We start from the raw sequence: 46880 nt of genomic DNA, 5'->3' as shown, positions 1-46880 counted from the left end.
ACCCGACGCCGAGCGCGTCGTCGTCGCCACCACCCAATGGCGGCAGCTACGCCAATCCGGTGCTGTGGCAGGACTTCGCCGACATCGACATCATCCGCGTCGGCGACGCCTACTACTATTCCGCCTCCACCATGCACTACTCCCCCGGCGCGCCGATCCTGCGCTCCTACGACCTGGTCAACTGGGAGTTCGCGGGGCATTCGGTGCCGGCCCTGGACCACTCCAGCGCCTACAACCTCAACGGTAACGGCCGCGCCTACGTCAAGGGGATCTGGGCCTCGACCCTCAACTACCGGCCCTCCAACAGCACCTTCTACTGGATGGGCTGCATGGAGTTCAACAAGACCTACGTCTACACCGCCACGGCGGTCGACGGCACGTGGTCCAAACGATCCACGATCAACAACTGCTACTACGACGCCGGCCTGCTCGTCGACGACAACGACACCATGTACGTCGCCTACGGCAACAGCAACATCAGCGTCGCCCAGCTGTCGGCCGACGGCCTCAGCCAGGTTCGCACGCAGCAGGTGTTCAGCACCCCGTCCAGCGTCGGCACCCTGGAGGGCGCCCGCTTCTACAAGCGCAACGGCAGCTACTACATCTTCCTCACCCGGCCCGCCAACGGGCAGTACATCCTCAAGTCGTCCAGCCCGTGGGGCCCGTACACGATGCAGCAGCTGCTGCTCAACCTGCCCGGCCCGGTCTCCGGCGGCGGCGTGCCCCACCAGGGCGGCCTGGTGCAGACCCAGAACGGCGCCTGGTACTACATGGCCTTCGTCGACTCCTACCCCGGCGGGCGCATCCCGGTCCTGGCGCCGGTCACCTGGACCGCCGACGGCTGGCCGCAGATCCAGCTCGTCAACAACGCCTGGGGCGGCTCCTACCCCAAGCCGAACCTGCCCGCCCCGCCGCGCCAGGTCAAACCGATGATCGGCAGCGACACCTTCACCGCGGCGACGCTGGGACCGCAGTACGAGTGGAACCACAACCCCGACAACAGCCGCTGGTCGGTCGGCAGCGGCCTGCGGCTGCAGACTGCGACCGTCACCAACGACCTCTACAACGCCCGCAACACCCTGACCCACCGCATCCAGGGACCGACCTCGACCGCCACCATCGAGTTGGACTACTCGACCATGCGCGACGGCGACCGGGCCGGTCTGGCGATGCTGCGCGACTCATCGGCATGGATCGGCGTCAAACGCGACAACGGCTCGACACGGGTCGTCATGACCAACGGCCTGACCATGGACAGCAGCTGGAACACCACCGGCACCGGCACCGAGAACGCCTCCGCCGCGGTGTCTGGCGGCCGGATCTGGCTGCGCGTCAACGCCGACATCCGCCCGGGCAGCGGCCGCCAGGCCCGCTTCTCCTACAGCACCGACGGCGCCAACTTCACGGCGCTGGGCTCCGCGTTCACGCTCAACAACGCCTGGCAGTTCTTCATGGGCTACCGGTACGCGATGTTCAACTACGCCACCCAGGCGCTCGGCGGCTCGGTGACCGTGCGCAAGTTCGACCTCACCACACCGTGACCGGCCGGAGCCCGGACGCCAGTGGGCGTCCGGGCTCCGGTCACTGGATTCAGCTGCAGGTGGTGCCGTTGAGGGAGAACCCCGTGGGCGCGGAGCTGTTGCCGGTATGGGTCGCCTGGAACCCGATGGTGGTGGATCCGCCCGCTGGGATGGCGGCGTTGTAGTTGACGTTGGTAGCGGTCACCTGGCCGCTGCTCGGCGAGTAGGTGGCGCTCCAGCCGGAGGTGATGGTCTGGCCGGAGGCGAGGGTGAAGCGCAGCGACCAGCCGTTGACGGCGGTGGACCCGGTGTTGGTGATGGTGATGTTGTCGGTCAGGCCGTTGTTCCACGGGTTGAGCGCATTGGTCACGCGGCAGCCCCCACTGCCCCCACCCGGCGGGGTCGACGGGCTCGGCCGCGGGCTCGCGCTGGCCGGCGCGCTCGGGCTGGCCGGCGGGTTACCGGCCTCGCTGACGGTGATGTTGGCGCTTCCGCTGCTCTGGTAGCCCTCGGTCGCCATGATCTGGTAGTTGTGGGTGCCCAGCGTCAGGCCGAGCCGCGACCACGCGTTGAAGTGGTTGGCGGTCGTGATGGTGCCGCTGGTGCGGTGCTGCTGGCGCACGCTCCAGTACTGGTAGAACGTCGCGGTGCCGATGATCGACGGCTGGTTGACGCGCTGGGTGCGGTAGATGTCGTAGGTGGCGCCGTCGGTGGTGACCGAACCCAGCCGGGTCGTGCCCGTGCTCGGGTTGTAGCTGCCGAAGTCCTCGACGACGTAGTACTCGATGAGCGGGTTGGTGGTCCACCCGTACAGCGCCAGGTAGCCGTTGCCGTTGGGGCTGAAGCTGCCGGAGTAGTTCACCGAGTGGCTGGAGCCGGGATTCCAGCCCTTGCCGACGACGGTGTTGTTCATGTTGCTCCACTGGACGCTGTACTGGCCGGCCGCGCCCAGGTTCATGGTGACGTTGCCGTTGTCCTTCCAGTACGAGTAGAAGAAGCCGTTGTGGTAGCCGGTGGAGTTCGACGTGATGGTCCGGTCGGCCTCGGCGTGGGCGGTGCCGGACAGCGCCACCGAAGCGGCGACCAGCGCGACGGCGCACAGGGTGCCGATGAGCGGCTTCACCAGGTTGCGCCTGCGGGGCTGTGCCTGGGATGGGTGATCTTTCACGCGAGTGCATCCTTTTCTGGGAGGACGGCCTTCGGGCAAGGCCGCGGAACGCCGACTCGATGCTGTCGCGGGTCGCGGGGCAGGCATCCGCCGGACGTTGACATCCATGGATGCACGCAGTATCGGACCGTCCTGTCGGGACTGTCAACGACTTCCGGAAGTTTTCGGAGCGCCAACTTGGCTCGACCTCGGCGATAATGACCGGAAGGGCAGCGCTTTTGGCGACCGACAGCAGGAGCCGGTCCACAACGGAGCGAGCTGATCAAGACCGTGGCCGACAAGTGGCAGGCAATGAATCTCGGCCTGTCGACCGAAAGTTTCGGAACCCATGCCCGAGGTCCATTGCGTACGGGGAGGGGACATGTGCCAGAGGAGTGTGTCGTGACGCGTTCGGCGCCATCAGTGCTTGAAGACCTGCTACGCAGCCGGGTGCCCGGCATCGTCACGGTGGAGCCGACCACCGGTGGGCTCGCGGCGCTCGCGGGCATAGCAACCCGCCGGGAAGCACCGCCGGTATTCGTCAAGACCTTCGCCGAGCCGCCGGCCGACGACGTCTTCGCCGCGGAGGCCGAAGGGCTGGCCGCCCTGCGTGACACCGGCGTGGCGACACCCGAGGTGATCCTGGCGGACCGGGAGCTGCTCGTGCTGTCGGTGCTGCATCCCCGGCCGCGCAGCGAGACCTTCTGGGAGCAGCTCGCGCACGTCCTCGCCCACCTGCATACGAGCACGGTCCATCACCGTTTCGGGTGGCACCGCGACAACTGGCTGGGTCGCCGCCGTCAGGTCAACGGATGGCACGATGACGGTTTCGCCTTCTTCGCACAGCACCGGCTGCTCCGGTGGCTCGGGGAGCGCCGCGTAGAGGCCGCTCTCGACCATGCAGACCGGGCGGCCCTCGAACGGCTCTGTCACCGGCTGCCCGACCTGCTGCCGGACCGCCCCGCCTGCCTGACGCACGGCGACCTGTGGATGCAGAACATCATGGCGACCTCGGATGGGCGGCCCGCACTCATCGATCCGGCGGTGTCCTACATGTGGGCTGAAGTCGATCTCGCCCATGTATGGTCGACCGCACCGCCACCCGAGGCGCACCGGTTCTTCACCACCTATGCGGAGTTGACCTCGCTCGATGCCGGCTGGCGCGACCGCATGCCGATCATCCAGCTCCGGCAGCATCTCGCCGTGCTGGCCCAGTTCGACGACGACTGGGGTGCGGCCGGCCAGATCCGGACCACCGTGGCCCCGTTCCGGACTCGAAGCTGAGCGCGGGACCGGCGGACGCGCGTGCCCCATTCGTGAAGACCTTGTGATCATCTCGACTTGAGGGCCGTTCGCACGCCGGATGGACGGCACGATAACGCGGTGTCCAGTCTCTCGCACGAAACAGCATCCCGGCGGCGCGCAGCACCGATCGGGGCGGCGCTGACCGGCTGGTTGGCCCTGGCCGGCGCCTACTACTTCGAGCTCCCCGTCTTCGCCGTGGTGTCGATGTTCGGGTGGTTGCTCATCGCCGCGTGCTGGTTGTGGGCCGTGACCGCATCGATCATCGCGGTCGTGGCGCTCTTGGGACGCCGTCGCCGGGCGCATGCCGCCGCTGCCGCCGTGATCGCGGCGGCAGCCGGCGTCGCGATAGGGAACGCCGACTGGTTGATGATCTATCTGAGAAGCCAGCTCTGGATACATCAGGCCGAACTCGGCCGATTGGCGGCCGAACACCGGCTCGGCACCCTGCCCGCCAACCCGGAGCTGCCATGGAGGCTCCGATACCTGTCCATCGACGGACACGCGCACAGGCAAACCGAAGCGGCAGCGCTCTACCTGCCCATGTGGCAGAACTGGCGGGGTGAGGCCGGCGGCGGGCTCGTCCACCTCACCACCACACCCGACCAGGACACCTGGATCGAGACCGCACCGGGCGGCCAGGGCCGGCCGCTCCGCCAGGTCGGTGATGGGTGGTGGTGGGTGGAAGGCGGGTGAAGCGATGGCCGGTGCCCTAGGACAAGGACCGAGAATGCGCTCAGTACGCCCAGACGAGCCCACCGGTGCCGGGACCTGGCCGTGTTGCTGTTCGTCGCAGTATTCGACGTGTTCTTCCCATGAGATTCTTGTCGTTCAGACATCGCCGTCACCCGACTTGCGCGCCGAACGCGACCGCGCCGGCCGGAACACTCCCGGTGCCGGGGACCCAGCTGCGTGCTGGTGTCGCCGTGCCCGCGACGAGATCAGACCAGCGGAACGCCCACACCCCACGATTCACGTACGGGCTGGCCACGAACAGTTCGCTCGGTGATGCGCCCATGCTCAACCCGAGCAGCTCCCGCGGTGCCGGTGAGCCGGGTAGCTTGCCGGCCGCCCGTTCGATCAGCGTGTCGGACTCCGGGGTGGCCGTGCCCGCGGCGAACACGTGGATGTTGCCCGTGTCGACGCCCGGGCCGCTGGTGTCCTCACCTGGTGCACCCACCGCGATCAGCAGGGTTTGCACCGACGGCGCCGCAGTCGGAGTGGTGTTGACCAGCAGCACCTTCTCCCCGAACCGGTCACCCGGCGCGGCCTCGCCCGCGACACCGGTCGTCGACTGCGATACCACGATCGGCTCGGTGATCGCGGTATCGGTCAGCCGAAGCTGGACGACCTGCCCCGCGTCCACGACGCCGTCGACATCCTTGCCAGGGGACCCAACGGCGAGCAACGAGTCGGTTGACGGCCAGTACGACACCATCGCCAACGACTTGCCGAACTCGTCACCAGCCTCCGCGAGGTTGTCCTGGTGCACGCACCCGATGGATGTCGGCGCGACCGGGCCGCTGTTGTGCCGGAAACCGCAGATCATCCCGGAGAACTGGTGGCGCCCGTTGACGTTCTCCCCGGGCGCGGAGAACGCGAAATGCCGAGGGCTCGCCGCGACCGCGAAACCGGTCCGATCATCGGGTTCAGCGGTCAGCCCGATCGACAACTGGCTGAACCGCTCCTTCACCCCACTGCGCAGGTACATGATCGAACCGCTGTGATCGCTGCCGTCGATGACGTTGTCGCCGGGGGCGCCGACGATCAGATACGGCTCTTCGGTGTCGGTGACACCGGACGCCAGCGAGTAACCGAACCGGTCAGTCGGCTCTGGGGAATCTGGCAGGCCGCCGCTTCCCTGCATATAGGTGTCCGTTTGCGGTCCGGATCCGAGACCGCCCGGCGCACCGAAGATCAGGTCGACCTGGCCGGAGTCGGGGATGCCGTTGACGTCCTCGTTCGGTACACCGACCGCGAGGTCAGCGCAACCGTCGCTGTTCGCGTCGAAGACCGCGATCGCGTGCCCGAAGTTGTCGCCCGGGTTGGCGTCCCACGGGATCTCCGCCAGATTCTGGTGGAGGTCGCGCACCGCACCGGTCGCCCCGTCCACGACGTGCACCACACCGGCACCCGAAAGCCCGTCGACGGTCGCCTCCGAGTCCGCGATGACGACATCCCGCACGCCGTCGCCGTTGAAGTCGCCCGGCATGTTGGCCTCGCAGCCTGGGACGAACGGAAGCTGTCGTCCGACCTGCGCGCTGTCGATGACGACAGGCTGACCGATCCCGATGGCGAAGATCCTAAGCTGGAATCGCTTACTGCCCTGCCAACCGGTGAACTTCTTCAGGTCGTAGGAGTACACCCCGGTCTTGCTGATGTCACTTTGCAATTCGATGTCAACCGGCAGAGTGCCGTCATTGACTTTCAGCGCCCACAAGCCGGTAGAACCCGAGACCGCGATCTGCACCGTCGGATACTTGTCGACGTCCAGCTCCATCCACCGCGAGAACGAACCGAAACTCAGCGGGGCGTCGGCATTCACGGTCAGGTGCAGCTGCCCACCCGACACCGCCGGCGTCACCCACGAGTCGGCCTGCCACGCCGGATCAAGGTCTGCGAACGTGTCTTCGAACCCGATCGCCCGGCTGTCGATGCGTACGCTGTCCACGGTCAACGACGTGTCCAGACCGATGGTGAAGATGCTCAGGCGGAATTGTTTGACGCCTTGCCAGCCCGTCGATCGCTTCAGGTCGTAGGAGTACACCCCGGTCTTGCTGATGTCACCCTGCAGTTCGATGTCAACCGGCAGAGTGCCGTCATTGACTTTCAGCGCCCACATGCCGGGCGAACCCGAGACCGCGATCTGCACCGTCTGATACTGGTCGACGTCCAGCTCCACCCACCGCCACAACGCCCCATAGCTCAGCGGGGCGTCGGCATTCACGGCCAGGTGCAGCTGGCCACCCGACACCGCCGACGTCACCCACGAGTCGGCCTGCCACGCCGGATCAAGGTCTGCGAACGGGTCTTCGAATCCCACCTCAAGCGGATATCCGTGCTGCTGAACGGCGCCGATCTGGGCGAGGTCGGCAGCCTCAGGCGGTGGGGCGGCATACGACGTCGGCCGGCACACACCTGTCGCCACGAGCACACTGACGATCACGGCGAGTCGTAGCAGTGCCCGCCTCATCCGCGCATCCTTCCTACGACTGCCTGACGTGCCCCGGCTGGACGGGACGGCACGTCGGTACCACCCAAGGGTTGCCGGCCAGTGCCCTGCTCGACCGTGAGCGGCAACCGGCACCACGGATACAACTGGATCATGGCCGGCATGATAATGGCTGAGAGGAGCCGCCGCGGCCCCGAGCGGCGCGGCCGGCGGCAGACAGCTCGCCGCGGCCGACAAAGGGGATCCATGCGGAGCCCTGTCAGCTGGCCCCGAAGCAGATGAACCCCGAGCGCACGCCCGACGGCACGGCTGCGGCGAGAGCGTTCGCCGGAGCCCATCCGCCGGTGAGCAGCCGGTGGAAGGCGGCCATGATCGGCATCGCGTCCTCGTCGGGGACCCGGCAGACGCTCGCGACGACGGTACGGGTGCCCGCGCCCACCAGCGCGGCAGCCATGCCGAGCGCCTCGTCGCCGGGTCGGACATGATGCATGCCGATGTCGCAGGAGGACAGCACCACCGTGGTCGGCGGGGCCACGAGACGCTGCAGGTCGTAGCCGAACAGCGGGCCGTCTGCCAGGTCGAGGCGGGAGAAGAGCGGGTTGTCGGTGTCGTGGTGGCCATGGGCGGCGACGTGGACGAGCGAGGCGCCGTCAACGGCCGCCAGCGTCGCCTCGGCGGTGGCCCGGTTGCCGGTGAGCGCGGTCGCTCCCGGGTAGCGGGCGGCGATCTCGGCGATCTCCGGTTCGCCGCGGTCGTTGCCCGGCCCGCAGACCAGGGTGACCGGTCCGGCGGGGGCGGTGCGGGCACGGGCCGACGCCCACACCGTCGCCGAGGGGGCCACGGTCACCGGTCGGCCGACCAGACCCGGCAGCACCGACCACGGCACCGCCATCAAAGCCCCGGTGGGGATGACGATCACCTCGGCGTCACCGAGCAGCGGCAGCAGCGGGTCCAGTACCGCGGCGGCAAGGGCGGCCGCGTCGCGGGCGGTCGCCGCGGCCAGGGCGGTGGCAAGGCGCCGGGGCAGCCGGCGTCCGGCCTGGGCGTCGAGGTCGGCGCGCAGGCGCAGCAGCGCCTCGGTCGCCTCGCCGGGTGGGGCGAGATCCACGACCTGGGTGGTGCGGGCGGTGATGACCAGGGCACGTAGCGGCTCGCCGGGCAGGTAGGACACCATGGCGGAGGTTCCCAGCAGCGTACGGATGCCGGACAGCGACACGGGCGAGGCTGCGCTGTGCCCGTCGGCGGCGGTGGCCCAGGCGTGCTCGCGCAGGGCGCGTTGGAGGGCGTCCGCGCGGGCGGGCAGGGTGCCGAGGGTGTGGCCGGCGAGTTCCCGGTCGCGCATGGCCTGGCGTACGCCGCGCAGTTCGGCGAGTGCGGCCGCGGTCTGCGGGTCGTCGGGTGGGCGTACCGGTGGTAGCAGCAGCGCCTGGGCGCGGGCTCGTTCGGCCCAGCGGAAGATGTCGGCCGGGCGGCCGGTGTGCAGGGCCGCGCGCAGGCCGCGGTGGGCCAGTTCCCGGCCGTAGACCGCGACGCCGGTGCGCAGGTCGGGCACACCGAGTTGTTCTCTGGCCCGGTGCAGGGCGGAAAGGCCCGCGGTGAGATGACGGGTGGCGGCGTGGGCGGGCGAGGCTTCAGCACGGGCCAGGTGCCACAGCAGGCGGGTGTCGAGGCGGTCCTGTCGCCGGGGTGTGCTGGTGGCCAGCTGGTCGGTGGCACGGCGCGGGTCGCCCGCGGCCGCGTAGGCGCGGGCGGCGAGCAGCCCGGCGAGGCGGGCGTCCTCGGGCAGCGGCAGGGCGGCGAGGCGTTCACGTAGTGCGGCCGCTTGCGGGGCGAGGGCGGCCGGGTCGGCGGCGGCGGCGAATCTGGCGCGTAGTGCGACGAGGTCGGCACGGGCGGTCCAGCGCGGGTTGTCTCGCCGGCGGAACAGGTCGCGGGCGGCTTCGGCCCAGCCGATGGCGGCTTGTGGCTGTCCGGCGAGCAGGGCGGCGTCGGCGCGGGCGAGGTGGGTTTCGGCGTGGTCCTGGCTGAGTCGCTGGTCGGCGAGGCGGTGCTGGGCGGTGGCGAGTTCGTGGACGGCTTCGGTGTGCAGTCCGGCGGCGAGCAGGGCCCGTGCCCGGTCGAGGGAGAGTACGGCGAGCATGCCGGGCAGGATGGCGGCGTACCGGTGGGCGGCGTCGGTGTAGCGGCGCAGCGCTGCGGGCAGGTCTCCGGCGAGGTAGTCGAGGTAGCCGAGGTTGTGCACGGATTTCGCGGCCAGCCGGGGGTAGCCGTGCCGGTCGGCGATGGCGGCGCAGCGCAGCAGGTCGGCGCGGGCGGCGCTCGGGCGGGACGCGGCCATGTGCAGCACGGCCCGGTTGAGCAGCACCCTGGCGACCTCTTCGGGTTCTTCGTGTTCGCGGAGTTCGGCCAGTGCGTGGCCGTAGGAGGTCAGTGCCTGGTCGTCGCGTCCGGTGCGCCGCAGCAGCATGGCCCGCTGGCCGTGCAGGGTGCCGCGGTGGCCCGGTGGCAGGAGCTGTTCGGCGTCGGCGAGCAGCTGGAGTCCGGTGTCGATGTGTCCCTGCTCCGATTCGGCCAGGGCGAGGCTGAGCAGGATCCGGCCCCGCAGCACGCTGCCCTGTTCGCCGGCGGCGTCCAGTACGGACAGGGCCTGCCGCAGGGCGGCGGCGGCGTCGGCTGGGCGCATGTCGGCGTTGGCGGCCACCCCTGCGGCGTGCAGGGCGACCGCCTGGGCGGCAGGGGCGTCGTCAGCGGCCCGTGACGGATCCGCTTGTCGGGCCGGGGTGTCGGGGGTGGTCACAGTGCGACGGCTGGGGTGACGATCCACGGCTCGTGGGGATGGTCGCGGAAGACGAGGAGCTGGCCGAGGCCGGGTTCGATCTCCGGGAACGCGAACCGGCCGGCCTGGTCGGCGGTGGTGGTCTGCGAGCCGGTGGCGCGGCGCAGTTCGATCCGCAGCGGTGCGGCCGGGGCGAGCCAGCCGTCGACGCGCAGCCGGCCGCCGCCGGTCTCGGTGAGGGTGATCATGATGGTCAGGCTGTGGGCTTCGAAGGTCAGGGTGCGGGTGTGTTCGGTGGAGCGGGCCGCGACCGGCTGCTGGGCCTGCAGCCTGGCGATCTCGGCGGCGAGTTGGCGCGACGCGAGCGCGAACAGGGACCGTTCGACGAGGTCGGCGGGCATCGGGTCGGCGGTTTCGTGCAGGTCGCGGATCTGGTCGAGGAGGTCGAAGTCTGCGGCGTCCAGGGGCTGCGACTCGCTCATGGTTTGCTCCAGCGGGGGTCGGCGAGCAGGGCGTCGCGTAGTTTCGTCAGGCATCGGCCGCGGGTGGGTCCGATGCTGCCGTGCGGCATGCCCAGTGCTGCGGCGACCTGGCTGTAGTCGGGCCGGTCGACCATCGCCACGACGCGTAGCAGTTCCCGGCACCGGGCGGGCAGGGCTTGTACGTGGTTCCAGAGGATCCGACGGCGTTCGTCGGCGATGAGGTGTTCGGCGGCCTCGGGCCGCGGGTCGGGCCGGTCGTCGTCGGTGTCGGCGGGCACGGTCTGCCTGCGCTGGCGTTGGACCCGCCACGATTCGCGTTTGGCGGCGGTCACCAGCCATGCGGTGAGCGCGTGCGGTGAGCGGATCTCGTGCAGTGCGCGCAGCAGTTCCAGCCAGGTGGTCTGCACGGCGTCGGCGGCGTCGGCCGTGTCGAGGCCCTGGGCGCGGGTCACGTGCCACAGCAGCGGGGTCAGTTCGCGCACGATGCCGTCCAGGGCGCCGGCCTCGCCGGCCCGTGCTCGTTCGAGCAGGCCGGCGAGGTGGGCTTGGCGTTCGGTGCCGGTGGAGGTCATCGCATCGGGTCCAGTGCGCGGCCGGCGCGCCCGTGTGCCGCGTCGGGCGTGATCTGGTGGTCGTCGTCGTCGGTGATCGCGGCGGCGATCATCCCTGCGGTCACCGCGGCCGCGAACGAGGTGCCGCTCCAGCGGGCGAAGCCGCTGGCGAGTTTGTCTTCCTGGTAGTTGGCGGCGGGTTCGCGGTGCAGCCGCTGGTGGCCGAACAGCGGCATCGCGCTGACCAGTGCCGTGCCGACGGTCCAGAAACCTACCCAGGGGCCGAAGTTGCTGTAGGCCGCCTGCGACAGGTCGGGGTTGAGCGCGCCGACGCTGATCAGCTCGGTGCGCGGCACCGTGCCCGGCTGGGCGAGCGCGGTCAGGGCGGCCGGGAAGACCGGGGCGTCGCTGGCGTGGTTGCCGGCCGAGGCCACGACCCGTACGCCCATGTCGCCTAGCTCGCCGAGCAGGCGGCGCAGCCGGATGGTGTGGTGGCTGTCTTCGGTGGTCTGCTCGTAGTAGCCGAACGCGAGGCATACGACGTCGACGAACCGCTGCGGGTCCGTTTCGGCGCCGCGGACCCGGTCGACGAGCCATTCCAGCGCGGACAGGATGACCTGTTCGTCGATGATGCCGTCGGCGCGCATGACGTGCATCGACAGCAGTCGCGCGTCGGGGGCGCACTGGCGGATCAGGCCCGCGATGAAGGTGCCGTGGCCGGCGTGGGAGTGCGTGCGCGGGTCGGCGCCGTCGAAGTCGGCCGGTTCGGCGGGCACGGCCCCGGGGGCCTGCCAGCCGAGGTCGGCGGCGTCGAGGTGGATCGGGTCGGGCTGGTCGTCGAGTGCTTCGTTCATCCAGTCGTGGCGGCCGATGCCGGAGTCGAGGATCGCGACCACGGGTCGGCGGCGGCCGGGCAGGGCGTCGACCGGGCGGCGGGTGAGCCGGATCAGCGGCGAGGCGACGGCCGCCCGCTGCGCGCCGGCGTGGCCCTCCTTGGCCGGCATGCCGATGAAGGCCAGCCGGTGCAGCGACAGCCGCTTCACCAGCTCTGCCGCGTCGGCGCTGAGTCCGCCGGCGGTGGCGGGGTCCTTGAGCGCCTGCAGCGCGACCCACGCGTCCGGCGGGTTGGCCGCGTCCTGCGTGCCGAGCCGGAGCACGCGGTCGCTGGACACCGACAGCGACCAGCCGTGTCCGGCCAGCGCCTGCTCGAGCTCGGTGACGGCGGCGGGCTGCGGCGGGGCGCCGCTGACCGACAGCAGGTAGATGGAGTACACGGTGGGCGCGCCGCCGTCGGTGTTGGCCCAGGCCGCCTCGGCCGGGTCCAGGTCCACGCCGCCGGACAGGTTGAGGTGGGGAAACGTCGGCTGCGGCAGCTGCTCTTGGGGCACGTACCAGTCCTTCACGACCGGTCCCTTCGTCAGGACGGGCCCGAGGCCCGTCATCGAGATCAATGGCTGCCGCCGATCGTCCAGATCCTATGCGCCGGAACATGATCGGCGGGTGCGCGCCGCGTCACGGTTGATGACGCGGGCGCTGTCGTGGTTGCGTCTGCGGCCCGCCGCCGTCAGGCCAGTGGGCAGCGCGGCACCTTCTGCGTGATGTCGCCGCCGGTGTCGAGCCACGAGTCGGCGATGTAGCCGGTGACGTCCCCGACGGTCGTGTGGTCCCAGAGGCGGCTGCTGCCGCGGCGTCCGGACACCTGCTGGCCTTCGATGTAGCAGTCGACGACGCCGACCTGGCCGGCGTCGGCCCGGCCCACGATCGCGGCGTGTGTCGTCGGACCGGATCGCACGATGACCCTGGGGTCGGCTTTGACGGTGGCGGTGACGCCGTCGCCCTCGGGCCGTCCGGGCTTGAGCTGGCCGGTCAGGTCCATGCACATGAAGTCGGTGGAGCCCATCCACAGCACCGTGTAGCGCTGCCCTTTGCGGGTGCGGGTGACCGCGTCGAAGCAGAAGTCCGGCCGCGGCCGCTGGGATCCGTTGAGAAAGCCGTTGGAGAAGCCCAGGGTCAGCTGCTTGCTGAGGTAGCAGGCGGCTCCCTCGACCAGCGCCTGCAGGTTGCCGCTGACGACCGCGACGACACCGACGGAGTAGCGGAACTCGTTGTTCTGGTAGATCGCGATAGCGAGCCGGTCGGTTTCGTAGCCGCATTCGACGGCGTCGGCGACCTTGGCGACGCGGTCGACGAGCGTGCCCAGACCTCGGGAGAACTCGTCGACACGCTGCAGTTGCTCGGCCGGGATGACGGTGCGGACGTTGGCGATCAGGCCGACGAACTGCAGGCAGGGGTTGTGGATGGTGGTGGTCTGCTCGGCGCCGAAGGTGGGCAGCAGGTCTCTGGTGATCGGGCCGGGCTGGCGGCAGCCGGGCTCGGCCGGTGATGCGGCGACGTGTTCCTGGCCGCCGGAATCACCGCCGCCGAAGCCCTGGCCGCCGTCGCAGTCGGCCGCACTGAGGGTGAGGACGAGCGCTGTCGCGCCGGCGAACATGCGCAGGCGCGCGGATGTGCTGGCCATCGCTGGATCTCCCGGTTCGTGAGGGATCTGACGCTGGTATGGGGACCGTGGACCGCGTGCAGATACACGGACTGCGGCCCGTTGCCGGCCGGTCGGCGGCTGATATTCATCTCCCTCTTCGCGGAGGGGCAGGAGAGCAGCACCGGCCGCAGGCGGCCGGTGCTGCTCTCCGGCGATGCCCCGCCCGACGCCGCTCAGGGTGTCGCCGGCAGGAGCCGGATGAGGATCTGCCGTACACCGGCGCCCAGGCCGGACGTCAGTTCGCTGCCCGCCGCCCACGCCGCGACCGGCAGCAGCACCACAGCGGCTACGGCCAACGCGAGCAGCGCGGTGACCACGCTGGCCTCCTCGCCATCCGTCATAATGATCTTCAATTCGAGCGCGATGTCGCCCGAGAGCTGCACCGCGCCCCCGGTGACCGGGTGGGTCCGCAGAATCCTGCGGGTTCCCGTGTAGATGACCGCCCGCTCCACCGGGTCGACGGCGACGCTGTTGAAGCCCTGCTCGTCACCGATGCTTCCGCCGAGCTGAGGTGTGCCGTCGAGCCCGAGCCGCACGGTGACGGCGGCGAACATGTCGCCGATAGCGACCCTGGACTCGGCCTTCAGCCGCGAGCACAGCTGGTCCAGCACGACGCCGCCGACGGTGCGCGCGACGCCCGACGCGAGAGCCGCCTCCAGCGCGGCCAGGTCGGGCGCGATCTCGCAGGCGAGCGGGTACGCCCCGGACCAGTCGACCTTCAACGGGCCGGTCACCGACAGCTCGACCCGTACGCCGGGGCCGGTGAACACCGCGACCGGCCGGCCCCGGAGCGTGTACGTCAGCGCGGGCAGCCCGCCGGCCTGCCGGGGCAGCTCCAGCACCTCAAGATCGGCGGCAGACAGCAGCAGCGGCACCCGGCCGGGCGGCTCCTCCCCCGGCGCGACCAACGCGATCAGGCGCCGCCAGGTCGCCCCGCCGACATCGACCCGGGAGTCGGTGGTCAGGCCCTGGATCTCCTGGAATCCGCGGATCGCCGCGCACAGCTCGGGCGAGGCGGTGCCGTCCTCGATCGGCGGCAGCAGATCCAGTGAGGTGCCGCCGGCGGGTAGACCGACGGCGTCGAGCAGTTCGCCAATCTGCTGCTGGTCGGTGGCGTGGTTCGGACTCTGGGTTCCGGCGTCGGTCAGGCCGACGGCGTCGGTGAGGCCCCATCTCATGACGTTTCTCCTTTGTACGGTGAGCGGCTCGTTCTGGTGTGCCGTGGTCGGCTCGTCGTGCGCGTCAACTTCGGGACGCGCCGTCACCTACCTGTTGTGTCGTGGGTTCAGCCGTGACGGTTGGAGGTCAGGGCTTCGTCGCCGAAGAACCGGGGTGCGCGCGGTTCTGCCATGTCGGTGCTCCTCAGGAGGGGTCGGTCAAAGGTGTGGGAGTGTCGCGGGCGGTCGTGGTGTCGAAGGCGAGGCGGCTGGCGCCCTCGCCGCGGCCGACGCTGACGCGGCGGGCGATCCAGCGGGCGTAGCGGCCGTCGGCGCGGCGGGCCAGTACGGGCACCCGCCGGACGGTGACGCCCTCGCGGGGGATCTCCTCGTCGTGCAGGGTGAGCGGCTGCCCGGGCCGCAGCAGCACCCCGTGCGGTTCGGCGGGCGCGCTGCCGAGGGCGCCTTTGCGCAGCTCGAGGGATCCGTCGGGGCGACGTACCGGCACCAGCGGGATCCAGTTGCCGGGCACCGGTGTCTGCAGCAGGTAGTCCAGTTCGGCGTCCGGCTCGCCGCCCGGCGCGGGCTGGGGCGGCGGGGTTTCGTCGGCGCGGTTGCGGGGCTGCCCGCTCGGGCCGCGCACGGTGCGTTCGACGGCCCAGGCCAGGTTCGCGATCTCGTCGCGCAGGTAGCCGACCTCCTCCAGGGCCGGGCCGTCCAGGACCGACGGGGCGGTGGGCGGTACCAGCAGGCCGGGCAGGCCGTCGACTTCGAACAGCTGGAACCGGCCGCCTTCGTCGGCGCGGTCGACCTCGTATTCGTCGCCGAAGGTGGTGGTGTAGGCAAGCCGGTCGATGACCGTCAGCGATCCGAAGGGCACGTCCACGGGCACGGTGAGCCAGTCCTGGCTGTACACGAGCGCGAACTCGGCCAGTGCGAGCCGGGCCAGGTCATGGGGCCTGGTTTCGAGCGCGCCGAGGTTGACGCGGCCGTCCTCGAACTGCCAGTAGCGGTCGGCGGGCATGCCGGCGAAGCGCAGCGGGGTGGCCCACACCGGCGGTGCGGTCGTCGTCGTTCCTGAGGTGCCGGGGGTGGAGGCGAGGTGGGTGAAGTGGTACCAGTCGGCGCGGCCCCCGGGAAACGCCGGCGCGGCGAGCAGGTGCGGGCCTGCGGCCAGGTCGAAGGCGTACTCCAGGCGCGTGCCGATCCAGCAGTCGGGTTCGTCGGTGCCGCGGTACCAGTGCAGCCACTCGGTGGCGGCGTCGTGCGCCCCTGCGGGCAGCCATGCCGGTGTGGCGTCGAGGGCCGCGGCGATGCGTTCGGCGTCGGGGATCCGGCCACCGAACAGCTCCCACAGCTGCCCGGCCACCTCGTCGAGCGGGTCCTCGCCGGGCGGATTCATGGCGCAGGCGGCCAGGACGTCGGCGGTCAGGGCCGGGTCGGTGAACCCGGCGTCGGCGAGTACGGCCAGGAACTGCGCGCCCGCGGTGAACCGCCGCCGCATCCCGGGTTCGGTGCGGGGCTCGGCTTCGACGGCGGCTTCGAGCAGGTCGGGCGGTTCCAGCGGCCGCGGTTGTCGTTCGCCGGGCGGGCGCCAGCCGTCGACGCGGGTCGAGGTCCAGGTGACCTGGACGGATACGGGGCTGCCGGTGTCCTCGCCGCGGAACTCGCCGAGCTGCCACTGCCGGGCGAGCAGCCACGCCGGGTCGTGGACCCGGGCTTGCAGGCCGGGGGCGGGGTCGCCGGACACCGACTGCGGTTCGAGCCTGGTCCAGGCGGGTGAGTCGCTGAGGAACACCTCGGCGAACTGTTCGGGCACCGGGTTGACGCGGGTGCCGAAGGCTTCGTTCATGGCGGGGCTCCTCAGTCGCCGACGAAGGGGACGGGGTTGTCCAGGGGTTGCGAGGCGAGATGCCTGAAGTCCAGGACCCGTTCGCCGGCCAGGGAGAACGCCGGGAACATCAGGGCAGGCAGGACCCGGCCGAGCCAGGAGCTGAACTCCAGGGTGGTGGCGCGTAGCCGGGCCAGGTCGAGGGTCTCGGTGAGGGTGGCGGCGAGCAGGTCGACGGTCCAGTCGGTGTCGGCGGGTGGGACCGCGAGCAGGATCGCCTGCGGGGCGCGGGCTGCGGGCGCGTCGGCGTGTACGGCGACGCCGCTGGTCAGCTGCTGTGTGCCGTCGGCGCGGCGGCGCGGCACGACCTCGACCCATTCGTCGACGAGCAGCCCGGCCACCGCCGTGCCTTCGGTGATGTCGTCGTCGGCGTCGACGATCAGGCAGGTGGCGGGTTTGTCCGGAGGTGGGCGGCCGTCGCCGAAGGGCAGGGCGAGCCAGTGGGCGGCGTCGCCGGTGCGGGCCTGTCCGGCGGCCGCGCCGCCGAACTGCGCCACCCGCAGCCGGTACGGGGTGGCGGCCGCGTCGGCGTGCAGGAGTGTGTCGGTGTGGTGGGCGACCGCCGGGCGCACGGTGGCGGCGTCGTGCAGGAACCGGCCGAGCTGCGAGCGGTCTGCGGCGACTGCGCCCAGCCGCTGGGAGAACGGGTCACCGACGCCGGGTACCAGCCGGGGCAGCAGCCGGAAGTCAGCTCCGAAGAGCGCCTCCGCGACGGCGGGCCAGTCGGGGCGGAGTTTCTCGGCTTGCCGGACTCGGCGCTGCGCGATCGCTTTGGCCGCGGGTAAATCGGCGGGGTCTATGCCGAACCTGGCCAGCGCCAGTGCCGGCGGCTTGCCCTCCCTCTGGTCGTCGTCGGCGGCGGTGCGCAGTTCGGCGAGCGCGGCGCTGAGCCGGGCCGCCAGCTCCGCAGTGTCGACGGTGTGCCACACGTCTGCGCCGGAGGCGGCGAGATCCAGCGGTTGCAGCGGCCTGGACGCGACCAGCAGCCGGCGCAGCGACCCGGCCCGGGCGACGAGCCGCCGCAGCGGGCCGGCCTGCGGGGTGTCGCCGAGGTCGGGTAGCGCCGCGCGCAGCAGCCGGAGCAGCCGCGCCGGGTCGCCGGATGCGTAGACCAGATCTGATGCGGACAGTCGCGCCTGGTCCAGACCGACCCCGGGTGCGACCTCGATCCCGGTCGCCGGGCCGAGCCTGGCCCGCAGCCAGCGCTCCAGCCACGGCTCCGCGACGGCGAGCGGGCCGTCCGACGCCCAGCCCGAGTCCGGAGCCGATGCCGGGCCGGTGGCCAGTACCAGCAGCCGGTGGGTCAGCGCGACGCCGAGGGTCGGGGTGCGGGCGAACTCCGGCTCCGGTGGCGGGACATCCGCGCCGCCGGCGGCGTCGAGGTTGGCCGCGGCGCGGGCGGTGCCGCCGGACACCAGCTGGTGCACGCTTTCGGCGAGCATCAGGTCCGCTGCGGCGTCGTGGGCTGCGGCCGCGTCGTCCAGCACCGCCGCGACCCGCGCCAGCTCGTCGTCGGACACGGTCCACGGCTCGGTCAGGTACGGGTTGTCGGGTGCGCGGAGCAGCGCGGCGCGTATGTCGTCGCGGGACAGGTCGAGCAGCCGTACGCCGTCGAGGATGCCCGCGCGGGTCACCGCGTCCGATGCCCGCCCGCCGTCGGGGGCGCCGGCGGCCAGCGGGGCGGCGTCGCGCAGCGACAGCACGAACCGACCCAGGCCGCCCTCGTGCAGGGCCCGTTCGACCCGGTAGCCGAGCACCGCGCCCAGCGGCTGGCCCTGCCGGACGCCGTCGAGCAGGTGCAGCCCGGTCCGGATCCGTTCGCTGGACAGGTCGACGGCGAAGGCCTGCCCGCGGTGGGCGAGGTCGGCGCTGCGAAGCACCCCGGCGGTGGCTGCCTGGGCCAGGCTCGGCGCGTGCACGTACCCGCCGCGTCGCGACCGTGGCATGCCCGGTCCGGGCAGTTCGTCGACCCAGCCGTAGGCGCCCAGGGTCAGTCCGCTGGGCTCCTGTGCCCGCAGGCCGCGCAGCCGGACCGTGGCCAGCGATGTCAGCCACGCGTCGAGCCGGTGCGAACAGCAGTCCAGGGCCTGCGCGACGGCGATGCGGCGCTGGTCCAAGGGCGCTGCGACTAGTTCGAGCACGGCTTGCTCGAACCGTGACGCGTGGTGGAGCGCCCGGCACCAGGCCTGCAGGGCGGCGACGAGCAGCGGTTCGCTGGCGCGGGCCCGGCCTTCGGCGAGCAGTGAGGTGCGCAGCGCGGCGAACGGCTGGTACCCGGCGAGCGTGCCGGGTCCGGCGTGGCCGAACGTGGCGGCGAGCCGGTCGGCGACCGAGCGCAGCAGGTCCACGTCGGGCTGCGGCGTGCCTAGAACACGTTCGACGTCGGCGGCGAGCGCGGGTTCGAGCCCGGCGACGGCCGCCGGGACGTCGCCGCCTGCGGCGCGGCGGCGGGCCCGGTTCTCCGTTTCGTGTCCCATCTCGATCAGCGCCTGCAGGACCGTGCTGATGCGGCGGTCCTGCCCGGCGACCAGGTTCTCGGCGTACCGCTGGTCGCCGTCGTCGCCGTCGGCGACCAGTGGCAGCAGCAGCGGCCGGGTGACGGTGCCGAAGCTGACGTAGCCGAGGCGGCCGAAGTTGAGCCCGTACTCGGCGGCCAGCGCGTCGCGCAGCGCGATCTCCTGGGAGTAGTGGGGCAGGTCGCCGCCGAGCGGGTCGTAGATGGTCATGGCGGCGATGAGTTCGTCGAGGTCGGGCAGCCCGGCGCGCATCCGTACGCCGAGCATGGCCGGGGCGGTGCCGAGGACGTCGAGCAGGTTCGTCGCGGCGGTCGGGGCGTCGGAGGTCGCTGCGAGGGTGCCGCGGGCCTTGTCCAGGACCCGTTGCAGGCCGGGCATCGGCCCGATGACCTGGGTCGGTCCGCCGGTGGCCACGACCGGCAGCACGCCGTAGGGCTGGTTGCCGATGCGCAGCGCGGGCAGCGGGCCGCCGCCGCGTACGTCCTGCTCGAACGTGTCGCGTAGCGCGGCTCTGGTGTCCTCGCCGAGGGTCGGCCCGGTCGGGGTCGGCATGATCGCCGTGTCGAGGTAGGAGTCCCAGGAGGCGGGCCAGAGCGTGACGTGCGCGGCGTGGGCCAGGCGCTCGCCGGTCCGGTCGGCGCCGTCGAGCCCGGCGAGCACCGCCGGGTCGATGCCCAGCGCGGCGCTGAGCCGGGGCCCGTCCGCGTCGGGCGGCGGCGCGGTCAGGTGCTCGGCGGGCGGCGACGGGGGCCGGCGGTGGTGCCAGGCGGAGCGGTCGTGTTCGGTGTTGTTGGTCGGTGTGCCGGGGGCGAGGAATTCCACGCCGCCGGTGACCCGGTGCGCGGTGAGCAGCGACTCCAGTTCGGCTTGGCCGTCGTCGCCGCGTACGCCGAACACGAGCAGCCGGAACGGGCCGCTGTGCCCGTTGACCGGGATGGTGAACGCCATCCCTGCGGTCTCGGCGGCCGCGTAGTCGACCGTCCACTCGGTGCCCTCCGGAACCCGCAGGCCGGCGGGCCGGTTTTTGCCGGGCCGCCGCCGCGCGGGCATGGCGGCCGCCTCCACGAAGCCGCCCCCGGGCCGTGCACCCATCACCAGCGGGTTCGCCAACGGGGCGCTGCTGCCGGCACCTATCAGATCGCGGCCCTGGTAGAGCATGCCGACGAACCGGTCGGGCAGTGCGCGGGCCACCGGCGCGGGCCGCAGTCGCGCGGGCCGGACTGGTTCGGCCGCTCCCGGCGCAGCGTCGGGGCCCGGCGGGGTCAGGGCGGTGGCCACCCAGGCCGCCCGGTCCGGGCGCACCGCCCGCTGCAGCACGGCGTACGCGTCCTCATGTGGCGTGCCGGCCCGCACCTGCTGCCAGTACGCGACCCCGGCGGCACGTTCGGCCTCGTCGAGTCCGCGGTCGAGCCGGTCCACGTGCAGGTCGTCGGGATACACCCGCACGCGCAGGGCGGTGCCGTCGGCGGTGTAGCGGGTCTCCAGCCGGACCGGCAGCAGCACCAGCGGGCGGGCGTACGGGGCGGTGAGGTCGACCGTTTCGGGCAGTGTCACGGGTCTCAGCTCCTGTCCAGGGCGGGGGCGATCAGTTCCCAGGCGTCGAAGACGGCCCGGACGGGGTCCTGCAGCAGCAGGTGCGCGGTGTCGGCGGCGGTGCCGCCCCAGCCCAGCGCGGCTGGGCCGGTGTCCGGCGACGGCTGCAGGAACGCGTCGCCGGCCAGCGTGAAGTGGTTCCAGGCCAGCTCGTCGCGCGAGGCCGGGTCGGGGGCGTCGGCGCTGACGTCGAGGCCGAACCGGGGCGCCTGCGGGTGCTCGGCCAGCAGGAACCACCAGCGTCGCGGGCCGCCGGCCGCCGCGCGGACCTGCTCGGCGGTGAGCCGGAAGCCGACCAGCAGCGTGTCGGGGGCGCGGTGCTCGGCGAACACCACGGCGGCGATGTCACCGTGGCCACCGAACACGGGCCTGCCGGCGCCGTCGACGCCGTCAGAACGCAACGCGGTCACCATCAGGTCCGGGTGGCGGCGCACCAGCTCACCGCGTACCACCAGGACCAGAAGGTCGTCCAGTCCGTCGGCCAGGTGGCTGCCCAGCGGCCCGGCGGCCGGTCCTGCGGTGAGCTCGTCGCTGTCGGCGGACCAGAACCGGCGGAAGCCGACTCCGCGCGGGTCGGCCGGATAGCCGCGCCAGAGCAGCTCGCGGGACATCTCGTGGTTGAGTCCGGTCAGGAACGCCTCGACGAACCGCGGGTTCGACGCGACCACGGTCACCAGGTCCGGTTCGGGCACGCGGTCCAGTCCCGGCAGCAGCCAGCTCGCGTCGCTGTCGAGCAGCGCCTGGTACATCGGCCGCTCGAACACCGGCGTGGCCTGCACCGGCCGCACCAGCCCGTCGTCGAACCAGCCGTCCGGCACCCAGTCGGGCAGCTCGCCCAGCCGGTCGCGGACCCGCTGCGGCACCGTCACCGCGGGATCGAGCTGCGCGAGCAGATGTCCGTGGTCGACGGCCAGCGGGTCGCGTACCGGGGTGCCCGGCCAGGTCGACGACACCAGGTCGGCGAACAGGGCACGCAGGCGGGCGACGGCCTCCGGGCTCGGCGCGACCGTCGGCAGCGGCCGGTGGAGGCGCAGGTAGTTGTCGATGAAATACGACATGTCCTCGTCGAGGCCGCACAGGTCGGGCAGCTCGCCGCTGGGCAGGCGTTCGCGGCCCAACCAGGCCAGGATCGCCTCCACGATGCGCTGGTCGGGCACGAACTCCGGCTCCTGGAAGCAGCCGCGGGCGAGCAGGTCCGCGCCGGTCTCGCCGAGACCGGGGCGCAGCAGCTCGGCCAGCACCGGGTCCTCCAGGTGCAGCCGCGCGGCCTCGGCCAGCTGGTCGTCGTCCAGGCACCCGAGTGCCAGGTCTGCCAGCAGCTCCTCAGGCGGTTGCCCGCCGGCCAGCAGTACGAGCTGCTCGGGGGTGAGCTCCAGTCCTTCGAGGATTTCCACCTCGGTCCAGCCCGGCACCCTGCCGACACCCGGCAGTTCGCCGCCGAACTCCCCGCCCAGGTCGCCGCCGAGGACACCGCCTGGTTCACCACCGAGGTCCCCGCCGAGCTCTCCCCCTAGCTCGCCGCCCAGCTCTCCCCCGAGGTCGCCGCCCAGTCGTCCGCCGAGGTCCAGGCCGAACCCGAGATCGTCGGCGGCGAGCTGCTCGTCCACGAGGCGGATCACGCCCGCGTCGGCCTCGTTCAGGATCAGCTCCGTACCCACCTGTGGCGCCGTGAGGTCCTCCCCGGTCCCTGCCGGTACCGGCAGTTCGGTCCCCGCCAGCTCGGTCTGGGGGATCTCGGTGGTGACCTGGCCGATGGCTCCGGTCCGGTGGGGACCGACGAGTTCCACCGCCGCGGCTGTGTACGCCGCCAGATCCAGCTCCTCGTGCGCGGCGGCGACCAGCACCTGCGGGTCGTCCTTGGCGGCCTGGGTCAGCAGCGGCGGGTCGACGCAGACCCGGGCGAGGGCGGCCAGTTGCGCGGTGTCGAGCAGTGCGGGCAGCACGTCGCTGTCGGCGCGGATCGCCTGCGCCAGCGTCTGCGGGGTCAGGCCGCTGCCGGGCTCGGTCACCCTGGCCGCCACCGCGGCCGGTTCCGGTCCGCGGCCGAGCAGGTCGGCGGTGTGCAGCAGGGTCTGCGCGGCCAGCCGGCCGGTGTAACCGCCTGCTGCCTTGGCCAGCGCGCCGAGCGGACCGAGCAATGCCGCGGCCCGGTCGGGGTCGGCGGCCGGATCGGCGGGCAGCGCGGCCAGCACCATGTCGAGGTTGCGCCGGGCCGCCCAGGCGTCGACCGCGAACCGCGGGTACATCGCCGGCTCGGACGGAGGCAGCGCGACGGCCGCAGTGACCGCGTCGGTCACCGTAGGCGTCTGCTCGACGGCCTGCGCCAGGGCGAGCAGGTCTTCGGGCCCGGCCCCGACCTGCCCGGTGGCCTGCTGGACGGCCGCGGGGCTGATGACGGCCGCCGCGGCCGGGTTGACCCGGCTGAGCCACCCGTCGTCGTACGGCCGCTGAAAGCCGCGTTGCAGTTGCTCCTCGGTCAGCGGGAGATCTGCCCCGTACCGGCTGGTCACCCGGCGGAACCCGGTCGTGGACACCGTGTCCGGCAGGGACGAGGCCGCCACGGTCTCACGCAGCGTCTGCCCGTTGACGCTGTCGGCGCTCACCTCGCCGTGCACCGGGCGGGTGACCTGGAGCAGCTCGCCCAGCGGCAGCGGGTCGAGGTGGCGGCGGTACACGGACGCACCGGTGAAACGGGCCAGTTGCGCGTGGCGGATCATCGCGTTGACCCCGGCGAGGTCGCCGAGCTGGGTCCAGGCCGCCTGCATGAGCGCCTCTTGGTCGTGCTGGACGACCCGGCCGCCGAGCCCGGCCGCGATGCGGTGCGCCGGCCGCAGGTTGAGTTCGGCCAGCCGGTCGCCGTCGTCGGGGCCGAGGCGGCGGCGGCCCGTTTGCGCGCCGCCGTAGATCGGCGGGCCGACCGTCGGCAGCGGCGGGTCGTCCGGCGACGGGGCACGGTCGGCGTGGTCGGCGGGAAGGTTGAGCCTGCCCCGCAGCTGCTCGGTCACCGCCGCCGGCCAGGCTTCGGCGGCCGCGCTGCCCCACGGGGCGATCAGTGGCCCGGCAACGGGTTGGCGACGGCCCGCGGCCACGTCGGCGTCCGGCCACGGCCGGGAGGTGTCCACGAGACGTTCGATCTGCCATGCGGCGCGCAGCGGGCGCAGCCGCGCGGCGAGCGCCTCGAAGTCGCCGTCCGCGCCGGTGCTGAACCACCACGAGTGCAGCACGGGCAGGTCGATCTCCTGGTCGTCGTCGCCCGGCCGGCGAATCCATGCCGGGCCGAGGGTCCACCCCTGCTCCTGCCGCTCGCCCAGCGCGGCTCGCGTGCCGGCGTCGGTCGCGGGCACCACGCACGCGAGGTAGCCGCGGCCGGGGCGCAGCCGTCGCGGGCACAGCAGCCGGGACAGGTTGACCGGCCCGTACGCGTCGGTCAGGCGGTCTGCCAGCGACGGCCCGGCCTCGGGCGGGCCGAGGACCTGAGCGTGCGCGAACGCCCACGCGCCGTCCAGGGGCTGCAGCTCCGACAGGTGGGCGCGTACGGCGGGCACGAACCCGGGGCGCGAGGGCTGCGGCCGGTAGCGTCCGTCCTCCAGCACGACCAGGGCCAGCCAAGGGGTCAGCCGGGTGCCGGCCGCTTCGGGCGCGCGCGGGGTGAACAGCCACGGCAGGTCGGGCCGGTCGAACTCGACGTGGGCGAGGTAGTTCGGCTCGACGCCGACCGCGCCCGCGGCCGGATAGCGGCGCAGCACCTGGCGTCCGTCGATGGCGAGCACGTCGCCTGGCCCGTACACCTCCAGCCGTCGCGACACCTCGCCCGCGGCAGCGCCGTCGGCGAGGATCGGCACACTGGCCTGCACGGTGGTGCGCAGCGCACCGGCCGCCGGGTCGCCCGCGGCGGCGGCCAGGCCGGTGCGGACGTGGGACAGGAACGTGTAGGACGCCAGCGCGACGTCGTCGGGGCTGAACGGGACGGTCGGGCTGGTCATCGCACATCCTCCTGGAGCCGCAGCGGACGGCCCGTCACCTGGTAGGGGTCTGCGGCTGCGCGGCTGCGCCCGGCCGGGCCGGCGGCCAGCACCTGACCGGCCGGCGGGTGGACGTGTGCGCCGTCGTGGCGCTGCGCGGCGAGGTCGGCCCGGTGGGGGTAGACGGTCTCCCACCGGTACTCGGTGTGCCGGACCGGGCCGTGGGGCGTGGCGTGGAAGCCCTCGGCCGTGGTGCCGCAGCGGTAGCGGGCGTACGCCGGGGTGGACAGCTTCTGGTCCTCGGTCAGTGCCAGGTACAGGCCCGGGGCGAACAGTTCGGTGACCGCGACGACCCGCTGGGGCCGCATCCCGCCGACGGCGGGATCGCCGAGGGCGAGCAGGTGCTCGCGGACGGGGCGGCCGCCGAGGTGTGCGATCGGCACGTCCAGTGGCACGGCCCGCTGCCGGACCCCGACGCCGCCGAGCGGGTGCGCGAACAGGGCGTCCGCATCCGGCGCGGCATCGCGTAGGACCACCAGGTCCTGCGCGGTGGCCGGGGGCAGCACCTGCCACGACGCGGCGTGATCCAGTTCGTCGCGCAGCACTTCCAGCGGCGAGGCGGCCTTTGGCTGCTCGTCCGGGTCGGCGCCCCATTCCTTCGGCCCGACTTCGAGGTCGATGTCGGGCAGGAACGCCAGCTCGAGGGTGGCGGTGCCGTGCGCGATCCACCGTCCCGGCCCTTGCAGGTGCAGGGACAGCGCGATGCCGGCGAAGGTCTCCCCCAGCACGCTGACCGCGATGCCTGCCCGGATGCCGACCTCGAAGTGGAACGGCGCCCACTGCACGAGCGCGTCGAAGGACAGGTGCCCGTGCGCCGCGGCGACCTCGAAGTCGATCGTCGCTTCGACCCGCGCGCCGAGCATGAACGCGTTGCCGGTCAGCGCGACGTACGCCTCGGCGCGCAGCGACAGCAGCGCGGGTGGGGAGATGTCCACGGCCAGCCGCCGCATGCCGGACAGTTCCGGCGGGGCCGGGTAGCCGGGGTGGAAGCCGCCGGCGGAGATCGCGAACCGGGGCTGCGCGCCGTAGGAGAACAGCATGCCGAGGTCGCCGGACAGGCCGAACCCGGCCAGCCGCGACCCCGTCAGGGACACCAGGACCAGTGCCCGCTCCGGCGTTGTCTCGCCGTACACGGCGGCGCGCAGGTCCACGATGGGCAGTGCCGGGCTGGGCACGGCGACGCGAACTGCTCCGAGCAGCATCAGTTTCGGCGCGGGCAGCGCGACGACGATGCCGACCTTCGCGGTGAGGAATGAGACGGGGGTGCCCCAGCCCAGCTGGAACGCCGGGCCGACGGCGACTGCGCCGCCGCGGGCCGGGAAGATCCGCTCCAGCAGCGCGGTGTCGACGCGGTCGAGCTGGTCGGGGAACAGCAGCGCGTCGGCGGTGCCGTCGTGGATCCCGGCGATCATCGCGTCGGAGGAGACCGTACGTGCGACGGCGAGCAGGCCGCCTACGGCGTCGAGGGTGAATCCGAAGCCGACCTGGATAGGTGCGGCGAAGTCGGTGGAGAACAGCAGCACCAGCGAGAATCCGGGCTCGGTGCCGATCAGGCCGACGGCCGTGACCTGTACCGGGCCGATGGACAGTGCGAGGGTGCCGCGGTAGCCGCTGTCGTGGCGGTCGAGGTGCCCGCCGCCGCGGACCACTCCCGCGTTCACGGCGAGGCCGGCCCCGTCGGGCAGGCGGGTTGCCGCGGTCAGCGCCGTGGCCGCCGCCGGGTCGACGGACAGCACCGCGCCGGCACCCGAGACGGTGACGGCGACCGGTCCGAGCGTCCCGGCGAGTTCGGCGGTGAGCTCGATGTCCCGGTCGGGTACGGCCAGGGTCAGGTCACGCAGGGCGACCGCGCTGGTCTCGACGGTCGCGGGTAGGCGTACCCGCTGGTCCGTACCCTCGCCGACGGTGAGGCCGTGTTCGGCGTCGACGCCGACGCTCACGTGGGTGACGGCGTTGGCGCCACCCGTGGCGAGCGCCGCGACCAGCGGATCGGCCGCGAGCCTCAGCACCGCGTCGGCGGACAGCCGCACCGACAGCGCCGCGGCGGCCCAGTCGAGACGTACGGTGAGCTCAGGGTGGCGCAGCACGACCGGCCCAAGGTCGACTGTGCTTTCGGCGTGGGCGGAGGCGGCAAGCACCGTCCCGGAAACCGTCCACCGCCACGGCCCGCCGAGCCCGAGCTGCGCTGCCAGTCCGCCGCAGTCGCCGACGGCGTCGGTCACCGCGGCGGCCAGCAGCTGCTCAGCGGTGCCCGCCTGCGGAACGGCGGCAGCGATGCGGCGGCACGCGTCGGCCACGTGCCCCAGCGCGGTAGCCAGGCAGCGCACCGCAGCGGCAGGCTCGCCTCCGGCGCGGGCGAGCTCCCCGCGGGCGGCGGCCAGATCCTGGTCCAAGCCGGACAGCAGCGCCGGTGTGGTAGCTGCTGCGGGCGCGACCGTGGCGAGCAGTTCCCCCGAGGCGTCGGCGAGCAGGCGGGTGAGGCGGTCATGCGCGAACGCGACGACTGCGGGCATCAGGTGGGCGGCCGCCACGTCAGGCTCCTGCCCTCGTGGCGGCGACGGCTGCCCTCGCACCGAGGCGATCAGGGAGGGCGGCGCAGCCTTGACCAGCCCTGTCGTCTGCGGGCCCTGCGCTGTTGGGCATGGCTGCCTCCGTCCCAGTCGATGACCTCGGGTCGCTCGCCCGATTCACCGTTCAAGGGGCACGGCTGCGGCCGCAGATACATCGGGGCGCTCGGGCCTCCAGACGGCCGCCCATGCTTTGACACGTCGTGTGTTATCGAAACGTTACGAAATTGACCGGCATCATTCTGGCCACGACTTCGGTGGCGGCACTACTTTGTTTAGGGAATGAACTATCGCCCCCCAACTGGTCTTCGGCGAGCCGCGGCGGGCTCTGCAGTCCTGTCCAGACATTGGAGACTCTTCGTGTCCTCACAACGTCGTAGCCGCACCCATCCGAATATCAGAGCGCGATCTCTCCTCGGTTCGGTGCTCGCATTCGCCATGACCGTGACCGCGCTTGCCGTAGGGCAGTCGCCCGCGCAGGCCGCGCCGGCAACCATCAATCAAGCCAACGCGGCGCCTGCTCCCTTCTCGGTGCTGGTCTTCTCGAAGACCGCCGGGTTCCGGCATGATTCCATTCCCGCTGGTATCGCCGCGATCCAGCAGCTCGGCGTCGACAACGGGTTCACGGTTGCCGCGACGGAGGACGCCGGCGCGTTCACCGACGCCAACCTCGCGCAGTACGCGGCGGTGATCTGGCTGTCGACCACCGGTGATGTGCTCGACGCCGCTCAGCAGGGGGCCTTCGAGCGCTACATCCGCGCCGGCGGCGGTTTTGCCGGCGTGCATTCCGCATCGGACACCGAGTACGGCTGGGCGTGGTACGGCAGCCTGGTCGGCGCCTACTTCTCGGCGCACCCGAACAACCAGCAGGCGACCATCAAGGTCGAGGACCCGTCGCACCCGTCCACGGCTTCTCTGCCGGCGCAGTGGTCTCGGCTCGACGAGTGGTACAACTACCAGACCAACCCGCGCAGCAAGGTGCATGTGCTGGCCAGTCTGGACGAGCGGTCCTACTCGCCGGGCACCGGCGCGATGGGCGCCGACCACCCGATCGCGTGGTGCCAGGACTACGACGGCGGCCGGTCCTGGTACACCGGTATCGGTCACACCATCGCGTCGTACACCGAGCCTTCATTCCTGGCTCACCTGCTCGGCGGCATCCAGACGGCGGCCGGGGCGCTCGACTCGGACTGCAGCGCGTCGCTGACCAGCGGGTACGAGAAGGTGACGCTGGACGGCAACACGCAGAATCCGATGGAGCTGGACATCGCGCCGGACGGCCGGGTCTTCTACATCGAACGTGACGGCCGGGTGCAGATCATCAAGCCCGCCACCGGCACCACGGTGACCGCGGTCGACCTGGACGTCTTCACCGGCAACGAGGACGGCCTGATCGGAATCCGGCTGGACCCGAACTTCGCCAGCACCAACTGGGTCTACCTGTACTGGGCGCCCAACGACGGTATGACGCGTAACCGGATCTCCCGGTTCACGGTCAGCGGCGACAGCATCGACCTGGCCAGCGAGAAGGTTGTGCTGGAGGTGACGACGCAGCGCGCCACCTGCTGCCACGCGGGCGGTTCGATGGTGTTCGACAGCGCCGGCAACCTGTACCTGGCCACCGGCGACAACACCAACCCGTTCGAGTCCGACTCGTTCACCCCGATCGACGAGCGGGCCGGGCGCCAGAACTACGACGCCCAGCGCACCTCCGGCAACACCAACGACCTGCGCGGCAAGGTGCTGCGCATCCACCCGGAGCCGGACGGCACGTACACCATCCCGAGCGGGAACCTCTTCCCGCAGGGTACGGCGATGACCCGGCCGGAGATCTTCGCGATGGGCTTCCGCAATCCGTTCCGGATCGGCATCGACGCGAAGACGAACACGCTGTACGTGGCCGACTACGGCCCGGACGCGGGCGCGGCGAACCCGAACCGCGGCCCGGAAGGGACAGTCGAATGGAACATCGTCCAGCCCGGCAACTACGGCTGGCCGTACTGCCACGGGGCTAACTACGCCTACAACGACTACACCTTCCCCAGCGGACCGGCCGGCGCGAAGTTCGACTGCGCGGCACCGGTCAACAACTCGCCCAACAACACGGGACTGACCAACCTCCCGCCCGCGGTCAGCGCCACCGTCGACTACGACTACAGCGGCAACGCGCTGTTCCCGGAGATCGGCGGCGGCGGCGCGCCGATGGGCGGGCCCGTCTACCGCTACGACCCCGACCTCGTCTCCGAGCGCAAGTGGCCGGCGTACTACGACGGCAAGGCGATGTTCGGCGAGTGGAACCAGAACAAGATGTACGCGTTCCAGGTCGCCGCCGACGGCAAGTCGCTGATCGACATCAACAACATGCTCAGCGGCATGACCTTCCTGCGGCCGATGGACTTCGAGTTCGGCCCCGACGGCGCGCTCTACCTGATCGAGTGGGGCACCGGATTCGGCGGCAACAACGGCGACTCCGGGATCTACCGCATCGACTACATAGCGGGCGAGCGGGCCCCGATAGCGGTGGCGACCGGCACGCCGGACTCCGGACCGGCGCCGCTTTCGGTGCAGTTCTCCAGCGCCGGGTCGCGTGACCCGAACGGCGGGGCGCTGAGCTACGCGTGGACGTTCGGTGACGGTGGCACCTCCACCGCGGCCAACCCGTCGCACACCTACCCGGCTGCCGGTAACTACACGGCGCAACTGACGGTCACCAACACCGCCAACCGTACGGCCGTCGCGAACGTGACGGTCACGGTCGGCAACACGGCGCCCACAGTCACCATCTCGTTCCCCCCGGACGGCGGCTTCTTCGAATGGGGTGACCAGGTCAAGTACACCGTCGCGGTGACCGACCCCGAAGACGGGACGATCGACTGCTCGCGGGTGACCCTGCAGTACTACCTGGGTCACGACCAGCACGCCCACCCCCTGCAGTCCTATACCGGGTGCACCGGCACCGTGCAGACGTCGCTGGCCTCCGGTCACGGCGCTGACGCCAACGTGTTCGCCGTGTTCGAGGCCACCTACACCGATGATGGTGGGGTCGGCGGCTCCAGCGCGTTGACCGGCAGGGCGATCGAACAGCTGCAGCCCAAGCGCAAGCAGGCCGAGTACTTCGCCGCCACCGGACGGGCTCCGGACGGCGTCGGCGGCGGCGACCCGGGTGTGCAACTGGAGACGACGACGGACACCGCCGGCGGCTTCCAGAACATCGGCTTCATCGAGGACGGCGACTTCTGGTCCTACGCCCCGGTGAACCTGACCGGTATCGACGCGCTGCGGTTCCGGGTGGCGTCGAACACCGCCGGTGGACGCATCGAGGTACGGGCCGGCACCGCGGACGGGCCGGTGCTGGCCACCGCGACAGTGCCGGGCACCGGCGGCTGGCAGACCTTCACCGATGTCACCGCGACGCTGAGCAGCCCGAGCACGGTGACCGGGCCGCTGTTCCTGGTGGCGAAGAACCCGGTAGGCGACACCGGTACGGGTTCGTTGTTCAACGTCAACTGGGTCGACTTCCTGGGACGCGGCGTGACCGACAACGCGCCGCCGGTGGTCACCGCGTCGGCGACGCCCACCACCGGCACCGCGCCGGTGCCGGTCACCTTCACCGGCTCGGCGACCGACGCCGAGGGCGACAACCCGCTGACCTACCTGTGGGAGTTCGGAGACGGCGCCACCGCCGGCACCGCCAACGCCACGCACACCTACGCCACCCCCGGCACGTTCACGGCGACGCTGACCGTGTCCGATGCGCGCGGCGCGAAGTCGTACGCCAACGTGGTCGTCAGGGTCGAAGCGCCGAACAACGCCTGCCTCGGCGCCCGGTCGGACAACTTCGACGGCACGGCACTGGACAAGGGCCGCTGGTCGACGGTGGTCCGGGAGAACCAGCTCTACTCGGTGGCCGGTGGCACGTTGCGGTTGCCCACCGCGGTCGGCGACCTCTACGGCACCCGCAACGACGCGACCAACCTGATCCTGCAGCCGGCGCCGGACGGCGCCTGGCAGGCGACCACCAAGGTGTCCGTCGCCGTGGCGGCCGACTACCAGCAGGCCGGTCTGATCGTGTACGGCGACGACGACAACTACGCCAAGCTGGACCTGCTCTACGGAGGCTCCAGGAAGTTCGAGTTCATCCGGGAGACCGCCGGCACGCCGCGCAACGGCGCCGCCGACGCGGTCGGCGCCCCGGCAGAGCTCGGCAGCACGGCCTACCTGCGGTTGATCAGTGACGGCGTGAACCTGACGGCGGCCTGGTCAGCTGACGGCGTGACGTTCGCGCCGGTCGGGCAGTCGGCCGCGCTGGCCGGCATCGTCAACCCGAAGGTGGGCATGTTCGCCCTCAACGGCGGCACCACCGCGCCGGTCGTCGACGCGGCGTTCGACTGGTTCCAGCTCACCCCGGACGCTCCGGCCGGGCCGATCGACCCGTCCGACGAGTTCGCCGGGTCAGCCCTGGACCGGTGCAGGTGGAACGCGGTAGTCCGCGAGGACGCCACCAAGTACCGGGTCGCCGGCGGCAAGCTGGAGATCGATGTGCCCAACGGCGACATCTACACAGGTAACAACACCGGCCCCACCAACCTGATCCTGCAGAACGCGCCGTCCGGTGACTGGACGCTGGAGACGAAGGTCGACGGCAGCCAGCTCAACGAGCAGTACCAGCAGGCAGGCCTGCTGGTCTACCTCGACGACGACAACTACCTGAAGCTGGACTACATCGTCGACAACACGGCCGGCTCGCCGGTCAGCCGGCGGATCGAGTTCCGCAGCGAGATCGCCAGTGTGGTGCAGAACCCGCAACCCGGGATCACCAACCTCACCGGCGCGGTATGGCACCTGCGACTGGTCCGGGCGGGCAGCGTCTACACGGCTTCCTACTCGGCCGACGGCACCACCTGGACGGCGCTGGAGCCGCTGACCAACACGGCCGTAGGTGACACGCCCAAGGTCGGGCTGTTCACCCTCGGCGGCAACCAGACCGCGTCGAAGCCGGCAAGCTTCGACTACTTCCGGCTGACCACGCCGGGCGCCGGCGACACCACAGCACCGGTCACCACGGCAGCGGTGACCGGCGCGGCCACCGCCGGCTGGTACACCGAGTCGCCGACGGTCACCCTGACCGCCGCCGACGAAACAGCCGGCAGCGGCGTCGCGAGCACCCAGTACCAGCTCGACGACGCCACGACGTGGACCGCCTACACCGGGCCGGTGCTGATCAGCGGGACAGGAACGCACCAGCTGCGGTACCGCTCCACCGACACCGCAGGCAACGTCGAACAGGCCAAGACCGTCGAGGTGAAGGTCGACGCCACGGCGCCGATCACCACAGCGACGTTCGCACCGGCCAACGACGACGGCTGGCACGCCGGGCAGGTGCCGGTGGTCCTCGCCGCGACCGACGCCGGCGCCGGCGTGGCCAAGCTGGAGTGGTCACTGGACGGCGGGCCGTGGACGCCCTACACCGAGCCTGTCGACATCGGCGGCGACGGGCAGCACGAGCTGCTCTACCGGGCCACCGACGGGGCCGGCAACGTGGAGACGCTGAAGTCCGCCGTCCTGAAGGTCGACGGCAACCAGCCGACCGTCATCGTGGCAGGGTTGGCCGACGGCCAGCTCTACGGCGACAGCCAGGACGTCCGGGTCACCTTCCAGGCCGTCGACCCGACCTCCGGCATCGCGTCGGTCGTCGGGACGCTCAACGGCGCGCCGTACGCGACCGGCACCCTGCAGGCCATGTACGAGCTGCGGCTCGGCCTGCACGAGTTGACGGTCACCGCCACCGACAAGGCCGGCAACAAGACGGTCTCGACCGTGCGGTTCTACGTGACGACCTCGTTCCGGGACATGCAGAACCTGCTGGACCGGTTCAAGGCGACCAGCCGGCTGTCGGCCAACGCGCACAAGAAGCTGACGGCCAAGCTGACAGCGGCCCGCCAGGCCGAGGCGAACGGCAACGACGCCAAGGCCATCAGCCAGCTCAAGGAGTTCCGCGCGCTCGCGTCGAACACCTCGCTGGTGCCCGAGGCCGAAGTCCGGGCGGTACTCGTCCGCGACACCGACGCCATGATCATCAGACTGGGCGGCACCCCGCCGACCGACGCCGGGGTCAAGGCCAACGGCGGCACGTCGCTGGCCGGCGTCGGCCGGCTGGCCGAAGACGTCGTCCGCATCGGCAAGAACGGCCGCCTGAGGTAGACAAGCACCATCTGGTACGAGGTCGCGCCGCCACGAACTCCGTGGCGGCGCGACCTCGTACATGGTCGACGGGTACCAGCGGTCGGCGTCGCCGCACACGCGGTCAGACGGATGCGTGTTCGCCCGGCGCGTGCGCGGATGCATTTCCGGCAGGTCGGACAGAATGGCAACATGACCATTGTCAAGATCAATGCCATCACCGTGCCGGCCGACAGCGGTGACGAGTTGGCGCGCCGCTTCGCCGCGCGGGCAGGCGCCGTCGACGATCAGGACGGATTCGAAGGTTTCGAGTTGCTCCGCCCGAGCGACGAGCGGACCACGTGGCTCGTCATCACCCGCTGGCGCGACGAGCAGGCGTTCCAGGCGTGGGTCAGTTCACCCGCGTTCGCGCACGGCCACCGCTCGGCCGCCGAGCGCGCGGGCGAGTCGGCGCCGCCACCGGTCGGGGTGCACAGCGAGGTCTGGTCATACGTTCCCGCGGGTGGTTCGGCCCCTCGCGCTGATTAAGCAGAGGCGGGCGGCGGTCCGGGACAGGTACGTTTCCTGGCGTGAGCAGGAACCTGTCGGTCAACCTGGCGGTGCCGGCCCGCAATCCCGCCACGGGCGTGGGACTGACGGGCATCGGCAAGCGGCCGGTCGATCACCTGGTCACCGTGCGGGCACCGGGGCCGATGACGACGGGCCTGCACAGTGGCTTGGTCGGAGACCAGATCTTCGACATCGAGCACCACGGCGGCGACGACCGGGCCGTTTACGCGTATGCGCGCGAGGACTACGATCGGCTTGCCCTGCGTCATCCGCGCTGACTGACTCTTTCCTCCCCGATCACCGGCCGAAGGCCAGGTAGTGCCGCCGCTGCTCGGGCTCCAGGTGCTCGATCGCCGCGCGCAGCAGGACGCGCGGCGCCGTAGCGGCGTTCCGGTCGAGGTAGTCCAGCAGCCGGGCGCGGTCGGTCTTGCCGGCCTCGCGCAGCATGCCTCCGGTGGTCGAGGCGAGCATCAGATGGTCGTCGCCGGCCAGGATCTCGGCGAGCGCGAAGGTGTCCTCGACCTGCCCTTGGCGCAGAAGGTGCAGCGTGCAGAAGATCGCGATCCGGCGCTCCTGCGGCAGCGGCGACCGGGCCGGCCCGTAGAGCACGTCCCGGGGCTTGTCGAACAGGTAGCGGCCGACGACGTGGTGGGCGGAATTCGGCCGCGGTTATATTCATACCAAGCATGAGACCACGCGCTACGCGTCCCCAGAGTCCGGACCCGTAGCGGCGATGTCCTCGGCGAGCGCCGCCAGCGCCGAGTCGTACTGGTCACGGTCGAAAAGGAACGGTCCGAACGTCGTGTAGTCACGGGTCGGACGGTGGGGCTGGTGGAAATCGTTCCATACCACCAGGTTTCCGGTGGGCGTGATCCGGGTCATGAGCGGCCAGCAGCCGACTTCGCCACATTCGCAGGCGAGTACCGCTGTTTTCGGTCCGAGTCCGGGGTTCTCCTTGCCCAGGAAGTGTTCGTCGAGCGGGCCGTAACGGTAGAAGGCGGGGATGAGGCCGCCGTAGGCGCCGCCTGCGGGATGCATGCCGGCTTCGAGCTCGAAGCGGCCGATCAGGTCGAGTAGCGGCCGGCCGTCGATGGTGGGAACGATGTCGTGGACGCGCCGGTCGGCGAGCCATCGGACAGTGAACGCGATGACGCGCAGGCCCGTGCTCACCACTGATCCGAGTCCGGGTGGTGCTCGGTGACCGCGGTCGGATCGAGGCGGATGTCATGCCAGCTGACCCAGCAGTCGGATTGCTCCGTGGCGATCTCGGCCCCGCAGCCCGCGCAGACCAGATTAGGGCCGTCACATCCGTCGAGACGGCAGCAGCCGTTCAACCGCCGCGGGTCAGGATGCAGGCGCAGCCCGCGCACATCGTCGGGGTGGACGAGGATTGTCAAGGCAGGCCCGGCCGACACCAGGAGCTTCGGATCGTCGAAGGCCGGCTCGAAAGGCGGCCCGAATCGGTCAGGGTCACGGGCGAAGGAACCCGGTGCCATCCGGGACGGCGCCAGGGTGCGATCGTCGTGGACGGCGGGCTCATCCGGGAACGGGATCTCGCTCACGTCGCCGGTCACCGCCACCCCGCAGGTGCCGCAGAAAAAGACCGTCATGGTGTACAGGATGCCGGGCGGGGCTCGGACGGCTGATCCGTGTGCAGGTGAGTTCGGTATACAGACATGCGGGTCAGACCAGGTCTCGCCAGAATTCGACGGTCGCCTGCGGCTCCCACGGTTCCTCGCCGTGACCCTGGCGGCCGAACTCACTATCGATGTAATCGACCAAATCCATGCCGTAGTAGATGATATCGGTCTGCCACATCGACAGCACCGGGTGACCGGACAGGCCCCGCCCGGCGGGCAGGTAGCGGTGCCCGTAGACCGGCACCATCGCCGGCACCTGGGCGAGCATCCGCGCCGCGGTCGCCACGGCCTCGACCGTGTCCCGGGGGCGCGGGTCCCAGCTTTCGTGCCAGAAGCCGTTGTGCTCGACGTCGAACAGGACACCCTCGATGGGCCAGTTCAGCGCCGTGCGCAGCTGGTCGCGGTCGGCGCGACGCCAGTCCGGCCAAGGCTCGGCATGCGCGTAGAAGACTCCGGGCTCTCGCGGCTCGGGCCGGGTGTTCACCGGAAGCCCGGCCGCCAGGAAGGCTCTGTGATCGTCGGCGAACCGGAACCCGAACTCCTGTTCGATCTCGTCGAACTCCGCATCGGTCAGACCCGGGTCGATCGCGCACACCGATCGCCGTCGCAGACGACGCATCGCCTCCCGGCCGAGCCGCTCACTGTTGTCTTCGACCTCGTCGACCGTTGCCGTCACGGGCCGGGACTCTACCTCGCCCCTTGTCGCGGCTCGATCCGGTTTCGGGGGCGGCGGCTCGCGATCGTCCGCGTCGACGGCGAAATCGAGTGAACCGGGCGACGTGCCACCCCGATAATCGGCCCCGTGAGCTTCGGAACCTACGCCCGCCGTGTCCGCGACACGGCCCGCCCCTACGGCGAGCGGTACGGCGCGCTCAGGTGCGCGGTGAGCATGTACTGCCCTGTCGGGTTCACCGCCACATGGTCATGGCTGGACATCGCAGGCGACCTCAGGCGCGACGATGCGGCTTTGGCGGCGGCACTGGACCGGGTGGAGCGCAGCCGTGGGGTGTGGCTCGCTGAGATGAGCGCTTTCGCCAGCCGGCGCCGTGCGGAAAAGGATGAGCACCGGCGAACGCCTACCCGAGAAGAGCGGCGGTTCCTGTACGGGTGGCGCTGGCCCGGACCGGACGGACATGCGGTGACGCTTCACACCGTCGAGAACGCCTGGACCGGCCACCGCACCGCCCCCTTCCCGCCCGTACCACCAGCACAAAAGGGCGACCTCGTCCTGCTGGATGCCACCGTGGCGGGCCACATCTCGACGTACGTGCGCAACGGCCGGCTGGATCCGCCGTCAGCCCACGCGCTTCTACGCTGCCTGCCCGGCTTGCATGAGGCTCTCCACTCACTCGGCTACCCCAGCGGACACCACGGTGCCTTCCAGTACTTCCATCGGCTGCTGAAGATGTCGGAGCTGGTTGTCAACGACGTGCTACCGCTCGACGTCGGCGCACCCCGGCCCGTCAGCACGGTTTCGCCATGACGGCTGAACGGGTACGCGTGCGCCGGCCTGTCTTCGCATCCAGGTCCCCCGCCAGTTGAATGAGCGTCATTCGCGCTTGACCGAGGTGGGGCCGCCGCACATAGCTCGCCGCCCCTTGGCCAGCATCCACAGGTATTTGTCAATGTCCCGCATGGAAAATTCACCGAGTCCGTAGTGAGGGAACGGCATGGCCACGTGCTCGGCCCGCTACTTCTGATACACGCCTTAGTCGACAAGGAACTCCCGCGCTGCGAGCATGCCCATCTCATTCTCTCGTGGATCCTCGATGCCAGTCATGTCGCGGGTCGCGATGCGCCCCGCGAAATAATCGGCCTGAACTGCCCACCTGAACCGGTGGAATACATCCAATCCTCGCTCGATCTCGTCCTCGCCGAGGGCGCAGCTGCTGCTGTCGGCATCAGCCGAGCACGGCACCCTGCCTCCCGCCGACGAGCGCCTGCTGTCGGCGATGCTCACCCTGAACAACACCACGGTCGACACGGTGATGGTCCCCGCGGGCCGGATCGTCGGTGTCGACGGCCGCGACAGCGCATCACGGGTCGAGGACACCGCCCGGCGGCGGGGCCGCTCACGGCTGGCCGTCACCGACTCGACCGGGCGCATCACCGGCGTCGTGCACGTGCGCGACGCGCTCAAAGCGACCACCGCCGCGCTGGATGTCACCGCAGCGGAGCTGGCCACCCCGCCGCATCTGCTGCGTCCTGGGCAGAGCGTCATGTCGGCGATCCGCAGCATGCGCGAGCACCGCGCGCAGGTCGCGCTGGTCGCCGACGGGCCGGCCACTGTCGGCCTGGTGGCACTGGAGGACCTGCTCGAACAGGTGATCGGGCAGTTCGACGACGAAACCGACCCCATCATCGCCACGCACCTGTCCACGCAGCACACCCGCAGGTAGTGGACACGTTCACACCGGAGGTGTCCGGACGGCCCCGGCGGATCCTCGCCGGTGAACGTTCACCCCGCCTGCCAGGCGTACCGGCTGCCTCTGCCAGGCACGACACGGTCAGCCGGTCGCCTGCTACACGACCGGCGCTGTACCCGCTCCGGGAGGTGCTTTCTACGGGCGCGGCGGCAAGACGGTCACAGTCGCGAAGGCGCCGGTCCTGACTGGTTGGCCTGCCTGCGGCTCGGCAGCCAGGTCGCGGTAGCGGTTCAGGCACGAGCCGACCGCGTACACGAAGGTGATGACGGCGATTCCTTGGATCAGCTCCTCCACCGACGCCGCTAGCAGGTACCGGACGTAGTCGGTGCCGGTGAGGGTCTGGCCGGGCAGGTGCGCCAGCAGGTTGCGTCCGGTCAGCGCGCCGACGGTCTCCACGGCGGTCACGCCCAGGACGTACGCGGCCGCTGACCCGGCGACCAGCCAACGGGTCCGCGTGGGCAGGTGCAGTGCGAACGGCACGTACGCCGCCGCGAACACCAGCACCAGTGGGGCGATGACCAGCAGCCAGGACGAGGCGTTGCCCAGCGTGGCGACGGCGCCGGTGCGCAGGATCCGGTGCGCGTCGGTCATGTCGTCGATCGACACGGCGACGAACACGAGGCTGAGGATTCGCCAGTGCCGCACGTAGCGGCGCTGCCCTGCGGCGGCTGCCGCGGTCGCGGTCTCCCACAGCAGCCACGCCGCGAGCAACAGGACGCTCGCGGAGAACCAGGCCGGCAGGTTCTGCTGCTCGTCGACGTTGAAGAACGTCGCCAGCCAGGTGGTGAGGTGCTCGCCGCGGCCGACGCCGAATCCGTGGTGGGCGACGTTGATGGCCAGGCTGCACACGTGTATGGCCACCAGCGCCCACAGCAGACGCTGCGCCAGTGCGCGGATGTGCGGCAACCCGATGCTCATCGATTACTCCCCCGGTTGGCGGCCCACGTGATCCAGCCGCCAACTTTATGCTCTTTTGCCGCTTTTCAGCGGGTACGCGCCGTGCGCTAGTTCGCGCCGGGTCAGCACGGGCGACAGCGCCTGATCGGCAGCGGCAGGAGCGTCCTCCACGAGTGTCCGCTGCACGACACATGGCCCCGACCTCGCCGAGTGGTCCAAATTAGTCGACATCGGTAAGGTCTCGCCGTGCTCAATCCCCGCCGCAGGATCTGGATCATCAGCAGCCTCCTGGTGCTGGTCGTCCTGGCCGCCGCAGTCGTCGTCCGATGTTCGTGGTCGGGCCGGCTGCCGGACCCCCGCTCCTACCGCCTCATCCCGGCGTGGACCTCCAAAGATGCCGGGCTGCCGATCGGCGTGACGCCCGATGACGCGACGGCCCTGATGTGGAGCGAGCGCACCGGCGGCGGCCGCGTGATCACCGCCGTCGACACGCGTACCGGCAAGGTGAAGTGGACAGGCGCACCGACCGGCTGGGATGTGAACATCGACTACATCCGAGGCGGCAAGCTGACCGCCGACGCGGTCATCATCGAGTCGAACTACCAACACGCCCGACCGGCGATTGCGGCGCTGGACCTCGACGACGGCACGGTGCGCTGGCAGCTGCCGACCCCCGGCGACTTCCCGCTGCGGCTGGCCGTGACCGACGACGCGGTCGTCGCGGCGTGGGGCACCACGACGCTACGCGGCCTGGACGTAGACGACGGCCATACCGCATGGGAGGTTCGCGTCGAGGCGGGCTGCAAGGCCGACGAGCTGGTCGGGGACGGCTCGCTGGCGGTCGTCGAGGTGCTCTGCGAGAAGAAGCGCTACCTGCAGTCCCTGGACCCCGGCTCCGGAGCCGCCGGCTGGCGGTTCGACGTCTCCATCGAGACCGAGTCATCGGCCGACAACCTCAGCGTCTACGAGGACGTCACGGTGCTGCGCGACAAGGGACGCCTGACCATCGTCGACGAGACCGGTCGCGAGCTGCTCGTCGCGCAGACGCCGGGGCGGGCCGACGCGCAGGTGGCGACGACCGACGACCTGGTCGTCGTGGCTTACCGGGACAAAGACCGCGGCGACATCATCACCGCGATCGACCGCGAGAACGCCACTGCCCGGTGGAGTCGGCCGGCCGCGATCGTTTCGCTGTCCCTGGCGCAGGGCCGGCTGTTCGCGCTCGGGCGGCTGCCCGCGCCACTGCTCCCGATCGGGCTGTACGAGATCGACCCGGCCGGCGGCCGCATGGCCGTCTCACCGACCCACCTGCTCCACGCCGATTACGACTCCCTGGTGACCGTGATCGACGACATCGTGGTCAGCCACTACTCCGAGGGACGGGAGACACCGCGCACGATCATGCTGGCCGGCCACAAGCTCCGACCCGCGGCTGAGGAGGGCTTCGCCGGTGGAGCGCCGCCGGACTCGTGGCCCAGCGGCTGCGACCTGCTCACGGTGGCGGAGCTCGCCGCCAAGGCCAAGGGTGTCGCCTACCAGGCGCAGCCCTTGCAGACGGTCGTCGCCGACACGTCACTGCCCCGGCCTGCCGGGTGCCGGTATGAACCATCCTCGGTGAAGGCCCCCGAGGTGACAGCCGGGATCGCCTGGGTCGCCCCGGACGCCGCGCAGGCCGCGCAGGTGATGGCGAGACTGTGGAACCAGAACGACGACTCGGTCAAGGTCCTCGGCCTCGGTGATGAGGCGATCGAGGTCGTCGCGTTCGAATACCCGGAGCCGACCGTGCACCTCTATATCCGGGTCGGTGCCCGCATCGGCAAGGTGACGGTCCCGCAGGGGCACGCGGGGCTGGCCCGCGAGCTGGCACCGATGGTGCCGGCCCGGCTGGGCTGACCGTAGACACGACGACGCTGAGGGAATCGGTGACAGGCAGTGGCGAAGCAGCGCAAGCGAGCACGCGGGGCGAGCGCTCCGGAGACGACGGCGGCCCCACCGGCCGCGCCGGCGGCGGAGCGCAAGAGCCGTTGGGCGAAGATCCTGGCAGCCGTCGGCGCGCTGGTGACCGTCGCGGTCGGCGCGTTCTTCACCGGTGTGGGGGAAAGCCTCGTCAACCGCGGCGCCGACGCCCTGACGGCGAGCAGCGAGCCGCCGAGGGACGCCTTCACCGTCGCGCTGAGCAGCGACGTCGGCGACGCCCCCGACCAGCTGGCGCTGCGGCGCGCCGAGAGCGACGGGCCTGTCGCGGCGCGCCTGAAGTCCGGCCGCATCGACCAGGCCTGGGGCGACTTCCTCGTCCAGCAGGACGGCGCGCCGGTCAAGGAGGTGGTCGTGAAGCTGTTGCTGACCGGCCACCGGTCGAACGGCATCAGCATCACGGGCATCGACGTCGTGAAACTGAAGTCCGAGCCGGTCCTCGACGGCACCCTCGTATCCATCATCAGTCAGGGTCAGGCCGACACCATCAAGCTCTCCGCCGACCTCGACCAGGCGCAGCCGAAGATCATGAGCGGCAAGACCGAGTACTTCACCGACCACCGCATCACGCTGAAGACCGGCGAGCAGGAGGGCATCAACTTCACGGTGACCGGGTCGAAGGAGGTGCTCCACAGGTGGGTGCTCGGCATCGATTACGTCGACGACAACGGCGCGGCGCAGCGGCTTTTCCTCGACCGGATTGGGCGCCGATACCAGGACGCCTCGGCCGTACCCGCCGACGGCTGGTTCAGCCTCACCGGGCCGGCGGCGAAGTACGGCGTCGAGTGGCCGGTCAGCGTGAAGTGACGGCAGGTCCCTGCCTTCGTGTAGACCGGCTCAGTATTCACCTTGGCGACGACACCACGCCCTCGTGTCGTGACCTATGGCAGTGGGGATGAGCGCCGACCACGGATCGTGCTTCGCCGGCTCAAGCGGTATCGCGTCGCCGGGTCGGCCGCACGGATCCCCGCTTCCGCCGTGCCGGCAGCCGCCGCATCAGCTGCCGGTTGGCCCTGCGTCGAACCTGGCGGTCGCCCGACGCAGTGGTCCCGCCTCGTCGCATGGCGGCGACGTCGAATCCCGATTGAACGACCTCGACGATAAGACCCCCGATGATCCCGACGAGCGCGCCGGCGAGAAAAATGAGCCCATCGCGGTCGGAGGCGGCGTTCAGGTCATGGAAGGACGCGCGTATCGCGGGCATCTTCACTCCGGTCGCGCAGCGCCCGAACCTGTGAAGGAAACTCATCGGGCAGTCGAGTGCCGCAGAGCAGGACCGCCAGATGTTGCTTGCGGCAGGATCATCGAGGGTGGTCAGTCCTGCCGTGCGAGCCGCGGCTGTCTCAGGCCACAGCTCGTTCCAGACACCGTCTCCCGTCACGGCAGGAGACGGAGCCAGCGTGTCGATCTGCTCGGAGGCGGCGAGGCGCAGTTCCTGGGTCACGCACAGCGAGGTCGGCGCACTCTGGGCCTGCTTGATGGAGGTGCGGGACATCAGCATCCCGGCGACGGTCATCGCAGGCAACCGGACGTCACGACGAGCCTGTGAGCGAGTCACTGCCGCCTCTGGCGCGATGTCACACGTGACGCCGATCCTGGAGAGCACCTGGGAGTGGTTGAAGGGGACATTGATCTGGAGAGCTGACATCTGCGGTTCGGACCACTGTGAACGTACGCGCTGAGCGTCGGCGAGCATCTGCTGCGCCGCACTGCCTTGGGGCACTGCCGACACCACCGCACCGGAACCGTGGGTGAAACAGTCAGCGACCCGCCGCCCGCTGCCGGTCGCTGTCAGGAACACAGGGATGAAGAACTGCTCACCGTCGTGGTCGAAGGCGACGGCTCCTGTCCGGACGACCTCGATCGTCATTGACAGGGACTGGGCACTGACTTGTAGCCCGACCAGGACTCCTTCAACCTGGTCGGAACGGTATGCCATGGTCAGGCTGTCCGGCTCGGACGCATCCGGGTGCCCGCTTGTCGTGAAGATGGCGCCGGCGAACTGGGTTACGAAAATCGCGGAGAGAGTGAGTATCAACGCCACCTGGATGGCAAGTTTGATCAATGCCCGCCGCATGACGTCGAATGTAGTGCCCCCGGGCTAGGTAGCGGCGTTCACATCGGACCCGACCCAGCAGCGCTGCGGGTCGGCAATGCGATCTGGTGGGCGTGGCCTCCGGCACCGTCCGACCCACGTCGCTACCTCCCGCACCTGCCCGCCGGCGGTGAGGTCGTCATCTTCGACCGGAGCTGGTACAACCGCGCCGGTGTCGAGCTCGTCACGGGCTTCTGCAAGTCGCAGGAGACCGACCAGTTCCTCGACGTCGTGCCTGCCGTGGAGCAGGCCATCGTGAACTCCGGCGTGATCCTGCTCAAGTACTGGCTGGAGGTCAGCCGAGAACAGCAGACGCTGCGCCTGCGGGACCGGTTCGTCGACCGGCGCAAACGCTGGAAGCCGTCCCAGCTGGATGTCCAGTCCTGCAACCGGTGATACGACTACTCACGGGCCAGGGACGAGATGTTCCGCCGCACCGACTCCGCGTGGGCGCCCTGGCACATCGCGCACACCGACGACAAGAAACGCGGGCGGCTCAACGTCATCAGCCACCTGCTCAGCCAGATCCCGTACACGACGGTCGAGCAGGAACCCGTCAAGCTACCCCGGTGGCAGAAGCGCGGTGGCTACAAGGAGCCGGACTCGCCGCCGCGGGAGGTACCCATGCCGTACTGATCCATCCAGCCGGCCACTGCTCCATCGCCTCCCGCCACGAACGCGGGGCCCGGCGTCACGCCGTAGCCGCCGCCCCGGGCCGCCTGGTCCATGGTGCGGTCGTCAGCGGCGGGATGAGAACGAGAACGCGTGTCGTCCGTTATATCCGACAGCCAGGTCGCTCGAAGTGAGTTGGCCGACCGTCGACCTGAGACCGCGATGAGAATCAACCTGCCGGATCCCCGCCCGTTCGCCCGCCTCCTGCTGTGCTGTGTCGCCGCCCTGCACACGCTCAACCTCGTCGCCAACTACCTCTACCACGGGTTGGGACTGCGCGAGCTCGTCCCGGGCTTCGCGTGGTGGACGACCTTCGTCAACGTGGACAAGGAGCGCAACCTCCCGACCTGGTTCTCCACCACCCTGCTCATGCTGACCACCTACGTGCTGTGGGAGATCGCCAAGGACACGCGCGCCAAGGGCGACAGAGACGCCGGCCACTGGCGCATGCTGTCGCTCGTCTTCGCGTTCCTTTCCATGGACGAGATCAGCCAGATGCACGAGATGAGCCGCAAGATCGGCGTGCTGCAGCTGGGCAAGGCGTCCTACCTGTCCTGGATCGTGGTCGCCACGCCCCTCGTGCTCGTGTTCTGCGTCGCCTACCTGCGGTTCCTGCTCCGGCTGCCGCTGCGCATACGGCTGCTGATCGCCAGCGGCGGCGTGCTGTTCATGCTCGGAGCGGTCGGCATGGAGATCGTCGGCGCCTTCGTCGGCCGCGGCGGCGGCGGCCACGCCACCCCCGGCGTCGCATACATGGAGTACCTGCTGGCGGCCTCGGTCGAGGAGCTGTTCGAGATGCTCGGCGTCGTCGCGTTCCTGCACGCGATCAGCACCCACCTCCACGAGCGCCAGCAGCTCGCCGCCGCGGGCCCCGCCCCGGCCCGGCCGCCCGCCCGGCGACCACGGCCACGGCCGGCGCCCGACGGACGCGGTCACGGCATCGCGCTCGAACGCGACGGACGCCCGGCGTCCGCCCGAGCCGGCGTCCCGCTCGCCACCGACGGCAACACGGCCGCCGACCTGCGATGCGAGCTCGATGTCGACCGCTACACCGCCAGAGCCGCAGGCAAGGTCGACTGGTTCCACCATGGCCCCGCCCTGGACTCCTCGAGCGCCGAACGCGTCCGCCCGCGACAGGCGATGCCCGCCGGCGAGTTCTTCCTGGAGTACCAGCCGATCGTGCGGCTGGCCGACCAGGCGCCCGTCGGGTTCGAGGCCCTGCTGCGCTGGAGCGACCCCGGGCGGGCAAGGCTCACGCCCAGCCAGGTCCTCGATGTCACCGGCGACACCGGTGCCATCGTATCGATCGGAAACCGGGTCCTGGCGCAGGCGGCGGCCGCCGCAGCGGCCTGGACCGCCCCGCCCACCGGCGCGTTGCCCTACGTCAGCGTCGACGTCTCCATGCGGCAGTTCCACACCGCGGGGTTCCTCGAACAGGTGCTGCGCAGCCTGGCCCGGTCCGGGCTCGCCCCGCACCGGCTGACCTTGGGGATCGCCGAGACGCTGCTGGTGGGTGACGGCGAGCGGGTCTGGCGAGACCTGGCCGAGCTGCGGCGCGCAGGTGTCCGCGTGGCCGTCGAATTCAGCGCCGGTCACTCCGCCCTCGACAACCTCCGCCACGCCCCGATCGACGTCCTCAAGCTCGACCGGGCCCTTACCGGCAGCATCACCACCTCCCCGCACCAGGCCGGACTCGTGGCCGGCATCATCGCCCTGGCCCACCGGATGAGACTCGACACCGTCGCCGCGGGCATCGAGCGCCGAGCCGAACTCGACCACCTCCTACAGGCCCGCTGCACCCACGGGCAGGGCCGCCTCTTCGCCCGGCCCATGAGCGACCAGCAGGTCAGATACTGGATCGACCACCCCGACCCGGCCGGGCTGAGCCGTCCCGGCTTCCGGACACCTGCCCGACGCTGACCGAGCCGCTGCCGACCGCGGTGGCGGCCTGGGCGCAACGTCAGTGCCCCGCGGACCCACCGGAACACGGTGCCGTGGTCGACCTCGAACCCGCGCCCGACCAGCAGCTCCTCGACATCACGGTACGACAGACGGGGTAGCGGCGTCACACCGCGTCGTGTCATCCTGACCGGATGCGAGTGGCATCGATATTTACCTATCCCGTGAAGGGATGCCGCCGGATGGACCGGGACACGGCCATGGTCGAGCCCTGGGGCCTGGAGGGCGACCGGCGCTGGCTGATCGTGGACGAAGACGGACTCGGACTGTCCCAACACCAGCACCGGGAACTGGTCACGATGCGGGCGGTATCTCGGTCGGGCAGGCTGACCCTGGACGCACCGGGGCTGGCCACGCTCGATCTGGCCGAACCGACCGACGGCGAGGCGACCGAGGTCCAGGTGTACCGGCAGCGCCCGCCCGCACCGGTACGCGCCGCCAGCCCCAAGGCGGACGCCTGGCTCAAGCGACTGCTGGGCCGCACCGCCCGGCTGGTCTGGCTCGACAACCCCGCCGCCAGCCTCGTTCCCTGGCCGGTTCCGGCCGGCTCCGGTGCCGAGGTGAGTTTCGCCGACGGCACTCCGCTGCTGCTGGCCAACACCGCGTCACTGGACGCGTTCAACGACTGGCTGGCGGTGTCGGACGACCCTGAGCGGCCGCTGCCGATGATCCAGTTCCGCCCCAACGTAGTGGTCAGCGGCGCCACGCCGTGGGCCGAAGCCGAGTGGGTCGGCCGGCGAATCCGGATCGGCGGGGCCGTGTTCCACGGCGTCGGCGAGTGCGCCCGCTGTGCGGTCGCGACGATCGACCAGGACACCGGGCAGCAGGGGCGGGAGCCACTGCGTACTCTCGCCAAACGACGCAACGTCGACCAGAAGCTCCTTTTCGGTCTCCAGCTGACGGTGCGGCCCGAACCGGGCGGGCGCTCCCCCGAGGATCGTACGATCAGCGTCGGTGACATCGTGGAGGTGCTGGACTGACCCTCTCGGTCAATCCAGCTGTTTGTGGTATCGGCTCGACCGGGCCGAGGGCAGTCCTTGACGGGTGGTGAAGTCCCCAGGACCAGCGTGGTGGAGTCCGGTATCGACGACGGGGCGCGTTCGCGCCAGAGCCTCAGCACCGCGGCGGCCCGCAACCTTGCGACGATGACGAAGTCCGTACCGCAGATGCAGGAGATCTCCTCCCGCTGGCTGCTGCGGTCACTGCCGTGGGTGCAGGTCGGCGGCGGCACCTACCGGGTGAACCGGCGGCTC

The 46880-nt window shown here is 71.0% G+C and carries 30 protein-coding genes and 3 pseudogenes (1 of these 33 only partly in view); 13 read left to right on the top strand and 20 right to left on the bottom strand.

All coding sequences use genetic code 11. The features are described 5' to 3' along the window. Positions 1-1541 (top strand): glycoside hydrolase family 43 protein (locus tag Cco03nite_RS17105; protein WP_203693092.1); only part of this gene is annotated, 1541 nt, incomplete at its 5' end. 49 nt (positions 1542-1590) lie between these two features. Here Cco03nite_RS17105 and Cco03nite_RS42880 read toward each other — a convergent pair. Next, positions 1591-2688 carry a glycoside hydrolase family 11 protein gene (locus Cco03nite_RS42880; protein ID WP_275412048.1) on the bottom strand — a complete coding sequence of 366 codons (1098 nt, stop codon included), beginning with the start codon at positions 2686-2688 and terminating at the stop codon, positions 1591-1593. Positions 2689-3069: 381 nt separating this feature from the next. Between Cco03nite_RS42880 and Cco03nite_RS17095 the strand changes: the two genes are divergently transcribed. Together Cco03nite_RS17095 and Cco03nite_RS17090 are read left to right on the top strand one after the other, a co-directional pair. Beyond that, the gene (locus Cco03nite_RS17095) at positions 3070-3951 is read left to right on the top strand and encodes a fructosamine kinase family protein (protein ID WP_239167439.1); all 882 of its coding nucleotides are present in this window, start codon (positions 3070-3072) and stop codon (positions 3949-3951) included. 99 nt (positions 3952-4050) lie between these two features. Continuing rightward, the gene (locus tag Cco03nite_RS17090) at positions 4051-4665 is read left to right on the top strand and encodes a hypothetical protein (protein ID WP_203693090.1); all 615 of its coding nucleotides are present in this window, start codon (positions 4051-4053) and stop codon (positions 4663-4665) included. A 148-nt stretch (positions 4666-4813) separates the two neighbouring features. Here Cco03nite_RS17090 and Cco03nite_RS17085 read toward each other — a convergent pair whose 3' ends face one another. The 11 genes from Cco03nite_RS17085 to Cco03nite_RS17035 form a co-directional block, all read right to left on the bottom strand. Next, the gene (locus tag Cco03nite_RS17085) at positions 4814-7162 is read right to left on the bottom strand and encodes an integrin alpha (protein WP_203693089.1); all 2349 of its coding nucleotides are present in this window, start codon (positions 7160-7162) and stop codon (positions 4814-4816) included. A gap of 238 nt (positions 7163-7400) precedes the next feature. Further along, positions 7401-9938: a CHAT domain-containing protein gene (locus Cco03nite_RS17080; protein WP_203693088.1), complete on the bottom strand. Its 2538-nt coding sequence runs from the start codon at positions 9936-9938 to the stop codon at positions 7401-7403. Next, on the bottom strand, positions 9935-10399 hold the full coding sequence (locus tag Cco03nite_RS17075; protein ID WP_203693087.1) for a hypothetical protein: 465 nt from the start codon (positions 10397-10399) through the stop codon (positions 9935-9937). Before Cco03nite_RS17075 ends, Cco03nite_RS17080 begins: the two co-directional genes overlap by 4 nt. Further along, on the bottom strand, positions 10396-10971 hold the full coding sequence (locus tag Cco03nite_RS17070) for an RNA polymerase sigma factor (RefSeq protein WP_203693086.1): 576 nt from the start codon (positions 10969-10971) through the stop codon (positions 10396-10398). The genes Cco03nite_RS17075 and Cco03nite_RS17070 overlap by 4 nt, the downstream gene beginning before the upstream one ends. Beyond that, the gene (locus Cco03nite_RS17065; protein WP_203693085.1) at positions 10968-12353 is read right to left on the bottom strand and encodes a S8 family peptidase; all 1386 of its coding nucleotides are present in this window, start codon (positions 12351-12353) and stop codon (positions 10968-10970) included. The genes Cco03nite_RS17070 and Cco03nite_RS17065 overlap by 4 nt, the downstream gene beginning before the upstream one ends. A 161-nt stretch (positions 12354-12514) precedes the next feature. Further along, entirely contained in the window at positions 12515-13468 is a 954-nt protein-coding gene (locus Cco03nite_RS17060) for a hypothetical protein (protein ID WP_203693084.1), read from the bottom strand. A gap of 194 nt (positions 13469-13662) precedes the next feature. Further along, on the bottom strand, positions 13663-14667 hold the full coding sequence (locus tag Cco03nite_RS17055) for a hypothetical protein (protein WP_203693083.1): 1005 nt from the start codon (positions 14665-14667) through the stop codon (positions 13663-13665). A 184-nt stretch (positions 14668-14851) separates the two neighbouring features. Further along, positions 14852-16498, bottom strand: a complete 1647-nt coding sequence (locus Cco03nite_RS17050) for a hypothetical protein (protein WP_203693082.1) — start codon at positions 16496-16498, stop codon at positions 14852-14854. A gap of 11 nt (positions 16499-16509) precedes the next feature. Then, a complete protein-coding gene (locus tag Cco03nite_RS17045; protein ID WP_203693081.1) occupies positions 16510-20607 on the bottom strand; it encodes a hypothetical protein in 4098 nt (1365 codons plus the stop codon). Between the two features lie 5 nt (positions 20608-20612). Next, positions 20613-24629, bottom strand: a complete 4017-nt coding sequence (locus Cco03nite_RS17040; protein WP_203693080.1) for a hypothetical protein — start codon at positions 24627-24629, stop codon at positions 20613-20615. Continuing rightward, the gene (locus Cco03nite_RS17035) at positions 24626-27199 is read right to left on the bottom strand and encodes a DUF6603 domain-containing protein (protein ID WP_203693079.1); all 2574 of its coding nucleotides are present in this window, start codon (positions 27197-27199) and stop codon (positions 24626-24628) included. Before Cco03nite_RS17035 ends, Cco03nite_RS17040 begins: the two co-directional genes overlap by 4 nt. Positions 27200-27673: 474 nt before the next feature. Here Cco03nite_RS17035 and Cco03nite_RS17030 point away from each other — a divergent pair, with 474 nt between their 5' ends. From Cco03nite_RS17030 to Cco03nite_RS17020, 3 genes and pseudogenes are all read left to right on the top strand, one after another. Next, positions 27674-33436, top strand: coding sequence for a ThuA domain-containing protein (locus Cco03nite_RS17030; protein ID WP_203693100.1), 5763 nt, complete (start codon positions 27674-27676; stop codon positions 33434-33436). Between the two features lie 111 nt (positions 33437-33547). Further along, positions 33548-33943 carry an antibiotic biosynthesis monooxygenase family protein gene (locus Cco03nite_RS17025; protein WP_239167438.1) on the top strand — a complete coding sequence of 132 codons (396 nt, stop codon included), beginning with the start codon at positions 33548-33550 and terminating at the stop codon, positions 33941-33943. A 41-nt stretch (positions 33944-33984) separates the two neighbouring features. Next, positions 33985-34215: pseudogene (locus Cco03nite_RS17020) on the top strand (MOSC domain-containing protein); the annotation flags it as partial. Between the two features lie 46 nt (positions 34216-34261). Here Cco03nite_RS17020 and Cco03nite_RS17015 read toward each other — a convergent pair. The 4 genes and pseudogenes from Cco03nite_RS17015 to Cco03nite_RS17000 all read right to left on the bottom strand — a co-directional run. After that, positions 34262-34609, bottom strand: a pseudogene (locus Cco03nite_RS17015) (DNA alkylation repair protein); the annotation flags it as partial. A 54-nt stretch (positions 34610-34663) separates the two neighbouring features. After that, entirely contained in the window at positions 34664-35134 is a 471-nt protein-coding gene (locus tag Cco03nite_RS17010) for a hypothetical protein (RefSeq protein WP_203693078.1), read from the bottom strand. After that, on the bottom strand, positions 35131-35574 hold the full coding sequence (locus Cco03nite_RS17005) for a hypothetical protein (RefSeq protein WP_203693077.1): 444 nt from the start codon (positions 35572-35574) through the stop codon (positions 35131-35133). Before Cco03nite_RS17005 ends, Cco03nite_RS17010 begins: the two co-directional genes overlap by 4 nt. A gap of 73 nt (positions 35575-35647) precedes the next feature. Further along, the gene (locus tag Cco03nite_RS17000; protein WP_203693097.1) at positions 35648-36223 is read right to left on the bottom strand and encodes an SMI1/KNR4 family protein; all 576 of its coding nucleotides are present in this window, start codon (positions 36221-36223) and stop codon (positions 35648-35650) included. A gap of 183 nt (positions 36224-36406) precedes the next feature. Between Cco03nite_RS17000 and Cco03nite_RS16995 the strand changes: the two genes are divergently transcribed. Further along, positions 36407-37087, top strand: coding sequence for a hypothetical protein (locus Cco03nite_RS16995; protein ID WP_203693076.1), 681 nt, complete (start codon positions 36407-36409; stop codon positions 37085-37087). 225 nt (positions 37088-37312) lie between these two features. Here the strand turns inward: Cco03nite_RS16995 and Cco03nite_RS16990 are convergent, their stop codons facing one another. Continuing rightward, entirely contained in the window at positions 37313-37564 is a 252-nt protein-coding gene (locus tag Cco03nite_RS16990; RefSeq protein WP_203693075.1) for a hypothetical protein, read from the bottom strand. Between Cco03nite_RS16990 and Cco03nite_RS16985 the strand changes: the two genes are divergently transcribed. Continuing rightward, positions 37557-38003: a CBS domain-containing protein gene (locus Cco03nite_RS16985; RefSeq protein WP_203693074.1), complete on the top strand. Its 447-nt coding sequence runs from the start codon at positions 37557-37559 to the stop codon at positions 38001-38003. The genes Cco03nite_RS16990 and Cco03nite_RS16985 overlap by 8 nt on opposite strands. Before the next feature lie 162 nt (positions 38004-38165). Here the strand turns inward: Cco03nite_RS16985 and Cco03nite_RS16980 are convergent, their stop codons facing one another. Continuing rightward, positions 38166-38948 (bottom strand): DUF8692 domain-containing protein, encoded by a 783-nt coding sequence (locus Cco03nite_RS16980; protein WP_203693073.1) that lies wholly within the window; start codon positions 38946-38948, stop codon positions 38166-38168. Positions 38949-39173: 225 nt separating this feature from the next. On the opposite strand from Cco03nite_RS16980, the gene Cco03nite_RS16975 reads away from it, so the two are divergent. Together Cco03nite_RS16975 and Cco03nite_RS16970 are read left to right on the top strand one after the other, a co-directional pair. After that, positions 39174-40820: an outer membrane protein assembly factor BamB family protein gene (locus Cco03nite_RS16975; protein ID WP_203693072.1), complete on the top strand. Its 1647-nt coding sequence runs from the start codon at positions 39174-39176 to the stop codon at positions 40818-40820. Positions 40821-40859: 39 nt separating this feature from the next. Continuing rightward, complete coding sequence (locus Cco03nite_RS16970) at positions 40860-41708, top strand: hypothetical protein (protein WP_203693071.1); 849 nt, start codon at positions 40860-40862, stop codon at positions 41706-41708. Positions 41709-41829: 121 nt separating this feature from the next. Here Cco03nite_RS16970 and Cco03nite_RS42410 read toward each other — a convergent pair whose 3' ends face one another. Beyond that, positions 41830-42978, bottom strand: coding sequence for a hypothetical protein (locus Cco03nite_RS42410; RefSeq protein ID WP_239167441.1), 1149 nt, complete (start codon positions 42976-42978; stop codon positions 41830-41832). Here Cco03nite_RS42410 and Cco03nite_RS16965 point away from each other — a divergent pair. From Cco03nite_RS16965 to Cco03nite_RS16950, 3 genes and pseudogenes are all read left to right on the top strand, one after another. Beyond that, positions 42871-43632: pseudogene (locus Cco03nite_RS16965) on the top strand (polyphosphate kinase 2 family protein). The gene Cco03nite_RS42410 and the pseudogene Cco03nite_RS16965 overlap by 108 nt on opposite strands. Before the next feature lie 198 nt (positions 43633-43830). After that, complete coding sequence (locus tag Cco03nite_RS16960) at positions 43831-45588, top strand: EAL domain-containing protein (protein ID WP_203693070.1); 1758 nt, start codon at positions 43831-43833, stop codon at positions 45586-45588. A gap of 173 nt (positions 45589-45761) precedes the next feature. Next, positions 45762-46607: an MOSC domain-containing protein gene (locus Cco03nite_RS16950; RefSeq protein WP_203693069.1), complete on the top strand. Its 846-nt coding sequence runs from the start codon at positions 45762-45764 to the stop codon at positions 46605-46607. Between the two features lie 219 nt (positions 46608-46826). Here Cco03nite_RS16950 and Cco03nite_RS43070 read toward each other — a convergent pair whose 3' ends face one another. Beyond that, positions 46827-46880, bottom strand: partial view of a hypothetical protein gene (locus Cco03nite_RS43070; protein WP_203693068.1) — the 3' end only. It continues 801 nt past the right edge of the window; only the last 54 of its 855 coding nucleotides appear in the window; its start codon lies beyond the right edge, outside the window — the gene reads right to left on this strand; the stop codon is at positions 46827-46829.

It is taken from the genome of Catellatospora coxensis (assembly GCF_016862635.1).
Classification (GTDB): domain Bacteria; phylum Actinomycetota; class Actinomycetes; order Mycobacteriales; family Micromonosporaceae; genus Catellatospora; species Catellatospora coxensis.
Note: the sequence above shows the minus strand (reverse complement) of the source record. Positions and strands in the feature narration are given on the sequence as shown.

What these genes read in the sequence shown, in the direction of transcription:
- Cco03nite_RS16950 (WP_203693069.1), top strand. Translation starts at nt 45,762, where the DNA reads ATGCGAGTGGCATCGATATTTACCTATCCCGTGAAGGGATGCCGCCGG.
- Cco03nite_RS17070 (WP_203693086.1), bottom strand. Translation starts at nt 10,971, where the DNA reads ATGACCTCCACCGGCACCGAACGCCAAGCCCACCTCGCCGGCCTGCTC.
- Cco03nite_RS17000 (WP_203693097.1), bottom strand. Translation starts at nt 36,223, where the DNA reads ATGCGTCGTCTGCGACGGCGATCGGTGTGCGCGATCGACCCGGGTCTG.
- Cco03nite_RS16960 (WP_203693070.1), top strand. Translation starts at nt 43,831, where the DNA reads ATGAGAATCAACCTGCCGGATCCCCGCCCGTTCGCCCGCCTCCTGCTG.
- Cco03nite_RS17030 (WP_203693100.1), top strand. Translation starts at nt 27,674, where the DNA reads ATGACCGTGACCGCGCTTGCCGTAGGGCAGTCGCCCGCGCAGGCCGCG.
- Cco03nite_RS16985 (WP_203693074.1), top strand. Translation starts at nt 37,557, where the DNA reads ATGCTCACCCTGAACAACACCACGGTCGACACGGTGATGGTCCCCGCG.
- Cco03nite_RS17025 (WP_239167438.1), top strand. Translation starts at nt 33,548, where the DNA reads ATGCGTGTTCGCCCGGCGCGTGCGCGGATGCATTTCCGGCAGGTCGGA.
- Cco03nite_RS42410 (WP_239167441.1), bottom strand. Translation starts at nt 42,978, where the DNA reads ATGCGGCGGGCATTGATCAAACTTGCCATCCAGGTGGCGTTGATACTC.
- Cco03nite_RS17075 (WP_203693087.1), bottom strand. Translation starts at nt 10,399, where the DNA reads ATGAGCGAGTCGCAGCCCCTGGACGCCGCAGACTTCGACCTCCTCGAC.
- Cco03nite_RS17040 (WP_203693080.1), bottom strand. Translation starts at nt 24,629, where the DNA reads ATGACCAGCCCGACCGTCCCGTTCAGCCCCGACGACGTCGCGCTGGCG.
- Cco03nite_RS17005 (WP_203693077.1), bottom strand. Translation starts at nt 35,574, where the DNA reads ATGACGGTCTTTTTCTGCGGCACCTGCGGGGTGGCGGTGACCGGCGAC.
- Cco03nite_RS17055 (WP_203693083.1), bottom strand. Translation starts at nt 14,667, where the DNA reads ATGAGATGGGGCCTCACCGACGCCGTCGGCCTGACCGACGCCGGAACC.
- Cco03nite_RS17060 (WP_203693084.1), bottom strand. Translation starts at nt 13,468, where the DNA reads ATGGCCAGCACATCCGCGCGCCTGCGCATGTTCGCCGGCGCGACAGCG.
- Cco03nite_RS16980 (WP_203693073.1), bottom strand. Translation starts at nt 38,948, where the DNA reads ATGAGCATCGGGTTGCCGCACATCCGCGCACTGGCGCAGCGTCTGCTG.
- Cco03nite_RS17085 (WP_203693089.1), bottom strand. Translation starts at nt 7,162, where the DNA reads ATGAGGCGGGCACTGCTACGACTCGCCGTGATCGTCAGTGTGCTCGTG.
- Cco03nite_RS17050 (WP_203693082.1), bottom strand. Translation starts at nt 16,498, where the DNA reads ATGAACGAAGCCTTCGGCACCCGCGTCAACCCGGTGCCCGAACAGTTC.